This is a genomic window from Citrobacter sp. Cpo037 (assembly GCF_030332945.1).
Lineage (GTDB): Bacteria > Pseudomonadota > Gammaproteobacteria > Enterobacterales > Enterobacteriaceae > Citrobacter > Citrobacter portucalensis.
Map to the genome: position 1 here is coordinate 1 of NZ_JAOWGW010000072.1, position 54,824 is coordinate 54,824.

Sequence of the window (54,824 nt, forward strand, 5' to 3'; positions counted from 1 at the left end):
AAATCGGCCCAGATCCGCGAAATTTTAATCAGCGAGTCAGCTTGGGAAGAAATGACCTGCTTATTCGCACCTTCCCTAACAGTAGTTCCCACATTGCCTTATTACTCATCTTTAGGTCTGGCATATTCAGCAGAAATGCCAAAATTAAAAGACATTCAGCACGCTGCATTATTGAAACTGGATGAAATCGTGAAGCAATTCAAAATCCCTGCGGGAAAAACCCAAACACATGCAGCCGCTGGGTCACCAAAGGATCAAATACTTAATCTCGCTAAATCAATCGATGCTGACTTAATCATTATTGCCTCACATCGTCCAGACATTTCAACCTACCTCTTAGGATCGAATGCAGCCGCCGTTGTCCGACACGCTGGTTGCCCTGTACTTGTAGTTCGATAAGAAATGAATCGCCACGCGCTTAGATGACATTCCGTTAGCTAGAATTACACTATCAAAATGCAAGAAAAAGGCCCATTCCATGGAGTGGGCCTGAAAAGAAGTATTTTGATTAACGTGATGCCGGGTGCCTCCCGGTGGACTTTTGGCTGACAAACCATGACCCGTGTGCACTAAGCATGTCATTCCATGACTTTGTTTACTGTCAGTTTCACCCCTCCGCTTAGGGGGATTCATCACAATTACGTCAAAACGAGAGCTTTTACTAGATGCTCTATAACTTTAGAACCAATAAGAAAAACCTGCAATCAAACAGCACTATTATTCTAAAAGGATCAGACTTCACGGGCTTGATTTATCAACAAAGCACGTAGAGAGTGATACCCGTGAGCCCGAAATGGAAAAGGCCACCATGCGGCTGCCTCGAAGTAAGTGCGGTTGTTTATATAGGTGGAGTAAGAGGACCTTCAAACACCTCTGCTTCACCGTTATGACAAATGTCATCGCCTCTGGTCAGATGCCAGACACCTGTGATTGTTTTACCCGTTTCCAGATCATCAACAGTGTCATTCGTGTAGTACGCCACCTGTACAACACCGACATGCTGAATCCAGTAGTAACCTTCTTTCATAAGCTCCTCCGCGATACTCAGCAGATAGTTTAGAGTGGTACAAATAATGCTGTGGTGCAGGAAGCCACAACTTAACCTTTGCTAATAAAGTAATTTCGAAAGATGACGATAATGGGTAATAAATGTAAGCCCGGAGGAACCACCATGAGTATGACAGTTAGCACTTTGAGTCAGGACATACTGCAAAGCACAGTAAAACAAGCACCTTCAAGTACTGGCAACTCTGTTTCACAACAAATTCAAAACCTGAAAAAACAAATTGGTGAGTTGACAAAAGAGCTCAGCGCCATGGGTTCAAAAATAAATGAAGTAACCTCCGAAGATGAGGCAAAACTGCTTAAACAGCAGATGGAAATGATTCAAAGGCAAATCGAGTCTATATACGCAAAAATTGCTCAATTACAAAAACAAGAAGCAGAAAAAAACCAAATGGTATCGGGAGCATTACCTACGGTAAGTGACAAATCAGGTTCGAACGTTGCAGGGAATAATACTAAAAATATTGATGTCTACGTTTAGCAGCTACCCCCAACCATTTTTCCTTTGAGTTAAAAACGAAAAAGCACTGGAGCGTTGTGAGAACTTGTTTTCAAGTTAACGATTCAGCACGGCGATATGACAGGGGTACTGGTGTAATACACCTCGCGAATACCCCTGTCGTATCGCCGGAAAGCAAAAACCCCGCGCTGGCGGGGTTCTCGTTATATTCAAATTGTTCGCTTTTTGTCGCTGCCATCGTGGCGCAGCTCTGCCAAGCATGAATGGATTATCTAACTTTCTGGGTAGTTTTCAATACCAGACACAAAAAACAGCACAAAAAAGCAAAAATATTATTCCTTGCTTTCCAAAAGTGCTTTCGCTGACAAGAACACCTTTGCTCTGAAAATCTGTAAACACCACTTCACTCGCTCTCTGGCCTTTTCTTGTGTCAGCCATGGCGCAATCGCCTGCAGTTCCCGGGTTATGTCTGAGACTTTTTTTCGGGTGGTGTAATACTGAAGACCAACAACATAAACCGGATCGTTTATATCCAGCGCCTGCAGTACGCATTGCTCAACAAAATCGACATCGTCACTATGCAGGGCCTCGTCAATTACACTGGCGGGTGACTGGGGCCAGAGAATGCTGTGTGCCCTGTTCATTGCCTGCTGTCCACGGAATCCCTCTTCTCTCGCCTGATTTAACGCAACGGTGAATCGCTCGAGTGCCTTATCTGACCAGTTCCGTCCCTTAAGCACATTCCAACACGCATGTCCTCGCGGCAAACGAGGAGCAGTTTTTCCTCCCACACCTTCCCCCCAGGTAGTGAGCAGGGATTTAATCCATCCGGACTGGATCCCCGTCAGGAGGATACATTTACCGAGCCAACTTTTACGCGGCGCAGATGCTGCTTTACCAAGTGCTTCAAAATGATTGCGGCGTTGACGTGGTGTCATCCTGTTTTTCTCCTTACGCCAGAACACCGAGCCCGTAAGCCCGGTCCAGCACTCTGATAATCATTACCGGCTGAGGTACATGCTTTCGCTCAAACTTCACCGGGTCGTTATGTAGTTCTGTATGGCACTGACGACACAAAGGGATCGCGAAAATATCATGCGCCTTCGTTGCCATACCTCCCTGCCCCCAGCCAATTAAATGGTGTGGGTCATCGGATGGTTTGCCGCAGCATTCGCAGGGCTGTGTTTTAATCCATTCCAGATATCGGGGGGCCGTCCAACGGATACGCTTTGGACGTTTCATATAGGTTTGCGGGGACTCAGGGTCGACCAGAACACCAACTACAGGCTTAACCTCAGGCACCTGCGCTGGTGGCATGTTCACGGTTACTGTGCTGGCTTTGGCTGTAATGATGCTGGTGGCGGTTACACCCGGCTCGACGTCGCATTCATGCATGACTGACTGATGATCTTCCGAAGGAATACGAAGCGCCCGACTGGCTACTGATTCGGGAATTGCGTCGGTAACCCCCATACGCACCGCCCACCAGCATAGCTCCGCCAGCGACAGTTCTCTGGAAGGATCCTGATTCAGTGCCACCATGATGCTGTTGATAATCCAGCTAATAACATTACATCTCGCCAGCTCTGCAAGTTGTTCGCTGTAATGGTCACGCAAATGGTTATCACAATGTCCACACAGAAGAACCGATCCGGGTTCATGACGCAGAGTGGTTAACTCGTGATAATGGTAATCGCTGTGTGGCCACTGGCAGCAGCTACCGCCATAATGCAGAAGCCAGTAATCAAGGCCACTCAAACCACCAGCAACCTTAATAACTTTTTCATCCAGGAAGAACGGTCGCAGCGACTCGTCACACGCAAGCGGCTGGCGAACGTCAGGAACACGGCCAGCAGGCAACCGTTCCATACCTGCCGGCTGGCTTTCCACCAGCACACGTTCACAACTGAATAATGACATCAGCTCACTGCCCGGCTTGAGCAGCACAATTCCAAGCTCACGCGCAACCACCGGCTTCAGCAGCGCCCTCATTCTGCAATCTCTCCGATAATTATTTGTCCCTTCTCTCCCCATAATTTTGTGACGCGTGAATCCCAGATGTGAGCGTCATCTTCGTAAATGGCATCCATCAGAGCTTTCATCATGTTGTCAAAATCAGGTTTTGTCTGGTGTGGTTTACCGTTGAACTCAGTCCGTTTCTTATTGCTCCAACTCGCTGGCATAGGAAGAATGAAGGTGACATGCGAACCGCTTTCCGGCAGCTCAACACCCTGCAGATGAACTTCATCACAGAAAGCCCGGTAACGCAGAACCTCGGGGCGCTTTTTCCATTTATCAGCGCGAGTCATCCTGGGCTTGCCCATTGGGGTGATATCGTAGACTTTCACATTCACCTCCAGATCCGTTGTTGCCAGGTTCTGTCCTGACGCGGAGGCTTAGATACTTCTGGCAAGAACGCGCTGATCGTCCAATGAACGAAGTCATTATCCAGACTACGCTCGGTCTTAATCTGCTTTGCGTGATAGCGGGCTTCCAGTTCGTCAGCCTGCTCAGTGGTGAGTTGGGTATGTTGAAACCAGCTTTTCTTCATAACGCACCTCTGGATGCGGTAAAAAGAAAATCGCTGGCGTTAGTTAACGTCAGTATGTGGGATTGCTTGAATTGATCTTGCGCCATGGGCTTTTCTCCTGTGGCGCAGCAGGTATAGGTTGTTCAGGCCTATGACGGGAGTGTAACAGAATTCTGAGTAACGCGATAACCAGCCCTTTCCAGCATCTGAGTAAACAACGTAGGTGTACCAATAATTTCATTATCCTGAAGAGGCATGAAAGACACCATGCTACCGCGACGATACATCAGGGCGCGCTCACACTCAGGAAATGATTGCAGCCTGGCAACGATGACTCCATCGTGACATCTGATGACTGCGTAGCCTTTTTTGGGCAATTCTACTTTTTCTTTCACTTAAACTCCCCTATGCAATCGGGATAAAGTAATACCCAAAAAACTAATAAAACCAGTCGTCAGCGCTTTCCCAGGTCTCCTGGAGGATTTCCTCCACCTTCGTTTTATCGCCCTTATCGCCACCAAAAACTGTCAAGCTATCACCGCCAGCCGTGCGGATAACTAGAGAACAATTTCCATATTGATTCTGAAGTCGCTTAAGCAGCTCTTTCTCAAGCGCGGGTATGGCTCCGCGCGGCAGGTCTTTTGATTTGTTGATCGTAAGTTCTACCTTCATAATTCCCTCTACATCAAAATACTGTATATTCATACAGTATACCTATTGAATCTCATATTCAAGTGGTTAATAGCACTTTTTGCCAAAGCCATGCCGTTGTATACACTGAGCTTTTCCTAGCATTAGGGATTCACTAAATCTGAGTGGCAACACTGTATAGATAAGAAAAAACCCGCCGGAGCGGGTTAAAGATCCAGAGATTAAATAGTTTAAAGGCTGTATTCAAAAACTAATTAACCATCAGGCGTAGGGCTAAATCATTCGGGTAGGGGTCAAAATAGTTCTGAGTAAGCAAATAGCGATCTGGATATTCAGCCAGATAGTGCTTTAGCAAAGTAAGTGGAGCGAGTATCGGCAAGAGTCCACTGCTATAGTTGAGAATAACGTCACGCAGTTCTCCGCGCTGACGTGTATTCAACTGGTTACGGAAGTATCCCTGGATGTGCATCAACACGTTGGTATGGTTTTTCCGTGAGGACGGCTTCTTGAGGATTGCCATTAACTTTTCTCGGTAAAGAACAAAAAATGCTTCCAAATCATTCCACTCATGCATCGAAGCAACAAAAGGCCCAATTTCACGATAGCCTGCTTGGTTATGAGCCAAAAGCTGGAGCTTATAGCGACTATGGAAACTAAGTATCCCATGACGCGTAAGGCCATTAGCCCTTAAGATGTTAAGTTCATTGAGAGCAAAGATGCGCTCGACAAAATTCTCCCTCAGTACCGGATCGTGCAAACGTCCATCTTCCTCAACCGGCAACCACGGATATGCTTCCATTAACGCACCAGTAAAAAGGCCCGTGCCTTCTTTCCGCCCACGATTTCCCATTTCGTCATACAACCTCACTCTCTCCATACCGCAACTCGGTGATTTGGCACAGACAATAAAGCCAGACAAGGTGCTAAGCCCTCGGATATATGGAGTTGTGAATTCAGTCATTTTGTCAGTTATATCCTCACCAGGCTCGTGACTAAAACGCATGCGAATATAACCTTCATTGGTTTGAACCAGGCGCAATGCTGGGCGGGGAACAGATAAACCAATGGACATCTCCGGACAGACAGGCTTGAAAGTTACCCACTGAGCCAGTTCATCCATCGCAAACCCCATTCGTTTATGGCCGCCGTCGAACCGCACAGCTGTTCCGGTCAAGCATCCGCTAATCCCGATAGCTGGTTGAGTGTTCATATCGATACCCTCGTTAATTCAATGCCCACTTCGCGAAAGGAAAATCGTGACTGTTCAAATGATAATACCTAATCTATTTATATCATTCTTATTACAGATAAGCATAACCATGAGGACATCGCCAGCGTAATGAAAAGGAATCAGATAGAGCCGTAAAGTTGAGGTTCCTTCACTCATCCTTAAATCTTACGCCTACCACTAGCAGGACATGCTCAACGTCGAGTAGTGAAAGCCATGTTCCGCCGTTTTTCGGTTGTCATGCTGGCATCCTCCCCACGATATCTATAACCCGGCGCATAACTGCACTTCCCCGAAAATCTGCAGGTAACTCAATAACAGGTTTACTCGATCCGTATGAAAAACGCTGGAGATCGAAATCAATCACAGCCTTCCGATCCCTGAACAAACCAAGACGACCGTAACGAATGAGTTCGCCGCGTTCGGCTGCGACGCGGAAATACTTCTCAGCAGTCTGACGATGCAGCGACAACATCTGTGATGCCTCGCTAACGGTTAAGCGTCCACGGATTTTCACCTCTTCAATGATCACCCGAATAAGTGCCGCCTGCTCTTCTGGTGTATTTGGTCTTGGCATGCTGATCATCTCCGGGCCATACGTAGACATTCATTACGTTGCTGCGCTATACGTGACACTTCAGCTGAACTACGGGCAATGTCTAACATGTCGGTATATACCTTTGCCGCGCGCCGCCAGAGTCCCCGTGACTTAAGGTCTTTCGCCATTTTCTCCGCTAATTGCGTTTCAGCCGGATCGCTTTTCTCTTCCATGAAGGGCAGCTTTACGTCAGGTAATTCTGCATCCGGAGAGATGTTATAAACATACTGAGTTCCGTTGTGAGTGCGCAGGACTGTGCCGCTGACAGTCAGCGCGCGCAGAAACTTACCAGCGGTACCGGATGGAATATCCAGCGCTTCACACACATCACGTAATACGCAGTTCGGGGTATGGCGTACCACTATCGCTACCCGATCTTTCTGAGAGATTTCTATGGTCATTGGTCAATACTCGTTTTGGTTACTTCACGACCCGTAAGTGGGTCACATTTTTTCGATAACTTCCCCAGGCGAAATTTACCCAGATACCGTCATCCATGGTTAAGCGGTCCATGACCCGCTCACCCAGAACTTTTGATAATTCGTCATAATTCAGGTTTGTAAGTACCCCCACTGGTTTCATTGACGCCATACGGCGATCGATTATCTGATTAAGTAATACCCACTCATTGCGCGTATCACGTTGAACACCAACCTCATCAAGAACAAGCAAATCAACCTTGCACAAATCATCCAGCAAATCGGACTCAGACTGGCCCTCGTCATAGCACTTGCGGGTGCGAAGCATCAAATCAGGTATTGTCACGACCAGAACGGAATAATCGTGCTGAAGCAGGTAGTTCCCGATTGCCGCGGCAAGATGATTTTTCCCTGTTCCGCAACTGCCGCTGAATATAAAACTGGTAAAGCCATTCCCAAAGTTATGGGCGTAGCTCTTTGCCATCGTCAGCGCGTGTTTCTGCCCGTCGTTGCTCACCTGGTAATTTGCAAATGAGCACCCCCAGTGCAACTCGCAGATCCCTGAGCGCCCAAAAATCCTTTCTGAACGGTTACGCTGATTTTGTTTTTCCAGCTCAGCTGCGCGCTTTCGCCCTTCTTCCTGCTGCCAGGCCATTAACTCCTGACTGCTGGTAAATTTCGGCTGAACACCTGCAGGCATGAGATTACGCAGACGGCCAAGCAAATCATGCGTCGATTTCATCATTACCCCCTGAATCCCGGCGGGATCTGAGTGTCAGGTTGTGAAACGCCAAAGCCAGCCTGTCGACGTGTACCTGCCGATGGTGAGGAAGATTTGGCGCGTGATGTTTTCAGGCTGGAAGCAAAAGTCTGTTCCCACTGGATGTGATGTTTAACTTTCCCTTCGCATTTCCAGTAGTCCCGGAACTGCTGTAATTCGACGGCGGTATACCCTGGTAGATCCCCAAGATTTATTCCCCACTGCGCAGCCTGGCGTACAAAGTCATCACCAGGTGTCCAGTCATCTGTAATCGGAAATTTGCCTATGGGAGGTAAAAAGCCACCTGGCGCGTATAACTCTCTCTCTTGGTTTTCTTTTAGATCTGTATCTGTATCTGGATCTTTATTAGTTGGGTTTCCGTTGGCGTTCTGTTTCAACGGCAGCTCAACACCCGTTGAACACCCGTTGTTATTTTGTTGGTTATTCGCTCCTTTTTTAGCTTTTCTCGCCTGAGCGGATGCTTTTCCAGCTGCTGACTTTTGGCTGATTGAGTTTTTAACCGCCTCCAGATCACGCTCTATACGCTCCTGTACCCATTCGGTACCGTTATCGTTAAAAAACTCTTTCAACGAAGGTTCAACGGCATCCCAACGGTCGTTACTCAGCCGTGCAATTTTCGATAGTCGGTTTTTGGGGATTGGGCGACCTGTTTGCCAATAATTGAACATCAGTAGCAGGTATGCGCCATGCTCTTCTGTAGACAGATGCATGGTGTCCGCCAGGTAATCAGCAATGTAAAGTTGCATGTAAGGCAGAGCTGCCATGGTTACTCCCTTGTCCGGTTTCCCGGCGCGTAATGGTTATTGCTCAAAACTCGATTAAAACAATTGCGGCGCTACGGCGCTTAAACTCGCCAGTAGTGGTCCCGCCGCATCAGCTGGTAACATGTTGAACAAAGCGATTGCTGCTTCACGAATTTCCTTCTCCAGTTTCTGTAACGGAGCGCCGATTAATTTCGCCTGATGTGCCTCACTGCATTCTTTGATAGCGTTGGCCACCAGCTCCGCTTCTGTGCTCGCATTACTTAACCCGTGCTTCCTGGCAATCTGAACTGGCATAGCAGCAATGATTGAACCTGACAGCTGCATAACGTAAGCCGTATACTTTTCTGACCCTCCTTCGTTTTTCAGATATCGGAATAAATTCTGTTTATTAACAGCAATTCCGCGACCATCTGCTTTGGCCCACTCTTCAGCCACCAGCTGAGCGATCCGCTCCTGTGCCTGTCCTGGTAATGTCGATTCCCATTCACGAACAGCTGCCAATATGACGCGGTGCTGAATGCTGTCGCGGCGCTGGGGTTTAAAATGATTTTGCGTTTTCAACGGAACAGCTAAGCGTTGGCTATGATGTTGATATGTTACTGATTGCATGATTAAGCCTCCTTTTGAGGTAAACCATCAGTGGGATTTGGATAAAGGTCCGGTCGCAACTCGTGTGGTGTAATTTGCCAATTGAGAGCTTTGGATACGCGAACAACAAGCTCGCCGGGTACCTTTTTCTTGAACCATCCATTAACTGTTTGAGCTCGCCGATTTAGACGGCGCCCCAGTTCTGCCTGACTGCATATGGCTAACATTTTCTTTTGTGTTGTGAGCTTCATTGATTTATCTCGAGTAGTGAACGTGAAACGAGTAAATCAAATTATTTCGATATCGTCAAATTATATCGATAGATTGAGCTACAGATAAAATCTGTATAATCGGATGTATGTTTTTGAGCGGGCTAGGAATATGAACTTCGGAAAGCGATTACAAAAAGCCATCCATGATCTTGGAATATCTCAATCGGAACTTGCACGCAGACTGGGAGTAAAAGCCCAGTCAGTAAATGGCTGGTGTAACTCTAATATACTTCCAAGAGCTGACATTCTAGATAGGCTACAGTCCGCTACAGGCTATCCACTCTATTGGTTTTTTCTTGAAGAAACTGAAGCTGACACTATTCCTGCCATAACATCAGAAAAAAAACGTCAACCTCAGTCGGCCCAGGAACAAAAGCTATTGGAGCAATTTGAGCTTTTGCCCACTGACGATGAGAGAGAAAAGATAGTTAAGTTGATCGAACTGCGACTGCAAGAGCTTGATGATGTAGCTACTGCTTACCTAAAAAAACGAAAGATAATCCCCAGTAACGAGTAGCCCCTCCACTCCTGTACCCTTCATAAAGCACGCGAAATCAATCCGATAAACTGATCGGTGAGTTGTTCACACGCATTGATATCGATTTAATTTGACATATATCGATTCAATCGATAATACTATTCCCAACACAAAGACAGTCATCGAGGCAGGACGCCCACGAAGTAGCTGCCGGCGGCATACGAATCACCGGATGAGATGACAAGTATTAACACGCAGCAGGTTCAACGTTCCGCCAGCCTGGCGACAAGGGCAACGCAAGAGGATAAATCCATGATCGATTTCGCACGTAAACCAGTGCGGTGTCAGGCCGTACATCTAAATCGCATTGAAGTAATCATTCGACTGATTTGCTACATGCTCGCCCAGAAGGGCGACCCGTCTGCCGACCAACAGACTGCAGTTCGTTCATAACGAGTTTGACCAATGGCTGTTGCCAGCCTCATGCCCGGTGCACAGGGCATTGTGATGGTAATACCACCATCGTAACCAAACAGGAGACGAAGATCTGTTCTGGTTAAATTGGAAAAGTGTTCTTTGCCCGTCCCGTGGCGGGCTTTTTTCCGGAGGTTTTTATGTCAGCTAACGATCTGGCATTGCGCTTCAGCAGCGCACCAGCTGAGGCATTAATCGGCGTTTTGCCTGTTCTGGAAGTTAAAGAAGCATTACGTGAAGAAGTTGAAAGTGATGTGATGGATGAAGTCTGGACAGAGCACAACTTTGAAATAGAAGAGATGGGCGAACAAGTTGATGAAACAGCCAGGCTCGCTCGTAAATTTGAATGTGCGGCTGAAGCTCTTGGAACGGCGATCAAACTTGCTCTGACTCTCCCACACAATGAGGCAATGCAGGTTCTGAGTGATGCCTTGAACGATAACCCTGGATACGGTCGCGAACCGGCAAAGGATGCGTGATGGAGTTTGGAATGAAACGTGTGGTGGCTTCAGTTCAGGCCGTTGCCATCCTCAACAGGATTTACAACGGCAGTCCGGTTTCCATCGCATCAATCAGCAAGGAATCAAAGCTGTCTGTGTCTTACCTCGAGCAGATTTTCTCGAAGCTGCGCAGCAGTGAAATTGTTACCAGTCAGCGTGGCGCCGGTGGCGGGTACCATCTTAGCAAAGCAAACCCCAGTGTGGCTGACGTTGTTCGCGCCGTTACTCACACGCCTGATTCATTTGAACCCGTGCTGAATGCTCTGGAGTGGGTCCCCGTCGCAAAGCTGGCGCAGGGAAAATCCCCTACCCCATAAAGCACAAAACCCGCGCAAGGCGGGTTAAGTACCCGGTCAGCCGACCAAAGCTTTCCGGAACGAGTTTTGACCAATAACCACTACCTTAGGCGGCGATCATCAGCTGCCGGGTATCTTACAATCCTATGGAGCCCGAACGCAATGTTAACGTATGCGTATCTTATTAAAGCCAAAGCGAAAGCAACTGAGGCAAAAAACCTGTTTTGCTGGTTCTCTGCGAAATCAGATTCCCGTGCAGAACGCGAAATCCTCAATATTCTCGAAGATAACGATATTGCCGTCGGTCGTGGCGCCGACTATCAATTACCTGTCCGCACCAACTGGTTTGTTGTTGACGATCTTCCTGAGGAAAGCACACTTGATGACACATGGTGCGATCGTTACGAACTGGTAGAAGACCAGCAAACGTGGCAACTGAAACAGAAGCCGGATAATGAAAATCTGGAGGCTTCCAGCCAGCAAAAACCTGAAACCTCCAGTGCCAATGTACCCACCAGCGATGCGCCAGCATTGCTCCGCCCCATATCTCGCCTGCGCCTGTCTCAGCGGCTGATTGCGCACCTGTTAAATGACGGTGAAGAGAAGGAAATCAGTGAAGCGCGGCACGTCCAGATCGGACAAATGGAACTGGACGAAAATGATCTCTATATACAAAACCTGTTACTGGCCGTTGCAAATGTGCCAGCGGCGAAAGAGCTTTCTGCTCATGTCGAGTGGAACCTGGCAAACGCAATAAAAGAAGTCTTCGACCGTGAGCAGGTCTATACCATTGCTTCATTTGAGGAATTTATTACCGAATGGATTGCGGAACCGAAAGCGCGGACTCAAACCGTGCAGGAGTGGGTTAACGATAAGAAAGCACGAATTGTGGGTGATGAGCCCACCGTTCCACCTGTAACGCCAGAACTCATTACCGTTGCGACTCTCCCGCTACGCCAGCGCCTTTTGGCTCAGTTTATTTCTGATGAATATGCTTACCATATTGATACTGAACAGAAGAAAACCATTCAGGAACTTGAGCTGGATGTGGATAACAGCTACGTGCAAAATCTGCTGCTTGCCGCCGAGAATGTAGAACCATTCAAGAAAGCGCCAGAGATCGATATCTGGAAAATTGTCAGCGCGCTAAAAACTATTTTCCCGGTTGATGGTAAACGAGTGGATCTGTCTACCGTAATTCAGTTCTTTAAGGCCTGGTTCAACACTGAACACATTGACCGTGGGCTGCTGGTTAAAGAGTGGTGTAAAGGCAATCGCGTGTCGCAGATTCAGCGCACTGACTCCGGAACCAACGCTGGCGGCGGCAATGGGACCGATCGCAACCCGGAACTTGTCCACACGCTGGACACTCTGGACATTGATATTGCGCTGGCCACACTTCCAATGGATTTCAACATCTACGATATTCCTGGTGGCGTTTTCCGTCGTGCAAAAGAGAGCATTTCTAAAAACGAAAGCCCGTTCAAAGAGTGGTCCGCCGCCCTGCGCAAACGCGCTGGCATTCTGGATTATTCCCGCGCCGCTATTTTCGCGCTTATTCGTAGTGCAGAAGAAAACACTCACCATTTCCCGGAACTGCTGAGCCGTTACATCAACAAAAACCTGACTGAAACCGACCACCAGCACCCAACTGAAGAAACCCTGGCGGCAGCCGGTCACGTACCAGAAAAAAGCTGGGAAAACGAGATTAAAGAGAAGTCCACAGCTGAACAGAAGGCAATAACCGAGCAACCAGAAATCGCCAACATGGGCAACGGTGTTTTCTCCATTGATGGCCTGATGGGTAACCAGCCGGCGCCAGCGCTTTCTGTCGCAGACCAGGTACGCCAGCGCGCCGTCGAAGAAAAATTACATCAAGCCAATACCGAGGAAACCACCAGCGATGTGCAGATGGAAAAAACTGACAACAGCGAAATCAAAGCTAATCCTGTAGTGTCTCAGAGCGAAACAGCAGTTTTGCCAGTTAAAAGCGCTGATGCAACTGGTGACGCGTCAGCTTCCCTGAATAATGAACCCGTTCACCATATTGATACGGATACCCTGAACGCTTTTTATACTCACCTGATGGTTGATATGGAAACTATGGGCAACAGTCCTGATGCCCCAATAGTCTCTATTGGCGCTGTATTTTTTGATCCTTCAACTGGTAACACTGGTGCCGAGTTTTACCAGGTTGTCAGTCTGGAGTCATCGATGTCGTTTGGCATGAAACCGGATGCCTCTACAATTCAGTGGTGGCTGAAACAATCATCTGAAGCCCGCTCTGCCATTCTTGTTGATGAAGCCATGGGGCTGCTTGAGACTCTCGAACTTCTGGCTGACTTTATTGCTGAAAATGCTGCTAACGGTAGTCACACCATTCAGATGTGGGGTAATGGATGCTCGTTTGATAACGTCATTCTTCGCCGCGCATACGCGTTAACAGATACCCCCTTCGCTGTTCCGTTCTGGAATGACAGGGACGTAAGGACCATGGTCGAGCTGGGTAAATCTGTCGGTATCAATCCACGCTTCGACATCCCGTTTGAAGGCGAAATGCACAATGCGCTTTCTGACGCCCGGCATCAGGTCAAATACGTCTCTGCAATCTGGCAACGCCTGACTGCAAACTGATTTTCTAATTTCACAATTTACGGATCCTGCCTGGTATGTTTCTACAGGCAGGCCATCAGAGAGATGAGCTATGCACGAACTTACACTGTCTCCTCAGGAAATTGCAGAAATTACTGGCTATCAGCGCTACACCCACCAGCAGCGACAGCTGCGGTGTCACGGCATACCGTTCACCACTGATGGGCGGAACCGCCCAATTGTATTGCGCAGAAGTATTGATCCCGGAGTTTCTGAATTACCTAAGGTCGATGAATATGTTGCACTTGAGCCAAATTACGACGCAATCAATGGGCAGACCAAGAAAAGATCCTAAAGACAAGCACCTCCCGCCACGCGTAACTAAAAACCGTTATAGCTATGTGTGGAAGCCAAAAGGAACAAAACAAAGCGTAACTCTTGCACCTATTACCGGGACGAGTATGTCCCGGCTATGGGCGCGTTATGAGGAAGAAAAAGCCAAGCGCTCAGACGTAATGACATTTTCTAAATTATGGAAGTTATTCACCAGCAGCCCAGCTTTTGCTGAACTGGCTCCACGAACGCAGACTGATTACAGGTCGTATGAAAAAAACCTGGTTCTAGTGTTCGGGAATATGCGAGCAGATGACATAAAAATTGAGATGGTCAGGATCTATATGGATAAACGTGGCCAACGCAGTATTAACCAGGCAAACCAAGAACTCGGCGGGATGTCGCGTGTTTTCTCATGGGGATATGAACGAGGGTATGTGAAAGGAAATCCGTGCAAAGGAGTACGCAAGTTCTCTTTAAAAGCCCGTGACGTGTACGTGACAGACGAAGAATATCAGGCAATTTATGAAGAGGCGGCACCAGCTCTCCGGGTTGGCATGGAGATATCTTACTTATGTGCGGCTCGCGTTTCGGATGTTCTTTCTCTCAAATGGTCGCAAGTAAGCGAGGAAGGCATTTTTATCCAGCAGGGAAAGACCGGGACTAAACAAATAAAAGTCTGGACTGAACGGCTTCATAACGCCATCGAACTTGCAAAAACTCTGGGTGGGCGGGAAACGGTTATCTGTAGCAGCAAAAAAACTAAATACTCGAAAAGTGGGTTTAACGATCTGTGGGAAACCGCAAGGGAAGCAGCAGGAAAAAAACTAGATAGAAAACTGCCGTGTACTTTTCATGATCTCAAAGCCAAGGGGATATCTGATTACGAAGGCTCGAGTAAGGACAAACAACTATTCTCAGGTCACAAAACTGAAAGCCAGGTTGTGGTTTATGACAGAAAAGTGAAAATTTCTCCCACATTGGATCTTCCAGTCTTGGGCAAATCAGAAGATGATGATGGCGAGTTTTATACCAAGTGAATATACCAACACTATACCAAGTGTGACATGAGTCGTTGAAAGGAATTGAGCTAAGTGTTTGAATAGTGGCGGAGAGAGGGGGATTTGAACCCCCGGTAGAGTTGCCCCTACTCCGGTTTTCGAGACCGGTCCATTCAGCCGCTCTGGCATCTCTCCGTTTTGGCGGTTGCCATGATGCCAGGTAATTTGGCATTTTAACAGACCCCGTTCCGTCAATTTCGTTCAAGTGACGAGTTTGCGAGCAAAACGATGATTAAGTGGCCCTGGAAAGAGCAAGAAACAACCCGGAGTGACGACTGGCCGTGGGACGACGCCCTGGCTATACCTCTTCTGGTGAATCTCACCGAGCAAGAACAAGCCAGGCTTATTGCCCTGGCCGAGCGCTTTTTACAGCAAAAAAGACTGGTAGCGCTTCAGGGGTTTGAACTTGACCCACTGAAAAGTGCGCGTATTGCGCTGCTTTTCTGTTTACCTGTTCTGGAATTAGGGATCGAGTGGCTCGACGGGTTTCATGAAGTTCTCATCTACCCTGCCCCGTTTGTCGTGGACGATGAATGGGAGGACGATATTGGGCTGGTGCATAATCAACGCGTTGTACAGTCCGGGCAGAGCTGGCAACAAGGTCCGATAATCCTTAACTGGCTCGACATTCAGGATTCTTTTGATGCCTCCGGCTTTAATCTGATCATCCATGAAGTGGCACATAAGCTTGATATGCGTAATGGCGACCGTGCCAGCGGTGTTCCGGCAATCCCCCTGCGCGATATCGCCAGCTGGGAGCACGACCTGCATGCCGCAATGAATAACATTCAGGATGAAATTGATCTGGTCGGTGACACCGCGTGCAGTATAGATGCCTACGCAGCGACCGATCCTGCCGAATGCTTTGCCGTTCTATCGGAGTATTTCTTCAGTGCCCCTGAATTATTTGCACCACGCTTTCCGGCCTTATGGCAGCGTTTTATTCAGTTTTACCGCCAGAACCCCATGGAGCGGTTACGCGATACCCGCTAAGGTGGCCATTGTCGCTCACCAAATGTGCATTAACGCTGAATTTGAAGATTAATTAACCAATTGAAATGACGTGCTAATTTTACTGTTGACACCTCATGGTGAGGTCAGTAATATGCGCCTCGTTCACACGATTCCTCTGTAGTTCAGTCGGTAGAACGGCGGACTGTTAATCCGTATGTCACTGGTTCGAGTCCAGTCAGAGGAGCCATATTTAAGAAGCCTGCTCAGGAAACTAAGCAGGCTTTTTGCTTTTCCGGTCGCTATAAAAAACCCTCTAATAAGTCCCCTGCCTGCTCTGCACCGCTGTTACATGCCGCATCACAACGTTGATTAAAGTTATGTAAATGTAAATCGTTTAAACTTTGCAATTATTGTAAGTGCTAGTGATTATCATTTATTGTACGCGAGCCAAAGGAACGAGCCCCCGCTCGGTTCACTGTACGTTCCAATTACTCTGGGATATAAACGATGAATTCTCTGCCTCGCGCCGGACTGCGCCGTATCACACTTGCCTCTGCCCTGGTCTTCTCTGTTAGCCTACCGGCTTTCGCTCAGGAAACGTTAACGCTCTATACCACCCGTGAACCGGGTCTGATCCAGCCTTTGCTTGATAGCTGGACCAAAACCAGCGGCATCAAAGTCAGTACGGTCTATATCAAGGACGGTATGCTTGAGCGCGTTAAAGCTGAAGGTAAAAATTCACCTGCCGACCTGCTGATGACCGTCGATGCCGGTAACCTCATTGATTTAGTGGAAGCGGGTGTAACTCAGCCTGTAGAGTCAGAAGCACTGAAAACCGCTATTCCGGCTAATCTGCGCGGCGCAGATGATCAGTGGTTTGCGCTGTCGATGCGTGCCCGCGTGCTGTATGCCGAGAAGTCACTGCCAATCGATAACTGGCATTACGAACAACTCGCCAGCCCTGAGTACAAAGGTAAAGTCTGTATTCGTTCCGGACAGCACCCGTATAACACGGCGCTGATCGCCGCAATGATTGCTCATCACGGTGAAGCAAAGACCGAAGAATGGCTGCGCGGTGTGAAAGCTAACCTGGCGCGTAAAGCTACCGGTGGCGACCGCGATGTTGCTCGCGATATTCTCGGCGGAATTTGCGATATTGGTCTCGCCAACTCCTATTACGTCGGCCATATGAAAAACGCCAAAGAAGGCAGTGATGCACGTCAGTGGGGCGATGCGATTAAAGTCGTTAAACCCACCTTTGAAAATGGCGGTACACACGTCAACATCAGTGGCGCAGCTGTAGCCCGCTATGCGCCAAATAAAGCCGATGCCGTTAAGCTGATGGAATATCTGGTTTCCGCACCTGCCCAGCAGCAGTATGCGAAAGCGAACTTCGAATACCCGGTACTGAAAGGCGTGACGCTTGATCCGGTTATCAGCGCAACTATTGGTGAAATCAACGTCGATAAAACGCCGTTAACCGAAATCGTTAAATATCGTAAACAAGCTAGTCTGCTGGTAGATAAAGTTGGATTCGATCAATAAACCTCTGCAGTTTCCGACGTTACGCGGCCTGGTTTCCGGGCCGCAGTCATTATTAACGCCGCTACATCTTGGCGCGCTGTGCGTAGCGCTTGGCGTTCTGACACCGATCATTGCGCTGATTTGGCAGGCTACCCAGGCCGATTTATCTCACTGGGATAATCTCCTGACGTATGTACTGCCTGCCGCACTAAAAAATACCGTGCTGTTATTAGCCGGTGTCGCGGTGATGGTCGGCGTGATTGGCGTAGGCAGCGCATGGGCGGTAACGGCATGGGATTTTCCTGGACGTAAAATTCTTAGCTGGGCGTTACTGTTGCCGCTGGCAATGCCAACCTACATTGTGGCCTTTGCGTGGCTCGATCTGCTGCATCCGATTGGCCCCCTGCAAACCTTTATCCGTTTTTTACTGGGCTTTGACAGCCCAAGACAGTTCCGGCTGCCAGATTTACGCTCACTTTCCGGCGCAATCATCCTGCTCGGATTAGTGCTATACCCATACGTGTATCTGACAACCCGCGCTATGTTTATCAGCCAGCCGGCCCATTTACTGGAAGCCGCACGCACGCTGGGATGCAGCGCAACCGGAACCTTTTTTCGTGTTGCTTTGCCCATGGCCCGTCCGGCACTGGCCGTTGGGATCAGCCTGGCACTGCTGGAAACGCTCAACGATATTGGCGCATCGGAGTTTCTCGGGGTACAGACGTTAACCGTTACCGTGTACACCACATGGATCTCGCGTTCTGATTTATCTGCTGCGGCGCAAATTGCCTGCATGATGCTGATGTTTATATTCCTGATTCTGACACTGGAATTTTATGGTCGCAGAAAACAAGGATTCAGCAGCCGCAGCCTGCGGGAAATTCAACCTTCGCGCGTGCAGGGCTGGCGCGGTTGGCTGCTCGGTGGCGTTATTTCACTGCCGGTTGTACTGGGTTTTCTGGCACCGGTACTGTTTTTACTGTGGGAAAGCGCCAAACGCATAGGCGATGAGAACCCCCTTTCCTCTTCGTTACTGTCAGCATTGCAAAATACGCTATCGCTGGCAGCGGGAACCACGCTGGTGGTGGTTTGTGTCAGTATGCTGGTGGCCTGGAGCGCCCGCCATAGCGCCGCAGACAACGCCATGCCGGGATTTCGTCGCGGCGTGATGCGTCTGGCCTCTTTAGGCTATGCGGTTCCCGGCACAATTCTGGCGATTGGTTTTTTACCCCCCGCCATGGCTGTCGACCGCTGGCTGGCCGATTTACTGGATGTTCGCGGTCTGCCGCTGATGTCCGCAGGGATCCTGCTGGTAATTTGTTGTGCCATGCGATTCCAGGCGATTGCCATTGGCGCGCTGGATTCTGGTCTGGGCCGCATTCCACCTTCGCTGGAACAGGCGTCTCGTCTGTTGGGCGAGAATGGTGCGGGGACGTTTGCACGAGTCCATTTTCCCCTGCTGCGCCCGGCATTAGTCAGCAGTGCCCTGCTGGTTTTTGCTGATGCCATGAAAGAGCTGCCAACAACGTTGCTTTTGCGCCCGGTCAATTTTGAAACGCTGGCAACGTTACTGTATGCGGAAGCCGCACGTGGAACCTATGAAGAAGGTGCTATCGCCGCGCTAATGATTGTTTTAGCTGGCACGCTACCGGTTATTTTGTTGGTGCGTCACCAAATGACTCGCCGTGGTTAAGAGAGCAACAATGTCAGAAATTGCATTACGACTCCAGGATGTACACGTTGCTTATGGCAACAGCCAGCAATCGGTACTGAGCGGATTTTCAATGTCGGTACGTAAAGGTGAAATTGCCTGTCTGCTGGGTGCTTCAGGCTGCGGAAAAACCACGGTACTACGCGCAGTTGCCGGATTTGAACGCCTGCAAAACGGAGAGATCTATGTGTCACAGCGACGTGTTGCCGGTCCCGGCGTTCATCTGCCACCGGAAAAACGTCATGTCGGCATGGTCTTCCAGGAATATGCGTTATTCCCCCATCTGACCGCGCAGCAAAATGTGGCCTTTGGATTGCGTCGCATGCCGCGTGAGGAACAACAGGCCAGAGTGACTGAGCTGTTGAAAATGGTGGAGTTACACAGCCATGCCAACCGCTATCCGCATGAGCTTTCCGGCGGTCAACAACAGCGTATCGCCCTTGCGCGCGCGTTGGCGCCACATCCGGAAATCCTGTTGCTGGATGAACCCTTCTCCAGCCTGGATAAGCGCACACGTGAGCGTCTTGGCAACGAGGTACGGGATATTTTGCGCGCCGCCGGGCAAACGGCGCTGTTGGTTACCCACAGTGAACACGAAGCCCAACTAATGGCTGACCATATTGGCGTGGTAAAAATGGGGCAGTATCAAATTAAAAAAGCGACCCATCCGACCTGAAGTTCAACAAAGTCGCCCTGAAAATTAATAATGCTTCTGTACCAGGCTGATGTTCACCGGCATACCGGAGCGCCTTTCCAGTGCCTGACTTCCGCGGCTCACATCCACGTCATTCCCGCTGATAAAGGTGCGCAAAGCGGGAGTGACTGACAAAGGCACCTTTCTGTCAGACTCGTATTCCGAACGGTTTCGTGACAGCGGCTCATGTACTTCCACCCAGCGACTACCGTCCGGCTCTTCGCTGTATTTCACCGGTCGGTCAATTAATTGTACACGCGTCCCTACAGGCACCGTATCAAACAGGTACTTGATGTCATCATTCCGCAAACGGATGCACCCCTGACTTACCCGCAAACCAATACCGAAATTGGCATTTGTCCCGTGAATGGCATAAAGCCTGCCAATATAAATTGCATACAGGCCCATCGGATTTTCTGGCCCGGCAGGAACAAAAGCCGGCAAGCTTTCACCGCGAGCGGCGTATTCACGTCGGGTATTTGGCGTCGGCGTCCAGCTTGGTGCTTCCTGCTTACGTTCGACCGCCGTCACCCAGTTACGCGGCGTTTCTCTACCCGCCTGACCAATGCCAATGGGTAAAACCTCAACCGTATTGCTGCCAGCAGGATAATAGTAAAGCCGCATCTCGGCGACGTTGATGACAATCCCCTCGCGCACGGTATCCGGAAGTATCAGTTGCTGCGGTACAACCAGCGTTGAACCCGATTTAGGCAGAAAAACATCGACGCCCGGATTGGCTTCAAGCATATTGCTCAACCCCTGCCCGTACTGAGCGGCAAATGCCTCCAGCGGCTTGGTGTTTCCTGGTGGAACCGTAATAGTCAAAGGACTACCCACCAGGCGACTCCCCTCTGGCGGCAGCGGATAACTCACCGCCTGTGCGCCCTGACTCGCAAGCAGCATAATGAGTGAACAAAGCAGTTTTACACGACGCATCTTTTTCCTTTCCTTCGTCGCAACAGATATCCGTTAAGTATAGCTTTTATTATCTGTTTTAGTGGGTTACGACATATCTGCGCATAAAAAAACCTCGCCATCAGGCGAGGTTCAGGTTGAGCGGTAACTACGCTTCCTTACCATCTGGAAGCACAATATTGCTGGCGGCTAACTGCCCCATATTTTTGTACATAGCGCAGGCAGCTTCAATAATCGGCATCGCCAGCGCGGCCCCGCTACCTTCACCTAAACGCATCCCCATATTCAGATAAGGATCTAATTCAAGATGCGCCAGCGCGGTGCGGGCACCCTTCTCAGCGGAGAAGTGTGACGGGATTAGGTAGGGTTTAATCTGCGGTGCAATCTGGCTGGCCGCCAGAGCAGCAGAATACGAAAGAAAACCATCCAGCACGACCGGCAGGCCACAGGAGGCCGCACCAAGCATCACCCCCGCCATACCGACAAGATCAAACCCGCCAACCTTAGCCAGCACATCGACACCGTCAAGGCGATCCGGTTGATTGACGGCAATTGCCCGGCGCACAACGTCTACCTTATTCCCCACCCGAGAAAGAGGAAGGTTAGCGCCAATACCCACGACTTCCTCAGCATCACTGCCGGTCAGCACACTGACAATGGCGGCCGCAGGTGTGGTATTTGCCATACCAAGCTCACCGACACCAAACAGCGTTACGCCGTCTTTTGCCAGTTCATGGGTATAGCGGATGACTTCCAGCAACAGCTCTTCTGCCTGCGAACGGCTCATTGCCGGACCTTCGGCTATATTGCCGCAGCCGCGTGCCACACGCATATTCACCACACCGGGAATAGGTTCAGCATCAATCCCAACATCTATCACATGGACCTTCGCCCCCGCCTGAGCGGCCAGGACGCAGACGCCGGTCGTTCCACGCGTCATATTGGCAGCCTGAATAGCCGTGACAACTTTAGGCGAAACGGCAACCCCTTCATCCCACACACCGTGATCGGCGCACATCACCAGCATCGCTTTGCCATTCACATGCGGCACACCCTTCAGGCCAGGCATCCCGGCCAATTGTACGGCGAGAGATTCGAGTCGCCCCAAACTTCCCGGCGGCTTAAGCAAGCCGTCGATATGCTGCTGTGCACGCAGCATCGCGGCACTGTCGGGTGATGGGATCGTGCGGAGTAAAGAGGTTAAAGTCTGCATAAGGGTTCCAGTATGTGGGCTGACTCAGAGCAGAGCCAGCAAGAAAATCAACTCGCCAAGTTCAATGGCAGCGCCCAGCGTATCGCCGGTTTGCCCACCCAACGTGCGTTTTAATAACTGCCCAAGAATAAAAATCGCCACTATTGTGACAACTAGCGCTGCCACGCCGCGCATGCCGGGAAGTAGCACGGCGGCAAGGATCGCCGCTAATCCCAACGTAACGCAGGTTTGACGCCCGGTGACTTTGCCAATAAAAACGTTGCCCAGCCCTTCTTCGCGGGCATATCGATGCCGATACATCAGCAACACCGCCGTTCCTCGCCCGGCGACACATGCAGCTGCCAGCGCGGCCAGCATTGGCATGCCACGCAAAGCCAGTTCACTCACCACCAGCACCTTCGCCAGTAAAACGAAAATTAACGCCAGTCCACCGTGGGTGCCCAGACGACTGTCGCGCATGATTTCCAGCATCCGCTCGCGTCGGCGCGCCGAAAAAATGCCGTCACAGGTATCCGCCAGACCATCCAGATGAAATCCCCCGGTCAGCAACGCCAGCGTCAGCACCGCAAAAAGGGCCGCCAACGGAATACCGCACCAGGGCTGGAGCGCCATAAAGACCAGCCCCGTCAGCCCTCCCAACACGACGCCAATCAGGGGAAACATCACAATACCGCGGGAATAATGCTCGAAATCCAGTCCTTGCGACCAGCGAGCAGGAACGGGCAAGCGACTGATAAAAGAGAGCATTGCCCAGAACAACTTACTCATTTAATTTTGACTCCAATTCCTGATACCACCAGCCAGACCTCATCCGCTGCCGCCGCCAGTCGCTGGTTCACGCGTCCTGCAATATCACGAAAATGCCGCGCCAGACGGTTCTCCGGCACAATCCCCATTCCCACTTCGTTTGTGACCAACACGATCTTTGCCGGGCAGCGCTGACAGGCTGCGATCAGCGAACGGATTTCACCTTCGATAGACTGCTCCATCGCCGCGTAATCCCAGCTGTCCGGATCGCTTTCACCGCCCAGCGCAAACAGCAAGTTGGTCACCATCGTGGTGATGCATTCCAGCAGAATAGCTTCCTGAGGATCGTTCATGTCCGTGATCAGTTCATCAAGATGTTGCCAACGTTCGGCTGTCCGCCAGTGCGCAGGACGTCCATCGCGATGATGCTGAATTCGCGCAGCCATCTCCTCATCAAAAATCTGCGAAGTCGCAATATACAAAACGTTTGGGGAATCAGCGATCAGCGCTTCCGCATGCCGACTCTTACCGCTTCGCGCGCCGCCAGTAACCAGAATCATCATACTGGCTCCCGGTGTTGCTGCATGATGGTATAAATTTTCTCAATATCGATGTGTTGCCGCATCGCATCCGCCAGCAGATCAAACTGCTGCGATTTATATTGCGCGTAATGGAAGGTGGAATCCAGCGGAGCTAACCCTTTACGTTCTCGCAGGCCATTGATCAACGCTCGGGTGAAATCATCGCTGTCGAAAAGACCGTGAAGATAGGTGCCGAACGCCAGGCCATCCGGAGTGACCGCGCCGTCAGCAACGTTGCCGCCGTCTTTGTGCAACGTCATCACCGACCGGCATTCATCGGTTAATGCTGTTTCGCCCATATGAATTTCATAACCGCGAACGGATAACCCCGCCGTGCCCGCCAACCAGTCAGGCAGCGATGAGGACATTTTTCCCTCAACCAGGGTCGTGGTTTTGTGCTGGGCAAAATGGGTGACTGTATTGAGCAAGCCCAGCCCCGGCAGCGTACCGAGTCCCGACTCTACTTCATCAATGATGGTGTCACCGAGCATTTGATAGCCGCCGCAAATCCCCACCACCGGTACGTTATTACGATGTAATTGCACGACGCCATGTGCCATCCCGCTTTCACGCAGCCACACCAGATCGCCAAGGGTATTTTTACTACCCGGCAAAATCACCAGATCGGCCCCCGCCAACTCTTCAGGCTGACGAACATAGCGCACGCGCACATCCGGCTGCGCAGCAAGCGCATTAAAATCAGTAAAGTTAGATATGTGTGGAATTTGAACAACGGCGATGTCGATATCGCGTTTGTCAGTGCGCAAATACTTGCCCTTTTGCAGCGCAACGCCATCTTCATCTTCCAGATCAACATCCAGCCATGGCATCACGCCCAGTACCGGAACACCGGTCAGCGCTTCAATTTGCTCGATACCAGAGTGCAGCAGCGTCACATCACCGCGAAACTTATTGATGATCACCCCTTTTACCCGCGCGCGTTCGTGATCGTGCAACAGCGCCAGCGTGCCGTAGATGGAAGCAAACACTCCGCCACGATCGATATCCGCCACCAAAACGACAGGGCACTGAGCCATCTCTGCCATACCCATATTGACGATATCGCGATCGCGCAGGTTAATCTCTGCCGGGCTCCCCGCACCTTCCAGCACCAGCACATCAAACTCCTGCGCCAGGCTGTTATAAACTGACAGGATCTGTTCCCGCAGACGTGGCTTGTACTCGTGGTAACTCACCGCGTCCATATCGGTCGCCACTTTGCCCATCAGCACCACCTGCGCTTTTCGATCGCTGGTCGGTTTAAGCAGCACCGGGTTCATACGCACATCTGGCGTAATACCTGCGGCTTCAGCCTGAAAAATTTGCGCGCGGCCCATTTCTTTTCCCTCTGGCGTAATGCCAGAGTTCAGCGCCATGTTCTGCGATTTGAACGGCGCTGTATGCAGTCCATCCTGATAAAAAATACGACACAGCCCGGCGACCAATACGCTTTTACCTACATCAGATGCCGTTCCCTGCAACATTATTGCCTGCGTCATGACGCCTCCTTCAGTGCGTTCTCTCGCATACAGCTAAAAAATTCAGCCTCTGTTTTACACAGCGGGAAGCCCAGCTCGGTATGCAGCTTCACCAGCCAGGGCTGAGTTAATCCCGCTTGTTCAATAAGATCCGTACGGGCGAAAACGTCGCCTGGCGCGCCGTGCGTGAGCACTTCGCCCCGGCGTAGAACGTACACCGCATCGCTGACTTCATAGATAAGATCGATATCATGGCTGGAAATTACGACGCGGTTTCCTTGCGCTACGATGCGTTTGATAATCTCAATCATCTGCGTGCGGCCTGATGGGTCGAGGCCCGCAGTAGGTTCATCCAGCAGCAGATACTGCGTCTGCAACACCAACGCCCCGGCAATCGCTACGCGTTTTTTTTGCCCATGGCTTAAACACTGAATGGGCTGATGGCGAAAATGCTGGGCGTCGACCAGCGTAAGCGCATCTTCCACGCGGCGAGCGATTTCAGCCTCATCCACCCCAAGATTGCGCAGGCTAAAGGCGATATCGCTGTCGATATCGGTATAAAAGATTTGCTGATCGGGGTCCTGAAATACCGTTGCCACCTGTTGACGCAGCGCTAGCAGGCCGCGCTTGCTGTAATCCAGCGGTTTGCCCTGCCACATCACCGCGCCTTGCTGTGGGCGCAATAAGCCACTCAGGTTCATAAACAGCGTGGATTTCCCGCAGCCATTAGCCCCTACCAGTCCGGTGACGGCATGCGTCGAAAAATCCAGCGTTAGCCCTTTGAGGATCGGGTCATCCTGATAGCGAAACCAAAGCGCTGAGGTGGCAAGCATACTTTTCCTTACAGGTGAAAATCACCCTGATACAGTTTGATATCCAGTGTGGTGGTCATTTGCTGGTAGCGGATCAACACGCGGGTAAACAGCAATCCCACCAGCATTGCCAGAGAGCGGTAGCCCAACGGCAAGCTACGATAACCAAAACGCAGCGTTTGTGCGCGATGAATAGCCAGCGCCTCGTCTAACAGGATAAAAATAAACCGCCAGGTCAGCAGGATCTGCTCAGTTAGCAGGCGAGGAACATGCGCGCGTTTGAGTAAGATAATTAATTGCGGAAACGGCAGATTCAGCACCAGCCAGAAAGTTGCCGCCAGCGCGGCAAGGCTGCGCCAGAAGGTTTCATTGGCGGTTACCAGACCTGGTGCGCTGATCCCCAACCAGTAACTTCCCACAGGTATGCTGGCCAACAGCGTCTGTGGATCGCGGCTGATGCTAAACAAAATGGTCACCACGCCAACCGTGAGAAAACCAAACGGTAATGCCATCCAACGGCACCAGCGCCAGAAGGAAATACGCAGCAGCCAGCAGCTCAGCGCGGCAATAAGTAAAAGCTCAATACCCTGCCCCAATGGGGGCAGAGTAAACGCCAGAATCATCATCACCAGCCAGAGCAGAAATTTCCGCACCGGCGAGACATGAACCCAACGGCTTTGATAGCTAAGCCTGTCAAGCCCGGTCATCACGGCGTTGCCTACCCTTGGTGTAACCCAGGATATAGAAAATCACAGCTGCGCCCAGCGATCCCTGGAGTGTAAACAGCAGACTTTCAATTTCACCGCTTGCGGGTTCATACAACGGCTGGAACCAGGGCTCATAATGCGGGGCAATAGCCTGAATCTGGCTTTCCGCCTCACCATCTGAACCGCCGTATTCCCCACCGTGGTTGATAAAGAACGGCAGGATCACCAGCGCCACTACCATGCCCAATATAATCAGCGTCTTTTTCATCGTTAATGCCCTTGTGCGGTTATCAACTGGCGTTTGGTTAGCTGATCGTAAATCAGCACGGTAAGTAACCCTTCCGCAATCGCAATTGGGATCTGCGTCAGGCAGAAAATCCCCATGAACTTAATGATTGAGCCGGTAGCACCAGCAGAGGGATCCGGGAACGCAACGCCCAGCTGTACCGAGGTCACAAAATAGGTGACGAGATCCGCCAGCATCGCACACAGGAAGACGCAGACATCACGACGCAGCCCTGCGCGGCAGGCCATTTTCCACACCATGTAACCCACTACCGGGCCAATTACCGCCATCGACATGCCGTTCGCGCCGAGCGTCGTTAAACCACCGTGTGCCAGCAGCAGAGCCTGGAACAGCAGGACAATCGCCCCAAGGATGGCAACCACGCCCGGTCCAAACAGGATAACCGCCAGGCCTACACCGGTAGGATGTGAGCAGCTTCCTGTAACGGAAGGAATTTTCAGCGCCGACAGCACAAAAATAAAAGCGCCACACAGGGCCAGCAAAACCTTCTGGTGGTTATCCTCCTGCACAATTTGGCGCAGACGTACCAGCCCGTACCACAGGCAGGGTAAAAACAGCAGCCACCAGGCCAGCGCCCACATCGGCGGCAAGAAACCTTCCATAATGTGCATGGCGAACGCTTGTTCAGGAACAATCATCAGTAATAGCGCCGCAGCCAACCCGCTGAAAGACAGCTGTTTTAGCTGTTGTTCAAGCTTCATTGTGCATACTCCCACTGTTTATTGACCAGAATGGTCGAGAAATAAGGCAGCGGCTGATCGTCGCTCACCTCATCGAGATGACGCCAGCACTGTTCACCTGGCAGCGTGGCTTCAGACATCATTAATGCACAGTCCAACAAACCCTCTTGTTGTAGCAGCGCTTTAATACGCGCAAAACGACCGTACACTTTCATCAACACCAGACTGTCATGCTGTTTTAACGCTTGCTGGATTTCCGCTTCCGGTGCGGTACAGGAGACCACCGCCAGTGACTGCTGCTCCATAGCGAGCGGCGTTTTGGAACGCGCGGCAATCGCGGCGAAAGACGTGACGCCAGGAACGATTTCCAGCCAGTCAGGACAACCAATACGCTGAAGTAAAAAGACCCAGGTGCTGAACAGCATCGCATCGCCGAGAGTGATAAACCCCACCTGCTTACCGGCCTCGACTTCCTGAACCAGCGCGGCAGCAACTTCATCCCAGACGGCCTCTTTTTCAACGCTATCGGCACTCATAGGAAAATGACAGCAGCGGACTTCGGTCTGTTCACCGATATACTCACGTACAATCGACAATGCCAGACTGTCACCGCCTTTACGCCCGGCAGGCGCATAGAGAATATCCAGCGCGCCCAGCGTGCGTGCGGCACGCACGGTAATCAAGTCGGAAGCACCTGGCCCGGTGCTCAGTGCATACAGTTTTCCGCTCATGCTGCTTCCTCCAGCGCCACATTAAGCGCCTGCTGTAAATGTGCCACGAACATGGCGCGAACCGCCGGGTTCTCACCCAGACCACTAAGCCACGGCGTAGCCGGTATCCCTGCTGCATTGAACAACGTTTTCCAGGAATCATCTTCGTCGGAGGCCATATCGTTGATGGCATGGTCGCCAGCGACTAACATCAGCGGCATCAGATGCACCGCCGTCACCCCTTCCTGAGATAAACTTTCAATCAACACATCCACTTCCGGATAGCTTTCCACCGCCCCAACCCGCGCGGGAAAGCGCTGCGCCGTCATCATGTGGTCGAGACAGGCATAGGCGGCAAAAGCATGGTGGCTGGCACCGTGTCCCATAAAAACCACTTTTTCACTTTCGCCAAGCGCCGGCATCTGCTGTTGCAGCGCCAGCATCAACTGGGTGTAATCTTCATGGCTGCTCAGCAGCGGTACACCCAGCGTCAGGCGTGAAAACAGCGGACGCATACTTTGCACTTCGCGGACAATTTTTTCGTATTCGTCGCCATTGATAATGTGCAGTGACTGAATAGCCACATCCTGATACCCCTGCTCCGCCAGTTTTTGCAGCGCCTGCAGCGGCGTGTCGATTTCAATGCCGTCGCGCTGCTTGAGCTTGCGGATTATCATCCCGGAGGTAAACGCCCGGAACAGGTCGCGGTCAGGGCAGCTAGCTGCAAGATCGCGCTCACAGGCCACAATATTTTTCTCGCAGGTGTCGTGATAGCTGGTGCCAAAGCTGACCACCAGAAGCGCCTTTTTCATCTCAAACTCCTTAAGCAGTGGCCAGCCAGCGCGTTAAACGCACCCCAAAGGCGGCCTGACTTTCCAGTAACTCTTCTCCCGTCACCAATGGTGCCGGACGTGTAATCACGATGCAGGGGATTCCGGCATCCAGACAGGGCTGAACCTTTTCCTGATAACCACCTTCAGCGCCAGATGCTTTGGTGATCACCACATCAGCCTGGCACTGGCGATAAAACGCGGCGTTGAACTCGGCGCTGAACGGCCCGCACAGTGCGAAGATTTCACCGACACCAAATCCCAGATCCGCGCATTGCTGAATGACCTCAGGAACAGGCAGAACGCGCGCCAGCAGCGTTTTTTCAGGCAACCCTTCGCGCCAGATGGCCAGATCTTTACTGCCGGTCGTCAGCAGCACACGATCGCCGAAGCGTCGCGCCACCTCACAGGCTTGCGGAATGCTTTGTACGGTATACAGGTGCGGGTGAGTTAACCCACTCAACTGCTCAGGGCGCTGGTAGCGGCTTAGCAGTACGCCCGCCGCTTCGCAGGCGCTCATGATGTTGCGGCTCACCACCTCGGCGTACGGATGCGAGGCATCGATCACCCAGCGCGTCCGATTTTCCTGTAGCCAGGCAATCATTTGTTCTCGCTCCAGACGCCCGCAGCGCACCTGGCCTTTGATGTCTCCCGCCAGTTGTTTCCCTGTTGGGGTTGCAACTGACAGGGTGTAGGCCACGTTTGCCGCATCCAGTTGCTGGCACAGCATGCGCGCATCGCTCGTACCGCCCATGACCAGCACATCACCGTAATTCACAGCACATAACCTCGTGGCGTGATCATCAGGCCGTCCTGAACATAGGTTGTTTTGTTACCCACGATCACAAGGCTGGTCATATCAACCGGTTCGAAATCCATTTCACCGAGCGTGGTTAACCATTTTTCCTGCTTTTTACGTCCGGCAGACTTCACAATACCAACCGGCGTTTGCGCGCTTTTGCTGGCGGAAAGCAGCTCAAATGCGCGCGCCAGATGACCTTCGCGACCCCGACTGCGCGGGTTGTAGAAACAGATAACAAAGTCTGCCTCACCGGCGGCAACGATGCGTTTTTCAATAACCGGCCATGGCGTTAACAGATCGCTTAAGCTGATGTGGCAGAAGTCGTGCATCAGCGGCGCGCCCAGCAAAGAGGCCGCGGCAATACTAGCGGTCATGCCAGGTATTAGCCTGACCTCAACATCCAGCTTTTGCTTGCTGACCAGTTCGAGCACCAGCCCGGCCATACCGTAAATCCCCGCGTCACCGCTACTGATCAGCGCCACGTTATGACCCGCCTGTGCCAGTTCGATCGCCGCCTGGCAGCGTTCAATCTCTTTGCACATTCCGGTTTTGATCACCTGCTTGTCACCCGTGAACGCTTTTACCAGATGGGTGTAGGTTTTATAGCCAACGATGATTTCCGCTGCCTGCAGTGCTTCAACGGCTTCCATGGTCATCATTGCCTGCGAGCCAGGGCCAATTCCAATTACGCTTAACATCAGTGTGAAACTCCCAAAGTGATGGTGACGCCCTGTTCTCGCAGGGTCTCGCCTAACAGTTTTCCGTGGCTCAACAGCCAGGCTGCAGGACCGGAAACGCTTCCTGTACCTACCGTTTTGCGAACAAACGATGAGGCCGGAAAACGGTGCTCATGCTCACGCAGCGCGTCAGCGGTAAAGGTTTCGAAAGGAACGCGACAGCACGAAGCCAGTTGGATAAGTCCCTGTTCATCTTTTTTCAGCGTGATGCTGCCAATCGCTTTTAGCGCCAACGGATCGAGCTGTTGAGCTTCAAGTTGCCGGGCAAGCAGCGCAGCCAGCAGAGGGAACGGCGTATCACGGCGACAGCCAATTCCGGCCACAACCCGCTGTGGCACCAACTTCCAGTGCGGAACAGGCAGGTCAGGTAAATTGGTGCGTAAGGTGATGCACACCAACGCATCCAGTTCGGGGAGCTGGTTAAGATCGGTAACCGTAATAAATCCGCGCCGGTCGCAATGGCTGACATCCTGCGTCAGTTCGTCATCCCACCACAGACCAACCCGTTTATTGCTGACCAGCATCTGATTCACGATCTTCACCGCCGAACGGAAATCACTCATCCGGGCATTCAGTTGAAATGCCAGCGTATCCAGTGCCGCCATATCGTTCACATCCGTCGCGGTAGTGATAACCGGGTCAGCGCCCAACATGCCCGCCAGATAACGCGCCAACGCATTGGCACCGCCCGCGTGGCCGGAGAGCAGGCTGATGACATGCTGGGCACGTTCATCAATGACCACCACTGCCGGATCGCAGAATTTGTCATTGACCAGCGGGGCCAGTACGCGGACCGCAATGCCGGTCGCACCGATAAAAATCAGCGCCGAGTAATTCGTAAACGCTTCGCGGGCGGTATTCGCAAAACCGTTTTCAAAGGGAATAAACCCCTCCTCCAGCAGCTTTTCACTGGTAAAACAGGTAACCGGCAGCATGGCTGCCAGACGTTTCGCCAGCACAACGCCACCAGGAGTCAGGCAAAAAAGCGCAATTGACTCAGGCTTTACGGTATTCATGGCTAAAGTCCGCCGCATAGAGTTTGGAGTAGTGATACTCCGAGCCCAGGAAATTACCGACCAGAATAAGGGCCGTTTTACGGATGCCCGCATCGCGAACCTTGTCGCCAATATCCGCCAGGGTCCCGCGCACAGTCTGGCTTTCCGGCCAGGTCGCTTTATAGATCACCGCCACGGGCGTGGTCGCCGGATAGCCGCCTTCAATCAGACGCTCAGCCACCCGATGAATGCGCTGGACGGAAAGATAAATCGCCATAGATGTCTGGTGACTGGCAAAAGACTCCAACTGTTCACGTTCCGGTACCGGGGTGCGGCCTTCCAGGCGCGTAATGATCAGACTCTGTGAAACTTCAGGTACGGTGTACTCCACACCCAGCTCCGCCGCCGCGCCGAGGAACGCGCTGACGCCAGGCACCACCTGCCAGTCAATCCCGCGTTTGGTCAGCTCCTCACCCTGCTCGCGTACGGAACCGTACAACGAGACATCGCCGGTTTGCAGGCGCACAACGGTCTTGCCCGCTTTCACTCCAGCTTCCATCAGATCAAGGATCTGCTCCAGATGCAGTTCAGCGCTGTCGTGACATTCAGCACCGGCAGGGCAATACTCCAGCAGTTCAGTGTTAATCAGCGATCCGGCGTAGATAACAACCTGCGCCTGCTGCAGCAACCGGTAACCTTTGAGGGTAATCAGCTCGCGATCGCCAGGACCTGCGCCAACAAACCACACGCTACGGGGATCAAAAATCTCAGACATGGTTTCCTTCCTTCTGACAGGCGATAACAAATACGGGGTTATTCGGTTTGAAATAGTGACCACTGCCAAGCGTGGCAAGCGAGGAAACCTGTAACTGCAGGCAATCCACTCCCTGTACGCCAAGATGGTCCAGATGTGCCAGCGCGGTGTTGAGGTTTTCCTGGAGGATAAACGTCATCACCAAACGCCCTGCGGGATGCAATTGGCGCATCGACCAGTCAATCAGTTCGGTCAAATGGCCGCCGCTGCCGCCCATGAAGATGGCATCGGCTTTTTCCGTGATGGTCATGGGTGCAACACCGGGAAAAATATCGATATTTGCGCAGGCAAAATGCTGGCGGTTTTCATCCAGCAACCTAAGCGCCGCCGGGTTACGTTCGATGGCCGTTACACGTAATCCGGGATATTGCAACGCCGCCTCTATCGACACGCTGCCGGTTCCGGCACCAATATCAATCAGGTGACTGGCGCGGTGTAATTCAAGTTTTGAGAGGGCAAGTGCTCGTACCGCTTCTTTGGTCATCGGCACTTTCTCTCCACGCAGAAACAGCTCATCTTTCATCAAGGATCACCACTGCATTCATGTCATAGTCAGCGTTAACTTCACGCACAGGCAGGAAATGGATCTGTTCGTTTTCCATCGCCAGGTTTTCGCCAATCACCATCCAGCGATGCCCCTTGCCTCGGGCAATGAGCTGCTGTGCGATTTCACGCGGGCCACACAGCGCATCAGTCACCATCGCCACCTTGTTATGCCGCACCAGCTCGTCGAAACAGACGCTGCGGCCATGGCTACTGGTCAGCCACATATCGTTCATATCAATACCGGACTGCGCGCACAGGTACTGCACCGCGCTAATACCGGGAATTATCCGCACATTCTCAATGCCAAAATGCGCCACCATGCGCGTCCCGATGCCGTAAAACAGCGGGTCGCCAGACGCCAGTACCACAACATGCTTCTCCTGGTGCGCACTAATCCAGCTCAGGAGTTCCGGGATATTGGCGCCAAGAGCAAACTGTTCACCGGCAAAATCCGGGAATTGCTGCAAATGCCGCTTTCCACCGACCAGAACATCCGCCGTCGCGACCGCTTCACGCGCCGCAGGCGTCATCAAATGCAAACCAGCTGGCCCCATCCCTACAACGGTTAACATTGCATCTCCTCAGCAATCTCTGCGACCGGGCGATTACTGCCAAGCACCTGATTATCAAAAGAAAACATGATAGCGTCGCAGGTCGGGGGATTTTTGGTAAAGCGCAGCGTTTGCAGGACACGCATACAGATGCGCTTAGCCAGGTGGTTATAAATGTGCTGAAAACCGTATGCGTCGATGTGTTCCATCGCCGCCTCGGTGGTATCGCAGTCGCTGACCAGCGTCAGCAGTTCCAGCGGTGCGCCAAGTAGCGCGAGGTGGGCCACCAGCGTTTCCATGCGGGCATCGGCAATATGGCTATGAGTGTGGAAGATCCCCGCCGCGATTTTGACGAGCTTACCGGGGTGCCCCACCAGCACGATTTGCCGGAACCCCAGACGTACGGCTTCTTCAATCATGTAACCGACAAAGTTGCTCATGGTGACCACAACCTGGGTGTCGATACCCATCTGCTCGCGAACAAAACGCTCGCCGTGGTTTCCAGGCACCAGTACGACACGCTCCAGCCCAGCCGCCCGCTTAATTTCCAGCTCCAGCGACAGTGAACGCTTCCAGCTCTCTTCCGACATCGGCGTGACAATACCCGTGGTGCCAATAATCGAAATGCCGCCCAAAATGCCAAGGCGCGAGTTGTAGGTTTTTTGCGCTCGTTCTTCGCCTTCTGGCGCGAAGATTTCAATCTGCGCCCCACGATTTGGGCCAATCGCTTCGCGGACGGCGGATTCAATGGTCTGGCGAGGTGTACGGTTAATCGCCGAACTGCCCACCGGCAGGCCAATCCCTTTGCGGGTTACCGTACCGACCCCTTCACCGCCCTGTAAGGCAATCACGCCACTATCGTCTAACGTCACGCGGGCAAAAATCAGCATGCCGTGGGTGGCGTCCACATCATCTCCACCGTCTTTGCGGATGGCCGCTATTGCCTGCTGCCCTTCGATATGCGGTGACTCCACGCTCAGGCACAGCGTCACCCCGGAAGGCGTCACGATGGAAACCTGATGGATGAGGTGTTGGCGCAATACCATCAACGCGGCAACTTTTGCCGCAGCCGTGGCGCACGATCCCGTGGTATATCCTTTACGCAGCGCTTTACCGTTGTGCCACACCGGCGTATCGAAGGCCTCGCTCATCGCGCCCCCTGCATGTGATAAAGCATGGCGTTGACGATAGCGGCGGCGACATTGCTTCCCCCTTTGCGGCCTAACGCTGCAATGGCGGGCAAATTGCTTTGGGTCAGGGCATCTTTCGACTCTTCAGCACCAACGAACCCGACCGGTACACCCACCACACCGCTGACGGCAACATCATGCTCAAGCAGGCGGAACAGCGCAGTCGGCGCGTTGCCAAAGACAAACAGCTTTTCCCCCTCTTCCTTCACCGCAATGTCAACCGCCGCCATGGACCGGGTAATACCCTGCTCTTTTGCCGTACGCACAACCCGCGGGTCGCTGATGTAGCAGCGGCATTCACCGCCGAATTTTGCCAGCAGCGTTTTATTGATCCCGGAAAGCGCCATCGTGGTGTCGGTATAAATCACGCTCGAACGGCTAAGCGCAGCACAAAACTGCTCCAGTACATCACGGGAAAACCACAGAATGTCCAGCCAGTCAAAATCTGCCGTCGTGTGAATAACACGCTTGATAATGGCTTCATGTAACGGACTGGCAAACTGATAGTCCGGACGCGTTTCACGGATGATCTCGCCAATAATGTCGAAACTTTTGGCTTCAATCGCCTGGGGTTGCTGGATATATTGCATTATGTTGTCCTCAGGCTACACCGACCCACAGCCACCGCAGCGCAATAAACAGCGCCAGTGCCAGCGTCGATGCCACCCACATCAGTCGAATCGTATGGGAAATGTCGTCTACCGAAATGTCGCGTTGAGCATCACCGATCCACGGTTTCTCAACGCGCTCGCCAAAGTAGTCATTAGGACCACCCAGACGAATGCCTAATGCCCCGGCTACGGATGCCTCTGACCACGCACAGTTTGGGCTGCTGTGGTTGTAGCGATCGCGCCAGCCAATCTGTAAAGCTCGCGAGCCGTCTTTACGGCATAAAAATGCCGCCACGCCCAGCAACAGCCAGCTCAGTCTTGCAGGAATAAGGTTCGCAACATCGTCCAGACGCGCGCTGACCATACCAATAGCGCGGTATTTTTCATGTTTGTAGCCCACCATGGAGTCAAGGGTGTTTACCGCTTTGTAGGCCATCGCCAGGGGCGCACCGCCGAGGAGGAGAAAGAACAACGGCGCGATAATGCCGTCTACGGTGTTTTCAGCCACGGTTTCCACCACCGCGCGATTGATCTGCTGCGGTTGCAGTTGTGAGGTATCACGCCCCACAATCCATGACAATTTTTCCCGACTCTGAGCAAGGTCACCGGCCCGCAGCGGACGTTCGACATCCTGCGCGGCCTTTGCCAGGCAGCGCCCGGCCAGCACGGTAAAGATCATCCATACCTCTACCACCCAACCCAACCAGGGATGAACAGATTCTGCCAGTGCCAGCACGCCCCAGGACACAGCCCAGGTCAGACCAACCACCACAATCCACATCACCGCACCGCCAATGCGCAGCGCACGGTCGCTATGACAGTAACGCCGAACAATTCGCTGCACGGCAGAAATCAGATTGCCAATCCAGCGCACCGGATGCGGCCAGTTCTGCGGATCGCCGATGATAAAATCAAGCAGCCAGGCAACACACCACGCAAGGATTGTCATAGCGCACTCCTCGCGGCTGCCAGCCAATGGTTAAGCATCTGCGGACGTTGAGCAAAATGAACGTGTAGATAGCTGGCGAAGGTGTTTCCGACCTGCCAGCCGCCGGACCAGGCTTGCAGCGTTTTACCATCGCGCACTTTGCGACAGTTCATCACCGCTGGCGTTTCAGGAGTAAAATCAGAGTAGTGGAATTCATGTCCGCGCAGCACTTCACCTTCTGCAGCTAACAATGTTTGCTGCGCGGCCTGCGCTTCGCAGTAGCCAAATCGGGTCAGACGTTTCCCCATTTTGCTGTGGCCGGGAATGATATCCGCCATCAGCCAGGTATCGCCGTTGCTGTCCTCAAGCGAACTGCCGAGATACATCAGCCCCCCGCACTCTGCATAAATCGCGACGCCACGTTGATGTGCCTCTCGCAGTTGATTCAGCATCGAGACATTGCGAGCCAGCGCCGCAGCGTGTAGCTCAGGATATCCGCCACCTAACCAGATCATCTGACAGTCCGGCAAACAGGTGTCGTGCAACGGGCTAAAACGAACAATATTTAGCCCCGTACGTTCCAGCAGCGTAATGTTATCCGGGTAGTAGAAGTTGAAGGCTTCGTCATCGGCAATTGCAACCGTTAGCCCTGCTCCGGCGTCTGCGGCGGGCAGCGTTGGCCATTCGCCAGCAGGAAGATTGGTTGACTGGCTTAATGTCAGCAGCGCGTCAATATCAAGGGTTTGCTCCAGTGTCGCGGCAAAAGCCTGCCACGGTTGCTGATTGATAACCGACTCACGTGCGGTTACTAAACCCAGATGACGTTCGGGAAGGGCAACGCCCTCCATACGGGGTACGTAGCCCAAGACGGGTACATCGCAGTAACGTTCGATTGCGACTTTCAGTAACTGGTAATGCGTTTCGCTGTTAACCCGATTAACAATAACCCCGGCGATGTTCAGGGTGGGATCAAAATGCTGAAACCCCATTACCGTTGCGGCGATTGAAGTGGAAACGGCTTTACCATCAACCAGTAAGATGATCGGACAGCCTAACTGTTTAGCCATCGCGGCGGTGCTGCAGTAGTTTGGGTCGGTACCATAGCCGTCATACAGCCCCATCACACCTTCAATAACGGCAATATCCGCATGTTGCATCTGCTCGTTGAATAGAGCGTTCAGCGTGGGGACGGGAAGCATGAAGCTATCAAGATTACGGGAAGCGGTACCGCATACCGCTGTATGCCAGCCGGTATCAAGGTAATCAGGACCCACTTTGCATGGCTGGACGCGCAAACCGCGTTTTTTCAACAAGCTCAACAAGCCCAGCGTCACCGTGGTTTTACCACAGCCGCTTCCGGTACCTGCAAGAACAAATGCGTGAAAATTGGCCGCCATACCCTGATCCTGTTCAGGGTGGTAGGGGTGTAGAGATACCCAGTCTCTCGACTGTATGCATCTGAACCACCCACTTCCCACCGAAGTTGTTGGTAGTCACTGACAGGCAGGTCTTCTGGCTTAGCGTCATCCTCACCCGTCCTTCCCAATCTTGCGATCAGTGGTCCATACGGGGTCGTCAGCATCACAGCAGCGGGGGCTGCGGGGGATTCTCACCCCCTTCCCTACCACAAATGTGGCAAACCTGTCAGTTCAAGAGCCTGGTTAATTAAGCTCTCTGTTATGAGGTAAATTCACGACCTCATGACAATAATTCAATTTAATATCTTTCCGAGTTCATTCAGCTAATTTTCTGGCCTTAACCCACTTATTCACACGTTTACTTTTTGAATGAAAGTATCAGCTAAGAATAAAGAAAGTCATTCACACAGACACTGTATCTCATCACAAAAATAAAAACTGGTGCAGTTTATCCCTCTAATACCATTATTTTGTTGCGCTATGACAATTTATTGACTGCTGTTGTCACATTTCATTTTATAATGACTGACATAGCACCCGATATCAAAAATCGGCAATAGCAAAATATTGCTATTTAAGCGGATTCACCGCGTGAAATGACATTTATTTGCTGGCGAAATGCCTGCGGCGTAACCTGATAGGTCTGGCGGAAAACTTTGCAAAAATAACTTGTTTGCGAAAAGCCTAAATTACGCGCAATGCTGGCTATGCTCCAGTCACTGTGACAAAGCAGCTCTTTGGCACTGGCCATTCTTTGCTGGTTTACCCATGCGTTAAAACCAATACCCTGATATTTTTTGAACAATTTGCTGAAATAGTACGGGCTAAGGAAAACATGAGAGGCAACATCTTCCAGACGCAGATCGTCTGATAAATGTGCATCAATATAGCGCAGGGCTTTTTTCATTTTACTGTCATGAGGGTTGGTACTACGGTTAGCGCGTACCGGCTCTGACTGCTGCGGGTTATCTTTGATAACAACAAAATTAAGTTGTTTCTTAAGGCAATTTTCGACGATGAGCTTGAGTAAATCCGCTGAAGCAATGACTCGAGAATAGTCCATTTCAGGTACATTACGGAACTCGTTTACCAGTTCGGGATCGGCTTGCCAGCGGTCATCGACGTTCAGAATATCAACAAGGCCTACATCATTACTTAAGCGTACTTGTCCACAAAGCACGAACCCTACCAGGTGTCCCGCGATGACCAGCGGAATTGAGAAATCGGTAAGCCCAGCATGGCAGCGATAAATGCAGGGTTGATCGGACTTAGAGGCTTCCAACCCTCCACAGCGGTCGCTCATACGACAACGCGTACTATGCTGAGGATGCTGGCGCATCAACTGGCAAAAAGGAGTGAAATTAAAAAGCTCAGAAATTTCATCACCGTGAATATTGACAACCACAACAGCCAGACTGGTGGCCTGTGCAAAATCCTGTGCGATTTTATTAATGAGTTCTGAGTTCAGGGCACTCGCAGAAATCATGATAAAACCTCTCAGTTAATTTATTGTTATAAATAAAACATATTATTCACACATTCTTTTTCATCTCACGATCCAGCGCTCTGATGAAAGTCAGCATCGAACATAACAAAAGTCTCCCACTCTTGGGAGACTTTTTAAGCCGTTCAGGAAACCGGATCACGAAAACAGTTTTTACCTTTCAATAATAAACATCTTTCGTGAAGCTAGCTCTCGTTTTCCTCCAACTTACACGAATTACACGGTAAATTTTTGCCAATAAAATAACGATAAATTGCTGCGCCCGCACAGGCGCCGATGATGGGTGCCGCAATCGGCACGATGAAATAAGGGATATCACGCCCGCCTGTCATCGCAACATCACCCCACCCGGCCATCCAGGCAAACAATTTAGGACCAAAATCACGTGCCGGGTTCATCGCAAAGCCGGTAAGTGGACCGGTTGATGCGCCGATAACAGCAACCAGAATACCAATCAGCAGTGGTGCTAACGGGCCTTTGGGAACACCGTTACCGTCGTCCGTTAGCGCCATAATCATCCCCATCAGAATGGAGGTAATCACCACTTCGACCAGTGCGGCCTGCCAGACACTCAGTGCGGCGGCAGGATACGTGCTAAAAATGCTGGCAAGTTGCAGGCTTTCCAGACTGCCGCGTACCATTTGGTGGGCTGATTCATACTCAATAAATAAGCTGCCGTACAACAAATAGGCCAGCATAGCGCCACCAAAGGCACCCGCTATCTGAGCGACAGAATAAGGCAGTACTTTACGCCCCGGAAAACAGGCAAACAACCAAAGTGCGATGGTAATCGCGGGGTTGAGATGGGCCCCAGAAATCCCGGCTGTCAGGTAAACTGCAAGCGAGATCCCCAAGCCCCATATGATACAGATCTCCCACAATCCCAAACTGGCACCCGCGACCTTCAGGGCGCTCAGGCACCCAATACCAAAAAACAAAAATAGTCCGGTACCCAAAAACTCAGCAATACATTGCGCTCTTAGTGAATCGTTCATTGTGACACCTTCTAAGCAGAGTTCGTGTCTTTACCAGCGGACTCCTTGCTGGCAGGAAGATTACTTCAAGGCTTACTATAAAAATCTGTATCGGCAAATTGTTGGCAATCTGCAAGCGACATGCCCTTAAAAATCGTGTTGTGATAGCAAATTCTTGCCATCACCTTTAATAAAGCAGGCGGTAAAACGAGGATTTACCCTATTAAAAGTACATTTTCAAAATAATAAAATATTGCGAACAGCAGAATTCCATTTTCAAACGATCATCACAATTTCATTTTTCTCGCATAGCAAATGATATTTAAACTGTCACTCGGAAAAGTGTAAATATGGAATTAACATAACCAAATAGTCACATTGTTAAAACCAAAAATAACCAATAAAAACAAATTGTTATAATTATGCATAGCAATTTTATATCACCATAACCCCACTATTTTTTCACTCTTACTTTCAACTCAGCCATTCTTTTTCCTCGCTTCTTTTTATAGTCATGAAAATCGGGACAACCCAGGCGAGGTCTTTATGCAACAAGAAGCGTTAGGAATGGTAGAAACCAAAGGCTTAACTGCAGCCATAGAGGCCGCAGATGCAATGGTGAAGTCAGCCAATGTAATGCTGGTCGGCTACGAAAAAATTGGTTCGGGGCTGGTAACAGTCATTGTTCGTGGCGATGTCGGCGCAGTCAAAGCAGCAACAGATGCAGGTGCCGCCGCAGCCCGTAATGTGGGAGAAGTGAAAGCCGTACACGTCATCCCACGCCCGCATACCGATGTAGAAAAAATCTTACCGAAGGGAATTAGCTAATGAGCAGCAATGAGCTGGTTGAACAGATCATGGCGCAGGTGATTGCTCGCGTGGCAACGCCGGAACAGCAGGCTATCCCTGAAAATAATCCTCCAACACGAGAAACGGCTATGGCAGAGAAAAGCTGCAGTTTAACGGAGTTTGTCGGTACCGCGATTGGCGACACCGTCGGTCTGGTAATCGCCAACGTAGACAGCGCCCTACTGGACGCAATGAAACTTGAAAAACGGTATCGCTCCATTGGCATCCTTGGCGCCCGTACTGGCGCAGGCCCGCACATCATGGCCGCCGATGAAGCGGTAAAAGCCACCAATACTGAAGTCGTCAGTATTGAGTTACCACGTGATACCAAAGGCGGCGCAGGTCATGGCTCGCTGATTATTCTTGGCGGCAACGATGTTTCCGACGTGAAACGCGGCATTGAAGTCGCACTGAAAGAACTGGATCGCACCTTTGGCGATGTTTATGCCAATGAAGCGGGTCACATCGAAATGCAGTACACCGCACGCGCCAGCTACGCACTTGAAAAAGCCTTTGGCGCACCGATTGGCCGTGCCTGTGGCGTTATCGTCGGCGCGCCGGCATCCGTTGGTGTCCTGATGGCCGATACGGCCCTGAAATCAGCCAACGTGGAAGTTGTGGCCTACAGCTCCCCTGCCCATGGCACCAGCTTCAGTAACGAAGCCATTCTGGTTATTTCGGGTGACTCTGGCGCTGTTCGTCAGGCCGTTATCTCCGCCCGTGAAATCGGTAAAACCGTACTCGGGACCCTCGGCTCAGAGCCGAAAAACGATCGTCCGTCCTACATCTGATATCAGTGAGGCTGATTCATGAGATCGAAAAGATTTGAAGCACTGGCGAAGCGCCCTGTGAATCAGGATGGTTTCGTTAAGGAGTGGATCGAAGAAGGCTTCATTGCGATGGAAAGCCCGAACGACCCCAAACCGTCGATTAAAATCGTCAACGGTACAGTCACTGAACTGGACGGTAAATCCGCCAGTGAATTTGACTTAATCGACCATTTCATTGCCCGCTACGGCATTAACCTGGCGCGCGCTGAAGAAGTCATGGCGATGGATTCGGTCAAACTGGCCAATATGCTTTGCGACCCTAACGTGAAGCGCAAAGACATAGTGCCGCTGACCACCGCAATGACGCCGGCAAAAATTGTCGAAGTGGTGTCCCATATGAACGTCGTTGAGATGATGATGGCGATGCAAAAAATGCGTGCTCGTCGTACACCCTCTCAACAAGCGCACGTCACTAACGTCAAAGATAACCCGGTGCAGATTGCCGCTGATGCCGCTGAAGGCGCATGGCGCGGGTTTGACGAACAGGAAACAACCGTTGCCGTTGCACGCTATGCGCCATTTAACGCCATTGCGCTGTTAGTCGGCTCGCAGGTTGGACGCCCTGGCGTATTAACCCAGTGCTCGCTGGAAGAAGCTACCGAACTTAAACTCGGCATGCTAGGCCACACCTGCTACGCGGAAACCATCTCCGTCTATGGTACTGAACCCGTCTTTACCGACGGCGATGACACGCCATGGTCGAAAGGCTTCCTCGCCTCGTCCTATGCATCCCGTGGTCTGAAAATGCGCTTTACCTCCGGTTCTGGCTCAGAAGTTCAGATGGGTTACGCCGAAGGCAAATCAATGCTTTATCTGGAAGCCCGCTGCATTTACATCACCAAAGCTGCGGGCGTACAGGGCCTGCAAAACGGTTCAGTAAGCTGCATCGGTGTCCCTTCCGCCGTGCCGTCAGGCATTCGTGCAGTGTTGGCTGAAAACCTGATTTGTTCCTCTCTGGATCTGGAATGCGCCTCCAGCAACGACCAAACCTTTACCCACTCGGATATGCGTCGTACTGCGCGTCTGCTGATGCAGTTCCTGCCGGGTACTGACTTCATTTCTTCTGGTTATTCCGCGGTGCCGAACTACGACAACATGTTTGCAGGTTCGAACGAGGATGCTGAAGATTTTGACGACTACAACGTTCTTCAGCGCGACCTGAAAGTAGACGGTGGTCTGCGTCCGGTTCGTGAAGAAGATGTTATCGCCATTCGTAACAAAGCGGCACGTGCGCTGCAGGCCGTCTTTGCCGGGATGGGATTACCACCAATCACTGATGAAGAAGTGGAAGCTGCGACCTACGCCCACGGTTCGAAAGATATGCCGGAACGTAACATCGTTGAAGACATCAAGTTTGCACAAGAGATCATCAATAAGAACCGTAACGGTCTGGAAGTGGTGAAAGCCCTTGCTCAGGGCGGATTTACCGATGTCGCTCAGGACATGCTCAACATCCAGAAAGCCAAGTTAACCGGGGATTACCTGCATACCTCCGCCATTATCGTTGGCGACGGACAGGTGCTATCCGCTGTCAATGATGTTAACGACTATGCCGGTCCGGCAACAGGTTATCGCCTGCAGGGCGAACGCTGGGAAGAGATCAAAAACATCCCTGGCGCACTTGATCCCAACGAGCTTGGCTAAGGGGTGAAAAATGGAAATTAATGAAAAACTGCTGCGCCAGATAATTGAAGATGTGTTGTCTGAAATGCAGACCAGCGACAAACCCGTCTCTTTCCGCGCATCTACAGCGGCAAGCGCACCTCAGGCTGCGGCGACACAGGGAGACAGCTTTCTGACCGAGATTGGTGAAGCCAAACAAGGCCAGCAACAGGACGAAGTGATTATTGCCGTAGGGCCGGCGTTCGGGCTCTCGCAAACCGTCAATATCGTAGGGATCCCGCATAAGAATATCTTGCGCGAAGTGATTGCCGGTATTGAAGAAGAAGGCATTAAAGCGCGCGTTATCCGCTGCTTTAAATCCTCCGATGTGGCGTTTGTCGCCGTTGAGGGGAACCGTCTGAGCGGTTCCGGGATCTCTATCGGCATCCAGTCAAAAGGTACCACGGTTATCCACCAGCAGGGGTTACCGCCGCTTTCAAACCTGGAGCTGTTCCCTCAGGCACCTCTTCTGACGCTGGAAACCTATCGTCAGATCGGTAAAAACGCCGCGCGTTATGCCAAGCGTGAATCTCCGCAACCAGTCCCTACTTTGAATGACCAGATGGCCCGTCCTAAGTACCAGGCGAAATCAGCCATTCTGCACATTAAAGAGACCAAATACGTTGTGACAGGCAAAAACCCGCAGGAACTGCGCGTGGCGCTTTGATAAAGGATACCTCCATGAATACCGACGCAATTGAATCGATGGTTCGGGATGTGTTGAGCCGGATGAACAGCCTGCAAGGCGAGTCCGCAACTCCGCCCGCGGTGAGTTCATCAGCACATACCGCGAAAGTCACGGATTACCCTCTCGCGAATAAACATCCTGAGTGGGTAAAAACTGCGACCAACAAAACGCTGGACGACTTCACGCTTGAAAATGTTCTGAGCAACAAAGTGACCGCGCAGGACATGCGCATCACCCCTGAAACACTGCGCCTGCAGGCGGAAATCGCCAAAGATGCCGGACGTGACAGGCTGGCGATGAACTTCGAGCGCGCAGCCGAGCTAACCGCTGTTCCTGACGATCGCATTCTTGAGATCTACAACGCGCTGCGCCCGTATCGCTCAACAAAAGATGAGCTGATGGCTATCGCCGACGATCTCGAAAATCGTTATCAGGCAAAAATCTGTGCAGCTTTCGTTCGTGAAGCGGCAGCGCTGTACGTTGAGCGTAAAAAACTCAAAGGCGACGACTAACTCAGGGAAAGGATCATGCGATATATAGCTGGCATTGACATAGGCAACTCATCAACGGAAGTCGCTCTGGCTACTCTCGATGAGTCTGGCGTGCTGAGCATCACCGGCAGCGCGCTGGCAGAAACCACCGGAATTAAGGGCACATTACGTAATGTGTTTGGCATTCAGGAGGCCCTTACGCTGGCGGCAAAAAACGCCGGTATCAATGTCAGTGATATTTCGCTCATCCGTATTAACGAAGCCACCCCGGTCATTGGCGATGTGGCGATGGAAACAATAACCGAAACCATCATCACTGAATCCACCATGATCGGCCATAACCCTAAAACACCGGGCGGTGTCGGGTTAGGCGTGGGCGTCACTATTACGCCGGAAGACCTTCTCAGTCGTCCGGCGGATACGCCCTATATTCTGGTGGTGTCATCGGCATTTGATTTCGCCGATGTCGCTACGATGATTAATGCCTCCGTCCGTGCTGGATACCAGTTGACTGGTGTTATTTTACAACAGGACGATGGCGTGTTGGTCAGCAATCGTCTGACTCACCCCCTGCCCATCGTCGATGAAGTCCTTCATATCGACCGTATCCCGTTGGGGATGCTGGCTGCCATTGAGGTCGCTGTACCAGGAAAGGTCATTGAAACCCTTTCTAACCCCTACGGCATTGCAACTGTCTTTGGCCTCAATGCCGATGAGACTAAAAACATTGTTCCGATGGCACGGGCGCTGATCGGCAACCGTTCAGCCGTGGTGGTGAAAACGCCGTCAGGTGATGTGAAAGCGCGAGCGATTCCTGCCGGAAATCTGGAGCTACAGTCTCAAGGTCGTACCGTACGGGTCGACGTTGCCGCGGGCGCCGAAGCGATTATGAAAGCGGTTGGTGAATGCCCAAAACTGGATAACGTTACCGGAGAAGCTGGCACCAATATTGGCGGCATGCTGGAGCATGTGCGCCAGACGATGGCTGAATTAACCAACAAACCCAGTCATGAAATTTTTATTCAGGATCTGCTGGCGGTCGATACCTCGGTTCCCGTCAGCGTGACGGGTGGACTTGCAGGTGAGTTCTCACTGGAACAGGCTGTCGGCATAGCCTCCATGGTGAAATCAGACCGTCTGCAAATGGCGATGATTGCACAAGAGATCACGCAAAAGCTCAACATTGACGTCCAGGTTGGCGGGGCCGAAGCCGAAGCTGCCATTCTGGGAGCCTTAACAACTCCGGGCACAACACGACCACTGGCTATTCTGGATCTCGGCGCGGGTTCAACCGACGCTTCTATCATCAATCCTAAGGGCGAAATTATTGCCACGCACCTGGCAGGCGCAGGCGATATGGTCACGATGATCATTGCCCGTGAACTGGGTCTGGATGACCGTTATCTCGCTGAAGAGATTAAAAAGTATCCGTTGGCGAAAGTTGAGAGCTTGTTCCACCTTCGCCACGAAGACGGCAGCGTTCAGTTCTTCCCTACGCCTCTCCCACCAACGGTTTTTGCGCGCGTGTGCGTAGTGAAACCCGATGAACTGGTGCCACTGCCTGGTGAACTGGCGCTGGAGAAAGTACGGGCCATTCGTCGAAGCGCCAAGGAGCGTGTTTTCGTTACTAACGCACTCAGAGCGCTACGTCAGGTCAGTCCGACCGGGAACATTCGGGATATTCCCTTTGTGGTGCTGGTTGGCGGCTCATCTCTGGATTTTGAAGTTCCACAGCTGGTCACCGATGCTCTGGCGCATTATCGACTGGTTGCCGGGCGCGGCAACATTCGTGGTACCGAAGGTCCGCGCAATGCGGTTGCGACAGGACTGATTCTCTCCTGGCATAAGGCATTCGCTCATGGAAAGTAATCTCACCACACCAGCCATCGTTATCTTCACCAGTGCTGACTGTGCTGACGTCTGGAATGACGTACTGCTGGGTATTGAAGAAGAAGGGATCCCTTTTGTGATTCAGGAGAGTGGCTCAGCTGACGTTATCCACAACGCATGGTTGGCCGCCTGCCAGTCTCCATTGCTGGTCGGTATTGGCTGTAGCCGCGAAAAACTGGTCGTGCACTACAAAAACTTACCCACGTCAGCACCACTTTTTACGCTGACGTATCAACAAAATAGCCACAATCGCCGCAGCATTGGTAACAACGCTGCGCGGCTGGTTAAAGGCATTCCGTTCCGGGAATGCCACTCATAACCCATAGGAGAAAAGCAGTATGAATAACGCACTGGGACTGGTTGAAACAAAAGGGCTTGTCGGCGCTATTGAAGCCGCTGATGCCATGGTGAAATCCGCAAACGTGCAGTTGGTTGGTTACGAAAAAATCGGCTCTGGCCTTATCACCGTTATGGTTCGCGGTGATGTCGGCGCGGTGAAAGCAGCCGTAGATGCAGGAAGCGCAGCCGCAAGCGCCGTTGGTGAGGTGAAATCCTGCCACGTTATCCCGCGTCCGCACAGCGACGTTGAAGCCATTTTACCTAAATCCGCATAAGTCGTTGCAACCAAGGAGCACAGCGTGAAGCAATCACTGGGATTACTTGAAGTTAGTGGTCTGGCATTAGCCATCAGTTGCGCGGACGTCATGGCGAAAGCCGCCTCCATCACGCTGGTGGGCCTCGAAAAAACCAACGGCTCAGGCTGGACGGTGATCAAGATAATCGGGGATGTGGCCTCCGTCCAGGCGGCCATTTCCACCGGTGTCAGTTTCGCTGACCAGCGAAATGGACTGGTGGCTCACAAAGTCATTTCCAGACCCGGGGACGGGATCCTGTCGCATAGCGTTGCCCTGGAGCCTGAGCCAACGCCAGAACCCATACCAGCCGTACCGCATGAAGAGATATTTGTAGTCCATGATGTACTCGAAGCCCCGCAAGATGCAGAGTTGATTAGCTGCAATTTGTGTCTTGATCCTGCCTGCCCTCGCCAAAAAGGCGAGCCGCGCACGCTTTGTCTTCACTCTGGCAAACGAGGTGAAGCGTAATGGATAAACAGCAACTGGAGACCACTGTCGCTAAGGTTCTGGATGAAATGCGCGAGCGCCCGATTCCGCTGGGGATCTCTAATCGTCATATTCATCTGTGCGCTGAAGATTATGGTCGCTTGTTTCCCAATCACCCCATTAGTGAGAAAAAAGGGCTATTGCAGCCAGGACAATATGCAGCAGAGCAGACTGTCACGCTGGTGGGGCCAAAAGGTCAGTTAAAAAATGTGCGTTTACTCGGCCCGCTGCGCAGTACCAGCCAGGTCGAAATTTCTCGTACCGACGCCCGCACGTTGGGAATTGCTGCTCCGCTGCGGATGTCGGGCAATATTCAGGGCACACCCGGTGTTCGTCTCGTCAGCCCATTTGCTGAACTGGACTTAGCATCCGGGGTGATCGTCGCCCAACGGCATATCCATATGTCGCCGCTCGATGCTCTGATTCTGCGGTTTTCCCATGGTGATAGAGTCTCGGTCGCCATTAATGGCGATGAACGTCGACTGATTTTCGATAACGTCGCCGTACGCGTTTCGCCGGATATGCGCCTCGAAATGCATATCGATACAGACGAAGCCAATGCTGCAGGCGCTGATAATCCCCAGGCATTCGCCACACTGGTGACCTCACGATGAACAACGAACTGCTGCAACGCATTATCGAGGAGGTTGTTTCCCGATTAAAAAAACGCGCGGAAAGCACGCTCACTCTTAGCGTCGCGCAGTTACGGGAAATCGATTCACGGACAGTATGCTGCCAGTACTCGTCGCTCCATCTCCAGCAAGTGGATCTGCCATTACTGGAGCGAATTGCCGAAGGCTGCCCAGCCAACATGTCGGTGAGAAAGATTCACGACGCGCTGGCATGCGGAGTCCGCGTGAAAATTTCACTACAACACCGATTATTACCCGCAATCCCCGTGAAAAAACTCGCACGTCTACCGCTGGAGTTCAATGACGAACGGGGACGAATCATCTTTTTGCATCCTGAGAAGCTTCTCAGCTATGCCGACGTCGCCCAATTAAGGGATGGCGTACTGGTGTTGCGCCGTCGGTGTGTCGTGACGACTCTGGCTCAGGAAGCAGTCAGTCTGCGAAATGTCCAACTAATTAAGCAGGAGTGAGCTATGCATCTGGCACGGGTTACAGGCGTTGTGGTTTCCACGCAAAAATCCCCATCACTGGTGGGAAAAAAACTGTTGCTGGTACGTCGGGTAAGTGCTGACGGAGAGCTTCCTGCGTCCCCTGTGAGTGGAGATGAAGTCGCTGTTGATTCTGTCGGCGCGGGAACTGGCGAACTGGTATTACTCAGCAGCGGCTCCAGCGCCAGACACGTTTTTTCTGGCCCTAATGAGGCCATCGATCTGGCTATCGTCGGCATTGTCGACACGCTTTCTCGTTAGGAGGAACTATGGCGATTTATACCCGTACTGGTGATGCCGGAACAACAGCCCTCTTTACCGGACAGCGCGTGAGCAAAACGCATCCACGCGTGGAAGCCTACGGTACGCTGGACGAACTGAATGCGGCGCTAAGTCTGTGCATTTGTGCAGCGAAAAACCCGCAGCACCGGCAGTTACTTGAAAATATCCAGCTGCAGCTTTTTTGGTTCAGCGCCGAACTGGCAAGCGAAAGCGAAGAACCAACGCCAGAGCAGCGCTACATCAGCTCGGAAGAAATTGCGGCACTGGAAGCTGCCATCGATACCGCAATGGGAAGAGTACCGCCGCTGCGCAGCTTTATTTTACCTGGCCGCAGCGAAGCCGCCAGCCGACTGCACTTTGCCCGTACGCTGGCACGCCGCGCAGAGAGACGACTGGTCGAGCTCTCCACCGAGATATCCGTCAGACACGTGCTGATGCGTTATATCAATCGCCTGTCCGACTGCTTATATGCGCTTGCACGAGCAGAAGATCATGACGCCCATCAAAACGACATCATTCAGAAAGTGGCTGAGCGCTATCTCGCTGCCGTTCAAGCACCAGCCATAAAGGAGCCGACTATGTCTCTGTCTTTTCAGGAGCTCCACCAACTCACTCGCGCTGCGGTGACGAGAGCAGAAGAACTTCAGGTTCCGATCGTCATTAGCATTGTTGATGCGAACGGGACCCAAATGGTGACTTGGCGCATGCCTGACGCATTACTCGTGAGTAGCGAACTGGCACCCAAAAAAGCCTGGACTGCCGTGGCGATGAAAACCGCCACACATAAGCTGACATCAGCAGTTCAACCCGGTGCTGCGCTTTACGGTCTGGAAAGCCATATGCAGGGAAAAGTCGTCACCTTCGGTGGCGGGTACGCATTATGGCGTGAGGGTTTACTCCTCGGGGGTCTTGGCATCAGCGGAGGAAGCGTTGAACAGGATATGGACATTGCAGAAACGGCCATTGCGGCGATTAACGTGAGAACACATCAATGAATACTTCAGAACTTGAAACCCTTATTCGTAACATTTTGAGTGAGCAACTCGCCCCGGCAAAAGCAGAAGTTAAGGGTAACGGTATTTTTCCGTCCGTTGGCGAAGCGATCGATGCCGCGCATCAGGCTTTTCTGCGTTACCAGCAATGTCCATTGAAAACCCGCAGCGCCATCATAAACGCCCTGCGCGAAGAACTGACGCCTCATCTTGCTTCACTGGCCGCTGAGAGCGCTGCCGAAACGGGTATGGGCAACAAAGAGGATAAGTTCCTTAAAAATAAAGCCGCGCTGGACAACACTCCGGGTATCGAAGATCTCACCACCACGGCGCTAACCGGCGATGGCGGCATGGTGTTATTCGAGTATTCACCGTTTGGCGTGATTGGCTCTGTCGCCCCCAGTACTAACCCGACAGAGACCATTATTAACAACAGCATCAGCATGCTGGCGGCAGGGAATAGCGTTTATTTCAGTCCGCATCCGGGTGCTAAAAAGGTTTCACTCAAGCTGATTGCCATGATTGAAGATATTGCTTTCCGTTGCTGCGGAATTCGTAATCTTGTCGTCACGGTCACAGAACCCACTTTTGAGGCTACCCAGCAGATGATGGCGCACCCTAAAATCGCAGTTCTGGCGATTACCGGTGGCCCAGGCATTGTTGCTATGGGCATGAAAAGCGGGAAAAAAGTCATCGGCGCAGGCGCAGGAAATCCACCCTGCATTGTTGATGAAACAGCCGACCTGGTTAAGGCGGCGGAAGATATCATCAATGGCGCATCCTTTGATTACAACCTCCCCTGCATTGCTGAGAAGAGCCTGATTGTTGTTGATGCCGTTGCCGAACGACTGGTTCAACAGATGCAGTCTTTTGGTGCGATGCTTCTCAATAGCGTAGAGGTAGACAAACTGCGTGCTGTCTGTCTACCAGAAGGCATAGCCAATAAAAAACTGGTGGGTAAAAGCCCGGCAACCTTACTGGAAGCAGCAGGAATACCGGTTCCGGCAAAAGCACCTCGACTACTGACAGGCATCGTCAAGGCTGACGACCCGTGGGTTACCAGCGAGCAATTAATGCCAATGCTCCCCGTCGTAACAGTGAGCGATTTTGACAGTGCATTAACGTTGGCCCTGGAGGTTGAAGAGGGATTGCATCACACCGCCATTATGCATTCGCAAAATGTGTCACGTTTGAACCTTGCCGCGCGCACGCTTCAGACCTCCATCTTTGTGAAAAATGGCCCCTCTTACGCCGGGATCGGCGTTGGTGGTGAAGGTTTTACAACCTTCACTATTGCGACGCCAACCGGTGAAGGAACAACATCTGCGCGCACTTTCGCACGCTCTCGTCGTTGCGTGCTGACAAACGGTTTTTCTATTCGCTAATGGGGCCGTTATGAATAGCTTTTCACTGCAAACTCGATTGTACAGCGGCCAGGGAAGTCTGGATGTGCTCAAGCGTTTCACGAATAAGCATATCTGGATTATCTGCGATGGTTTTCTCGCACGTTCTCCCCTGATTGAAAAGCTGCGCAACGCTCTGCCAGCGGATAACCGCATCAGCATTTTCAGCGATATCACCCCCGATCCCACCATCGGTACGGTAGTACAAGGGATTGCACAAATGCAGTCCCTGCGACCGGACGTCGTGATGGGTTTTGGTGGCGGCTCAGCACTGGACGCCGCAAAAGCCATCGTCTGGTTCAGCCGACAGTTCGGTATTGAAATTGAAACCTGTGTTGCAATTCCCACCACCAGCGGCACAGGCTCCGAGGTAACCAGTGCCTGCGTGATTAGCGATCCGGATAAAGGCATTAAATACCCATTGTTCAATAACGCACTTTACCCGGACATGGCCATTCTTGATCCAACGTTGGTCGTCAGCGTACCACCTGCCATCACCGCGAATACCGGCATGGACGTGTTAACGCATGCACTGGAGGCTTACGTATCCACGAAGGCCAGTGACTTCACCGATGCACTGGCTGAAAAAGCGGCTCAAATCGTCTTCCAGTACCTGCCTGTCGCCGTCAGCAAAGGCGACTGTCTGGCAACCAGGGGGAAAATGCACAATGCGTCAACGCTCGCGGGAATGGCATTTAGTCAGGCTGGACTGGGGATCAATCATGCGATTGCCCATCAGTTGGGTGGTCAGTTTCATCTGCCGCATGGACTTGCCAATGCGCTGCTGCTGACCCATGTCATTCATTTTAATGCCCGCGATCCGCGGGCTGCGAAGCGCTATGCCCGTTTTGCTAAAGCCTGCCATTTATGCCCGGATAACGCGAACGATACAGCGGCATTGAATGCGCTCATCCATCACATCGAGCTACTCAAAAAACAGTGTGCGTTGCCTTCTTTTGTTGACGCGCTTAAAGACGGAAAGCAAGTCTGGTCACAACGTATCCCGTCGATGGTTCAGGCCGCGCTGGCTGACGTCACGCTGCAAACCAATCCTTGTGTTGCCGACGCCAGTGCCATGCAGGAACTGCTTGAGGAATTATTATGAAGACAGCCATGACGGCAGAGTCCACGCTCTATGATGCGCAGACCATTCGTGAACGCGTTCGCGCAGCGGGTGTTGTCGGAGCCGGAGGCGCAGGCTTTCCTGCTCACGTAAAATTACAGGCGCAGGTCGATACCTTTCTGGTCAATGCGGCTGAATGTGAGCCAATGCTGAAAGTTGACCAGCAGTTGATGTCCGTCCAGGCTGAGCGACTTATCCGCGGCGTTCAATATGCCATGACGGCTACCGGAGCCAGTGCCGGAATTATTGCACTCAAAGAGAAATACCAGAAGGCTATCAATGCATTAACGCCCCTTCTGCCTACCGGGATCCGCTTACATATTTTGCCTGATGTCTACCCGGCTGGTGACGAGGTTCTGACCATCTGGATGTCAACAGGTCGGAGAGTTCCGCCTGCCGCGCTGCCGGTCAGCGTCGGCGTGGTGGTCAATAACGTCCAGACCGTGCTCAACATCGCCAGAGCAGTTGAGCAGCAGTACCCCGTTACGCGTCGTACCCTGACCGTTAACGGCGCAGTCGCCAGTCCTATCACACTCACAGTCCCTATCGGAATGTCTTTACGTGACGTTCTGGCGCTGGCCGGGGGTGCAACCGTTGACGATCCCGGCTTTATTAACGGTGGTCCGATGATGGGCGGCCTGATTACTTCACTGGATACCCCTGTCAGCAAGACCACCGGGGGCCTGCTGGTTTTGCCTAAGTCTCATGCGTTGATTCAGCGGCGGATGCAGGATGAACGCACCGTGCTTTCTGTAGCAAAGACCGTTTGCGAGCAGTGCCGTTTGTGTACGGATTTGTGCCCGAGGCATTTGATCGGTCATGAATTATCCCCGCATCTGCTGGTTCGTGCGGTTAATTATCAGCAGGCGGCCACACCGCAACTGCTGCTCACGGCCCTGACCTGTTCAGAATGCAATGTGTGTGAAAGCGTAGCCTGTCCGGTTGGGATTTCACCGATGCGCATCAACCGTATGCTTAAACGTGAATTGCGGGCGCTCAACCACCGTTATGAAGGGCCGCTAAATCCTGAGGATGAAATGGCGAAGTACCGGCTGATCCCAGTTAAACGCCTTATTACCAAACTGGGTCTTAGCGACTGGTATCACGATGCGCCACTGGCTGAAACTGATTATTCCACAAATAAAACGACGCTGTTGTTACGCCAGCATATAGGTGCCAGCGCCATCCCATGTGTAGAACAAGGCGAACGCGTTGTTCGCGGTCAATGTGTTGCCGATGTGCCCTCCGGTGCATTAGGCGCGCCTGTTCACGCCAGTATTGACGGTATTGTCAGCGAAATCACTGAGCAATCCATCACGGTAATTAGAGGTTAATCATGTCTCAGGCTATAGGGATTTTAGAACTCACCAGCATTGCCAAAGGAATGGAAGCTGGCGATGCCATGTTAAAAAGCGCGAATGTGAATTTACTGGTCAGCAAGACCATCTGCCCGGGAAAATTTCTACTCATGCTCGGTGGTGACGTAGGTGCCGTACAACAGGCGATTGCCACTGGAACATCTCTTGCTGGTGATATGCTCGTTGACAGTCTGGTACTCCCCAACATTCATGCCAGCGTACTCCCCGCAATCAGCGGACTAAACAGCGTGGATAAGCGTCAGGCTGTTGGTATTGTCGAAACATGGAGCGTTGCTGCCTGCATCTGCGCCGCCGACCGGGCGGTTAAAGCCTCCAACGTCACGCTGGTACGCGTCCATATGGCATTTGGTATTGGCGGCAAGTGCTACATGGTCGTTGCTGGCGATGTATCCGATGTGAATAACGCGGTGACGGTTGCCAGTGAAAGTGCGGGTGAAAAAGGCCTGCTGGTTTACCGCTCGGTCATACCCCGCCCGCATGAAAGCATGTGGCGACAAATGGTGGAGGGATAATGGAAAGACAACCCACCACGGATCGAATGATTCAGGAATATGTACCTGGCAAACAGGTCACGCTGGCGCATCTTATTGCTAATCCAGGTAAAGATTTGTTCAAGAAACTGGGATTACCCGATTCGCTTTCCGCAATCGGTATTCTGACCATTACCCCCAGCGAAGCCTCAATCATCGCCTGTGATATCGCCACGAAATCCGGGGCGGTAGAGATTGGTTTTCTCGACCGGTTTACCGGCGCGGTGGTACTGACGGGTGATGTTTCTGCCGTTGAGTACGCACTGAAACAGGTAACCCGAACGCTGGGCGAAATGATGCGTTTTACCGCGTGTCCCATCACCCGGACGTAATCTCATGAAACGTATCATGCTAATTGGCCCCAGCCAGTGCGGTAAAACGTCGCTCACGCAGTGCATGCGGGGAGAGGCACTTCACTATCAGAAGACCCAGGCCATAGTC

Annotated in this window: 68 protein-coding genes, 2 tRNA genes, 1 pseudogene and 1 riboswitch (1 of these 72 running past the window's edge); of the genes and pseudogenes, 33 read left to right on the forward strand and 38 right to left on the reverse strand. The window is 51.9% G+C overall.

All coding sequences use genetic code 11. From position 1 onward, the window contains the following. Positions 1–21 precede the first annotated feature (21 nt). Positions 22–399: a universal stress protein UspF gene (gene uspF / locus OGX94_RS17615; RefSeq protein WP_286569740.1), complete on the forward strand. Its 378-nt coding sequence runs from the start codon at positions 22–24 to the stop codon at positions 397–399. A gap of 439 nt (positions 400–838) precedes the next feature. Here uspF and OGX94_RS17620 read toward each other — a convergent pair whose 3' ends face one another. After that, positions 839–1,027: a hypothetical protein gene (locus tag OGX94_RS17620; RefSeq protein ID WP_048221178.1), complete on the reverse strand. Its 189-nt coding sequence runs from the start codon at positions 1,025–1,027 to the stop codon at positions 839–841. A gap of 144 nt (positions 1,028–1,171) precedes the next feature. Here OGX94_RS17620 and OGX94_RS17625 point away from each other — a divergent pair, with 144 nt between their 5' ends. Then, on the forward strand, positions 1,172–1,546 hold the full coding sequence (locus OGX94_RS17625; RefSeq protein ID WP_048221177.1) for a FlxA-like family protein: 375 nt from the start codon (positions 1,172–1,174) through the stop codon (positions 1,544–1,546). Between the two features lie 311 nt (positions 1,547–1,857). Here OGX94_RS17625 and OGX94_RS17630 read toward each other — a convergent pair whose 3' ends face one another. The 13 genes from OGX94_RS17630 to OGX94_RS17690 all read right to left on the reverse strand — a co-directional run bounded on the left by OGX94_RS17630 (position 1,858) and on the right by OGX94_RS17690 (position 9,335). Continuing rightward, positions 1,858–2,463 carry a hypothetical protein gene (locus OGX94_RS17630; RefSeq protein ID WP_048221176.1) on the reverse strand — a complete coding sequence of 202 codons (606 nt, stop codon included), beginning with the start codon at positions 2,461–2,463 and terminating at the stop codon, positions 1,858–1,860. A gap of 13 nt (positions 2,464–2,476) precedes the next feature. Beyond that, positions 2,477–3,517, reverse strand: a complete 1,041-nt coding sequence (locus OGX94_RS17635) for a DUF968 domain-containing protein (protein ID WP_053390175.1) — start codon at positions 3,515–3,517, stop codon at positions 2,477–2,479. Next, positions 3,514–3,873 carry a RusA family crossover junction endodeoxyribonuclease gene (locus tag OGX94_RS17640; RefSeq protein WP_048221174.1) on the reverse strand — a complete coding sequence of 120 codons (360 nt, stop codon included), beginning with the start codon at positions 3,871–3,873 and terminating at the stop codon, positions 3,514–3,516. The genes OGX94_RS17635 and OGX94_RS17640 overlap by 4 nt, the downstream gene beginning before the upstream one ends. 2 nt (positions 3,874–3,875) lie before the next feature. Further along, complete coding sequence (locus OGX94_RS17645; RefSeq protein WP_048221172.1) at positions 3,876–4,076, reverse strand: hypothetical protein; 201 nt, start codon at positions 4,074–4,076, stop codon at positions 3,876–3,878. A 128-nt stretch (positions 4,077–4,204) separates the two neighbouring features. Continuing rightward, entirely contained in the window at positions 4,205–4,450 is a 246-nt protein-coding gene (locus OGX94_RS17650; protein ID WP_048221170.1) for a hypothetical protein, read from the reverse strand. Between the two features lie 43 nt (positions 4,451–4,493). Then, positions 4,494–4,727 (reverse strand): DinI-like family protein, encoded by a 234-nt coding sequence (locus tag OGX94_RS17655; protein WP_032943871.1) that lies wholly within the window; start codon positions 4,725–4,727, stop codon positions 4,494–4,496. A 229-nt stretch (positions 4,728–4,956) separates the two neighbouring features. After that, positions 4,957–5,916: a YbgA family protein gene (locus tag OGX94_RS17660; protein WP_047357956.1), complete on the reverse strand. Its 960-nt coding sequence runs from the start codon at positions 5,914–5,916 to the stop codon at positions 4,957–4,959. Between the two features lie 256 nt (positions 5,917–6,172). Further along, on the reverse strand, positions 6,173–6,511 hold the full coding sequence (locus OGX94_RS17665; protein ID WP_047358009.1) for a DUF977 family protein: 339 nt from the start codon (positions 6,509–6,511) through the stop codon (positions 6,173–6,175). Between the two features lie 5 nt (positions 6,512–6,516). Further along, a complete protein-coding gene (locus OGX94_RS17670) occupies positions 6,517–6,933 on the reverse strand; it encodes a PerC family transcriptional regulator (protein WP_048221169.1) in 417 nt (138 codons plus the stop codon). Positions 6,934–6,952: 19 nt separating this feature from the next. Beyond that, entirely contained in the window at positions 6,953–7,693 is a 741-nt protein-coding gene (locus OGX94_RS17675; protein WP_286569742.1) for an ATP-binding protein, read from the reverse strand. A 2-nt stretch (positions 7,694–7,695) separates the two neighbouring features. Further along, positions 7,696–8,496, reverse strand: a complete 801-nt coding sequence (locus tag OGX94_RS17680) for a DUF1376 domain-containing protein (protein ID WP_048221168.1) — start codon at positions 8,494–8,496, stop codon at positions 7,696–7,698. A gap of 54 nt (positions 8,497–8,550) precedes the next feature. After that, the gene (locus tag OGX94_RS17685; protein WP_047357953.1) at positions 8,551–9,105 is read right to left on the reverse strand and encodes a toxin YdaT family protein; all 555 of its coding nucleotides are present in this window, start codon (positions 9,103–9,105) and stop codon (positions 8,551–8,553) included. Positions 9,106–9,107: 2 nt separating this feature from the next. Continuing rightward, on the reverse strand, positions 9,108–9,335 hold the full coding sequence (locus OGX94_RS17690; protein ID WP_047357952.1) for a transcriptional regulator: 228 nt from the start codon (positions 9,333–9,335) through the stop codon (positions 9,108–9,110). Positions 9,336–9,465: 130 nt separating this feature from the next. On the opposite strand from OGX94_RS17690, the gene OGX94_RS17695 reads away from it, so the two are divergent. The 7 genes and pseudogenes from OGX94_RS17695 (at position 9,466) to OGX94_RS17725 (ending at position 15,069) form a co-directional block, all read left to right on the forward strand. Then, positions 9,466–9,873 carry a helix-turn-helix domain-containing protein gene (locus tag OGX94_RS17695; protein ID WP_047358007.1) on the forward strand — a complete coding sequence of 136 codons (408 nt, stop codon included), beginning with the start codon at positions 9,466–9,468 and terminating at the stop codon, positions 9,871–9,873. 273 nt (positions 9,874–10,146) lie between these two features. Next, positions 10,147–10,287 (forward strand): annotated as a pseudogene (locus OGX94_RS17700) (hypothetical protein); the annotation flags it as partial. Between the two features lie 161 nt (positions 10,288–10,448). Next, the gene (locus OGX94_RS17705; protein WP_286569649.1) at positions 10,449–10,787 is read left to right on the forward strand and encodes a hypothetical protein; all 339 of its coding nucleotides are present in this window, start codon (positions 10,449–10,451) and stop codon (positions 10,785–10,787) included. Between the two features lie 11 nt (positions 10,788–10,798). Continuing rightward, the gene (locus OGX94_RS17710; protein WP_048222630.1) at positions 10,799–11,125 is read left to right on the forward strand and encodes an RrF2 family transcriptional regulator; all 327 of its coding nucleotides are present in this window, start codon (positions 10,799–10,801) and stop codon (positions 11,123–11,125) included. Between the two features lie 141 nt (positions 11,126–11,266). Further along, complete coding sequence (locus tag OGX94_RS17715; RefSeq protein ID WP_286569651.1) at positions 11,267–13,738, forward strand: 3'-5' exonuclease; 2,472 nt, start codon at positions 11,267–11,269, stop codon at positions 13,736–13,738. A gap of 70 nt (positions 13,739–13,808) precedes the next feature. Further along, entirely contained in the window at positions 13,809–14,051 is a 243-nt protein-coding gene (locus tag OGX94_RS17720; RefSeq protein ID WP_071667664.1) for a DUF4224 domain-containing protein, read from the forward strand. Further along, the gene (locus OGX94_RS17725) at positions 14,026–15,069 is read left to right on the forward strand and encodes a tyrosine-type recombinase/integrase (protein ID WP_048222627.1); all 1,044 of its coding nucleotides are present in this window, start codon (positions 14,026–14,028) and stop codon (positions 15,067–15,069) included. Before OGX94_RS17720 ends, OGX94_RS17725 begins: the two co-directional genes overlap by 26 nt. 66 nt (positions 15,070–15,135) lie before the next feature. Here the strand turns inward: OGX94_RS17725 and OGX94_RS17730 are convergent. Further along, positions 15,136–15,225, reverse strand: a tRNA-Ser gene (locus OGX94_RS17730). A gap of 93 nt (positions 15,226–15,318) precedes the next feature. On the opposite strand from OGX94_RS17730, the gene mtfA reads away from it, so the two are divergent. The 5 genes from mtfA (at position 15,319) to OGX94_RS17755 (ending at position 19,955) form a co-directional block, all read left to right on the forward strand. Continuing rightward, a complete protein-coding gene (gene mtfA / locus OGX94_RS17735; protein WP_125112518.1) occupies positions 15,319–16,083 on the forward strand; it encodes a DgsA anti-repressor MtfA in 765 nt (254 codons plus the stop codon). A 132-nt stretch (positions 16,084–16,215) separates the two neighbouring features. Next, a tRNA-Asn gene (locus tag OGX94_RS17740) sits at positions 16,216–16,291 on the forward strand. Positions 16,292–16,551: 260 nt separating this feature from the next. Further along, complete coding sequence (locus OGX94_RS17745; RefSeq protein ID WP_125112519.1) at positions 16,552–17,589, forward strand: extracellular solute-binding protein; 1,038 nt, start codon at positions 16,552–16,554, stop codon at positions 17,587–17,589. Further along, positions 17,573–19,261, forward strand: coding sequence for an ABC transporter permease (locus OGX94_RS17750; protein ID WP_125112520.1), 1,689 nt, complete (start codon positions 17,573–17,575; stop codon positions 19,259–19,261). The genes OGX94_RS17745 and OGX94_RS17750 overlap by 17 nt, the downstream gene beginning before the upstream one ends. Before the next feature lie 10 nt (positions 19,262–19,271). Continuing rightward, positions 19,272–19,955, forward strand: a complete 684-nt coding sequence (locus OGX94_RS17755; RefSeq protein ID WP_032669186.1) for an ABC transporter ATP-binding protein — start codon at positions 19,272–19,274, stop codon at positions 19,953–19,955. Positions 19,956–19,979: 24 nt separating this feature from the next. Here the strand turns inward: OGX94_RS17755 and ldtA are convergent, their stop codons facing one another. From ldtA to pduF, 23 genes are all read right to left on the reverse strand, one after another. Beyond that, the gene (gene ldtA, locus OGX94_RS17760; protein ID WP_003834078.1) at positions 19,980–20,909 is read right to left on the reverse strand and encodes a L,D-transpeptidase; all 930 of its coding nucleotides are present in this window, start codon (positions 20,907–20,909) and stop codon (positions 19,980–19,982) included. Positions 20,910–21,036: 127 nt separating this feature from the next. Further along, positions 21,037–22,101, reverse strand: coding sequence for a nicotinate-nucleotide--dimethylbenzimidazole phosphoribosyltransferase (gene cobT, locus OGX94_RS17765; protein ID WP_003834080.1), 1,065 nt, complete (start codon positions 22,099–22,101; stop codon positions 21,037–21,039). 24 nt (positions 22,102–22,125) lie between these two features. After that, positions 22,126–22,869, reverse strand: a complete 744-nt coding sequence (cobS, locus tag OGX94_RS17770) for an adenosylcobinamide-GDP ribazoletransferase (RefSeq protein WP_257661865.1) — start codon at positions 22,867–22,869, stop codon at positions 22,126–22,128. Further along, entirely contained in the window at positions 22,866–23,411 is a 546-nt protein-coding gene (gene cobU, locus OGX94_RS17775; protein ID WP_003834083.1) for a bifunctional adenosylcobinamide kinase/adenosylcobinamide-phosphate guanylyltransferase, read from the reverse strand. Before cobU ends, cobS begins: the two co-directional genes overlap by 4 nt. Then, positions 23,408–24,928 carry a cobyric acid synthase gene (locus OGX94_RS17780; protein WP_003834085.1) on the reverse strand — a complete coding sequence of 507 codons (1,521 nt, stop codon included), beginning with the start codon at positions 24,926–24,928 and terminating at the stop codon, positions 23,408–23,410. The genes cobU and OGX94_RS17780 overlap by 4 nt, the downstream gene beginning before the upstream one ends. Beyond that, positions 24,925–25,740, reverse strand: coding sequence for an energy-coupling factor ABC transporter ATP-binding protein (locus OGX94_RS17785; protein ID WP_257661864.1), 816 nt, complete (start codon positions 25,738–25,740; stop codon positions 24,925–24,927). The genes OGX94_RS17780 and OGX94_RS17785 overlap by 4 nt, the downstream gene beginning before the upstream one ends. An 8-nt stretch (positions 25,741–25,748) precedes the next feature. Beyond that, on the reverse strand, positions 25,749–26,426 hold the full coding sequence (locus OGX94_RS17790; RefSeq protein WP_003834087.1) for an energy-coupling factor ABC transporter transmembrane protein: 678 nt from the start codon (positions 26,424–26,426) through the stop codon (positions 25,749–25,751). After that, entirely contained in the window at positions 26,413–26,694 is a 282-nt protein-coding gene (locus tag OGX94_RS17795; RefSeq protein ID WP_003030289.1) for an energy-coupling factor ABC transporter substrate-binding protein, read from the reverse strand. The genes OGX94_RS17790 and OGX94_RS17795 overlap by 14 nt, the downstream gene beginning before the upstream one ends. Positions 26,695–26,696: 2 nt before the next feature. Next, on the reverse strand, positions 26,697–27,434 hold the full coding sequence (gene cbiM, locus OGX94_RS17800; RefSeq protein ID WP_003834098.1) for a cobalt ECF transporter S component CbiM: 738 nt from the start codon (positions 27,432–27,434) through the stop codon (positions 26,697–26,699). Beyond that, on the reverse strand, positions 27,431–28,144 hold the full coding sequence (locus tag OGX94_RS17805; RefSeq protein WP_063940443.1) for a cobalt-factor II C(20)-methyltransferase: 714 nt from the start codon (positions 28,142–28,144) through the stop codon (positions 27,431–27,433). The genes cbiM and OGX94_RS17805 overlap by 4 nt, the downstream gene beginning before the upstream one ends. Next, positions 28,141–28,935, reverse strand: coding sequence for a sirohydrochlorin cobaltochelatase (gene cbiK, locus OGX94_RS17810; RefSeq protein WP_003834103.1), 795 nt, complete (start codon positions 28,933–28,935; stop codon positions 28,141–28,143). Before cbiK ends, OGX94_RS17805 begins: the two co-directional genes overlap by 4 nt. Positions 28,936–28,945: 10 nt before the next feature. Beyond that, the gene (locus OGX94_RS17815) at positions 28,946–29,731 is read right to left on the reverse strand and encodes a cobalt-precorrin-6A reductase (protein ID WP_003834104.1); all 786 of its coding nucleotides are present in this window, start codon (positions 29,729–29,731) and stop codon (positions 28,946–28,948) included. Further along, positions 29,728–30,453, reverse strand: coding sequence for a precorrin-3B C(17)-methyltransferase (locus OGX94_RS17820; protein ID WP_003030278.1), 726 nt, complete (start codon positions 30,451–30,453; stop codon positions 29,728–29,730). Before OGX94_RS17820 ends, OGX94_RS17815 begins: the two co-directional genes overlap by 4 nt. Then, on the reverse strand, positions 30,453–31,508 hold the full coding sequence (gene cbiG / locus OGX94_RS17825) for a cobalt-precorrin 5A hydrolase (protein ID WP_003834107.1): 1,056 nt from the start codon (positions 31,506–31,508) through the stop codon (positions 30,453–30,455). Before cbiG ends, OGX94_RS17820 begins: the two co-directional genes overlap by 1 nt. Beyond that, positions 31,489–32,262 carry a cobalt-precorrin-4 methyltransferase gene (locus OGX94_RS17830; protein WP_003030275.1) on the reverse strand — a complete coding sequence of 258 codons (774 nt, stop codon included), beginning with the start codon at positions 32,260–32,262 and terminating at the stop codon, positions 31,489–31,491. The genes cbiG and OGX94_RS17830 overlap by 20 nt, the downstream gene beginning before the upstream one ends. Continuing rightward, positions 32,255–32,824: a decarboxylating cobalt-precorrin-6B (C(15))-methyltransferase gene (locus tag OGX94_RS17835; protein ID WP_003834109.1), complete on the reverse strand. Its 570-nt coding sequence runs from the start codon at positions 32,822–32,824 to the stop codon at positions 32,255–32,257. The genes OGX94_RS17830 and OGX94_RS17835 overlap by 8 nt, the downstream gene beginning before the upstream one ends. Next, positions 32,814–33,419 carry a cobalt-precorrin-7 (C(5))-methyltransferase gene (locus tag OGX94_RS17840; RefSeq protein WP_257661863.1) on the reverse strand — a complete coding sequence of 202 codons (606 nt, stop codon included), beginning with the start codon at positions 33,417–33,419 and terminating at the stop codon, positions 32,814–32,816. The genes OGX94_RS17835 and OGX94_RS17840 overlap by 11 nt, the downstream gene beginning before the upstream one ends. After that, entirely contained in the window at positions 33,413–34,549 is a 1,137-nt protein-coding gene (gene cbiD, locus OGX94_RS17845) for a cobalt-precorrin-5B (C(1))-methyltransferase CbiD (RefSeq protein ID WP_003834113.1), read from the reverse strand. Before cbiD ends, OGX94_RS17840 begins: the two co-directional genes overlap by 7 nt. Then, the gene (locus OGX94_RS17850; protein WP_003834115.1) at positions 34,546–35,178 is read right to left on the reverse strand and encodes a cobalt-precorrin-8 methylmutase; all 633 of its coding nucleotides are present in this window, start codon (positions 35,176–35,178) and stop codon (positions 34,546–34,548) included. The genes cbiD and OGX94_RS17850 overlap by 4 nt, the downstream gene beginning before the upstream one ends. A gap of 10 nt (positions 35,179–35,188) precedes the next feature. Then, complete coding sequence (cbiB, locus tag OGX94_RS17855; protein WP_257661862.1) at positions 35,189–36,148, reverse strand: adenosylcobinamide-phosphate synthase CbiB; 960 nt, start codon at positions 36,146–36,148, stop codon at positions 35,189–35,191. Next, complete coding sequence (locus OGX94_RS17860; protein WP_003834119.1) at positions 36,145–37,524, reverse strand: cobyrinic acid a,c-diamide synthase CobB; 1,380 nt, start codon at positions 37,522–37,524, stop codon at positions 36,145–36,147. The genes cbiB and OGX94_RS17860 overlap by 4 nt, the downstream gene beginning before the upstream one ends. A gap of 88 nt (positions 37,525–37,612) precedes the next feature. Further along, positions 37,613–37,787, reverse strand: a riboswitch (cobalamin riboswitch). A gap of 332 nt (positions 37,788–38,119) precedes the next feature. Then, positions 38,120–39,031: a transcriptional regulator PocR gene (gene pocR / locus OGX94_RS17865; protein ID WP_003834122.1), complete on the reverse strand. Its 912-nt coding sequence runs from the start codon at positions 39,029–39,031 to the stop codon at positions 38,120–38,122. A 203-nt stretch (positions 39,032–39,234) separates the two neighbouring features. After that, the gene (gene pduF / locus OGX94_RS17870; protein WP_063940449.1) at positions 39,235–40,044 is read right to left on the reverse strand and encodes a propanediol diffusion facilitator PduF; all 810 of its coding nucleotides are present in this window, start codon (positions 40,042–40,044) and stop codon (positions 39,235–39,237) included. A 525-nt stretch (positions 40,045–40,569) separates the two neighbouring features. Here pduF and pduA point away from each other — a divergent pair. The 19 genes in view from pduA to pduV are tightly spaced (at most 24 nt apart) and all read left to right on the forward strand, a layout consistent with a single transcriptional unit that may run on beyond the window. Beyond that, entirely contained in the window at positions 40,570–40,851 is a 282-nt protein-coding gene (gene pduA, locus OGX94_RS17875; RefSeq protein WP_003030255.1) for a propanediol utilization microcompartment protein PduA, read from the forward strand. Then, entirely contained in the window at positions 40,851–41,663 is an 813-nt protein-coding gene (gene pduB / locus OGX94_RS17880) for a propanediol utilization microcompartment protein PduB (protein WP_003834129.1), read from the forward strand. The genes pduA and pduB overlap by 1 nt, the downstream gene beginning before the upstream one ends. Positions 41,664–41,681: 18 nt before the next feature. Further along, on the forward strand, positions 41,682–43,346 hold the full coding sequence (gene pduC, locus OGX94_RS17885) for a propanediol dehydratase large subunit PduC (RefSeq protein ID WP_003030249.1): 1,665 nt from the start codon (positions 41,682–41,684) through the stop codon (positions 43,344–43,346). A gap of 10 nt (positions 43,347–43,356) precedes the next feature. Continuing rightward, positions 43,357–44,031: a propanediol dehydratase medium subunit PduD gene (pduD, locus tag OGX94_RS17890; RefSeq protein ID WP_003834131.1), complete on the forward strand. Its 675-nt coding sequence runs from the start codon at positions 43,357–43,359 to the stop codon at positions 44,029–44,031. A 14-nt stretch (positions 44,032–44,045) separates the two neighbouring features. Continuing rightward, positions 44,046–44,564, forward strand: a complete 519-nt coding sequence (pduE, locus tag OGX94_RS17895; protein ID WP_003834133.1) for a propanediol dehydratase small subunit PduE — start codon at positions 44,046–44,048, stop codon at positions 44,562–44,564. Between the two features lie 15 nt (positions 44,565–44,579). After that, positions 44,580–46,412 carry a diol dehydratase reactivase subunit alpha gene (locus tag OGX94_RS17900; protein WP_003839013.1) on the forward strand — a complete coding sequence of 611 codons (1,833 nt, stop codon included), beginning with the start codon at positions 44,580–44,582 and terminating at the stop codon, positions 46,410–46,412. After that, positions 46,402–46,752: a glycerol dehydratase reactivase beta/small subunit family protein gene (locus tag OGX94_RS17905; RefSeq protein WP_257661861.1), complete on the forward strand. Its 351-nt coding sequence runs from the start codon at positions 46,402–46,404 to the stop codon at positions 46,750–46,752. The genes OGX94_RS17900 and OGX94_RS17905 overlap by 11 nt, the downstream gene beginning before the upstream one ends. A 19-nt stretch (positions 46,753–46,771) precedes the next feature. Then, complete coding sequence (gene pduJ / locus OGX94_RS17910; RefSeq protein WP_001057752.1) at positions 46,772–47,047, forward strand: propanediol utilization microcompartment protein PduJ; 276 nt, start codon at positions 46,772–46,774, stop codon at positions 47,045–47,047. 24 nt (positions 47,048–47,071) lie between these two features. Continuing rightward, positions 47,072–47,536 (forward strand): BMC domain-containing protein, encoded by a 465-nt coding sequence (locus OGX94_RS17915; protein WP_257661860.1) that lies wholly within the window; start codon positions 47,072–47,074, stop codon positions 47,534–47,536. Beyond that, positions 47,536–48,168, forward strand: a complete 633-nt coding sequence (locus OGX94_RS17920; protein ID WP_286569658.1) for a phosphate propanoyltransferase — start codon at positions 47,536–47,538, stop codon at positions 48,166–48,168. The genes OGX94_RS17915 and OGX94_RS17920 overlap by 1 nt, the downstream gene beginning before the upstream one ends. After that, on the forward strand, positions 48,165–48,656 hold the full coding sequence (pduM, locus tag OGX94_RS17925) for a microcompartment protein PduM (protein ID WP_257661859.1): 492 nt from the start codon (positions 48,165–48,167) through the stop codon (positions 48,654–48,656). The genes OGX94_RS17920 and pduM overlap by 4 nt, the downstream gene beginning before the upstream one ends. Positions 48,657–48,659: 3 nt before the next feature. Next, complete coding sequence (locus tag OGX94_RS17930) at positions 48,660–48,935, forward strand: EutN/CcmL family microcompartment protein (RefSeq protein WP_003030211.1); 276 nt, start codon at positions 48,660–48,662, stop codon at positions 48,933–48,935. Between the two features lie 8 nt (positions 48,936–48,943). Then, positions 48,944–49,951 carry a two-domain cob(I)yrinic acid a,c-diamide adenosyltransferase PduO gene (gene pduO, locus OGX94_RS17935; RefSeq protein WP_148361808.1) on the forward strand — a complete coding sequence of 336 codons (1,008 nt, stop codon included), beginning with the start codon at positions 48,944–48,946 and terminating at the stop codon, positions 49,949–49,951. After that, a complete protein-coding gene (gene pduP / locus OGX94_RS17940) occupies positions 49,948–51,333 on the forward strand; it encodes a CoA-acylating propionaldehyde dehydrogenase PduP (protein WP_257661858.1) in 1,386 nt (461 codons plus the stop codon). Before pduO ends, pduP begins: the two co-directional genes overlap by 4 nt. Before the next feature lie 10 nt (positions 51,334–51,343). Beyond that, positions 51,344–52,456 (forward strand): 1-propanol dehydrogenase PduQ, encoded by a 1,113-nt coding sequence (locus OGX94_RS17945; RefSeq protein WP_257661857.1) that lies wholly within the window; start codon positions 51,344–51,346, stop codon positions 52,454–52,456. Continuing rightward, a complete protein-coding gene (gene pduS / locus OGX94_RS17950; RefSeq protein ID WP_257661856.1) occupies positions 52,453–53,808 on the forward strand; it encodes a cobalamin reductase PduS in 1,356 nt (451 codons plus the stop codon). The genes OGX94_RS17945 and pduS overlap by 4 nt, the downstream gene beginning before the upstream one ends. A gap of 2 nt (positions 53,809–53,810) precedes the next feature. Beyond that, positions 53,811–54,365 carry a propanediol utilization microcompartment protein PduT gene (gene pduT / locus OGX94_RS17955; protein ID WP_003030201.1) on the forward strand — a complete coding sequence of 185 codons (555 nt, stop codon included), beginning with the start codon at positions 53,811–53,813 and terminating at the stop codon, positions 54,363–54,365. Continuing rightward, complete coding sequence (pduU, locus tag OGX94_RS17960; RefSeq protein WP_003834168.1) at positions 54,365–54,715, forward strand: propanediol utilization microcompartment protein PduU; 351 nt, start codon at positions 54,365–54,367, stop codon at positions 54,713–54,715. Before pduT ends, pduU begins: the two co-directional genes overlap by 1 nt. Before the next feature lie 4 nt (positions 54,716–54,719). Continuing rightward, on the forward strand, positions 54,720–54,824 hold the beginning of the coding sequence (gene pduV, locus OGX94_RS17965; RefSeq protein WP_126317739.1) for a propanediol utilization protein PduV. The gene runs 348 nt beyond the window's last position; 105 of the gene's 453 nt are visible here — the first part of the coding sequence; it begins with the start codon at positions 54,720–54,722; its stop codon lies off the right edge, out of view.

Bases quoted from the DNA above. Each gene is read 5' to 3' on its own strand.
- OGX94_RS17620 (WP_048221178.1), bottom strand. From the start codon at position 1,027: ATGAAAGAAGGTTACTACTGGATTCAGCATGTCGGTGTTGTACAGGTG.
- OGX94_RS17625 (WP_048221177.1), top strand. From the start codon at position 1,172: ATGAGTATGACAGTTAGCACTTTGAGTCAGGACATACTGCAAAGCACA.
- OGX94_RS17630 (WP_048221176.1), bottom strand. From the start codon at position 2,463: ATGACACCACGTCAACGCCGCAATCATTTTGAAGCACTTGGTAAAGCA.
- OGX94_RS17635 (WP_053390175.1), bottom strand. From the start codon at position 3,517: ATGAGGGCGCTGCTGAAGCCGGTGGTTGCGCGTGAGCTTGGAATTGTG.
- OGX94_RS17645 (WP_048221172.1), bottom strand. From the start codon at position 4,076: ATGAAGAAAAGCTGGTTTCAACATACCCAACTCACCACTGAGCAGGCT.
- OGX94_RS17655 (WP_032943871.1), bottom strand. From the start codon at position 4,727: ATGAAGGTAGAACTTACGATCAACAAATCAAAAGACCTGCCGCGCGGA.
- OGX94_RS17660 (WP_047357956.1), bottom strand. From the start codon at position 5,916: ATGAACACTCAACCAGCTATCGGGATTAGCGGATGCTTGACCGGAACA.
- OGX94_RS17665 (WP_047358009.1), bottom strand. From the start codon at position 6,511: ATGCCAAGACCAAATACACCAGAAGAGCAGGCGGCACTTATTCGGGTG.
- OGX94_RS17670 (WP_048221169.1), bottom strand. From the start codon at position 6,933: ATGACCATAGAAATCTCTCAGAAAGATCGGGTAGCGATAGTGGTACGC.
- OGX94_RS17675 (WP_286569742.1), bottom strand. From the start codon at position 7,693: ATGAAATCGACGCATGATTTGCTTGGCCGTCTGCGTAATCTCATGCCT.
- OGX94_RS17680 (WP_048221168.1), bottom strand. From the start codon at position 8,496: ATGGCAGCTCTGCCTTACATGCAACTTTACATTGCTGATTACCTGGCG.
- OGX94_RS17685 (WP_047357953.1), bottom strand. From the start codon at position 9,105: ATGCAATCAGTAACATATCAACATCATAGCCAACGCTTAGCTGTTCCG.
- OGX94_RS17690 (WP_047357952.1), bottom strand. From the start codon at position 9,335: ATGAAGCTCACAACACAAAAGAAAATGTTAGCCATATGCAGTCAGGCA.
- OGX94_RS17695 (WP_047358007.1), top strand. From the start codon at position 9,466: ATGAACTTCGGAAAGCGATTACAAAAAGCCATCCATGATCTTGGAATA.
- OGX94_RS17705 (WP_286569649.1), top strand. From the start codon at position 10,449: ATGTCAGCTAACGATCTGGCATTGCGCTTCAGCAGCGCACCAGCTGAG.
- OGX94_RS17710 (WP_048222630.1), top strand. From the start codon at position 10,799: ATGAAACGTGTGGTGGCTTCAGTTCAGGCCGTTGCCATCCTCAACAGG.
- OGX94_RS17715 (WP_286569651.1), top strand. From the start codon at position 11,267: ATGTTAACGTATGCGTATCTTATTAAAGCCAAAGCGAAAGCAACTGAG.
- OGX94_RS17720 (WP_071667664.1), top strand. From the start codon at position 13,809: ATGCACGAACTTACACTGTCTCCTCAGGAAATTGCAGAAATTACTGGC.
- OGX94_RS17725 (WP_048222627.1), top strand. From the start codon at position 14,026: ATGGGCAGACCAAGAAAAGATCCTAAAGACAAGCACCTCCCGCCACGC.
- mtfA (WP_125112518.1), top strand. From the start codon at position 15,319: ATGATTAAGTGGCCCTGGAAAGAGCAAGAAACAACCCGGAGTGACGAC.
- OGX94_RS17745 (WP_125112519.1), top strand. From the start codon at position 16,552: ATGAATTCTCTGCCTCGCGCCGGACTGCGCCGTATCACACTTGCCTCT.
- OGX94_RS17755 (WP_032669186.1), top strand. From the start codon at position 19,272: ATGTCAGAAATTGCATTACGACTCCAGGATGTACACGTTGCTTATGGC.
- ldtA (WP_003834078.1), bottom strand. From the start codon at position 20,909: ATGCGTCGTGTAAAACTGCTTTGTTCACTCATTATGCTGCTTGCGAGT.
- cobT (WP_003834080.1), bottom strand. From the start codon at position 22,101: ATGCAGACTTTAACCTCTTTACTCCGCACGATCCCATCACCCGACAGT.
- cobS (WP_257661865.1), bottom strand. From the start codon at position 22,869: ATGAGTAAGTTGTTCTGGGCAATGCTCTCTTTTATCAGTCGCTTGCCC.
- cobU (WP_003834083.1), bottom strand. From the start codon at position 23,411: ATGATGATTCTGGTTACTGGCGGCGCGCGAAGCGGTAAGAGTCGGCAT.
- OGX94_RS17780 (WP_003834085.1), bottom strand. From the start codon at position 24,928: ATGACGCAGGCAATAATGTTGCAGGGAACGGCATCTGATGTAGGTAAA.
- OGX94_RS17785 (WP_257661864.1), bottom strand. From the start codon at position 25,740: ATGCTTGCCACCTCAGCGCTTTGGTTTCGCTATCAGGATGACCCGATC.
- OGX94_RS17790 (WP_003834087.1), bottom strand. From the start codon at position 26,426: ATGACCGGGCTTGACAGGCTTAGCTATCAAAGCCGTTGGGTTCATGTC.
- OGX94_RS17795 (WP_003030289.1), bottom strand. From the start codon at position 26,694: ATGAAAAAGACGCTGATTATATTGGGCATGGTAGTGGCGCTGGTGATC.
- cbiM (WP_003834098.1), bottom strand. From the start codon at position 27,434: ATGAAGCTTGAACAACAGCTAAAACAGCTGTCTTTCAGCGGGTTGGCT.
- OGX94_RS17805 (WP_063940443.1), bottom strand. From the start codon at position 28,144: ATGAGCGGAAAACTGTATGCACTGAGCACCGGGCCAGGTGCTTCCGAC.
- cbiK (WP_003834103.1), bottom strand. From the start codon at position 28,935: ATGAAAAAGGCGCTTCTGGTGGTCAGCTTTGGCACCAGCTATCACGAC.
- OGX94_RS17820 (WP_003030278.1), bottom strand. From the start codon at position 30,453: ATGTTAAGCGTAATTGGAATTGGCCCTGGCTCGCAGGCAATGATGACC.
- cbiG (WP_003834107.1), bottom strand. From the start codon at position 31,508: ATGAATACCGTAAAGCCTGAGTCAATTGCGCTTTTTTGCCTGACTCCT.
- OGX94_RS17830 (WP_003030275.1), bottom strand. From the start codon at position 32,262: ATGTCTGAGATTTTTGATCCCCGTAGCGTGTGGTTTGTTGGCGCAGGT.
- OGX94_RS17835 (WP_003834109.1), bottom strand. From the start codon at position 32,824: ATGAAAGATGAGCTGTTTCTGCGTGGAGAGAAAGTGCCGATGACCAAA.
- OGX94_RS17840 (WP_257661863.1), bottom strand. From the start codon at position 33,419: ATGTTAACCGTTGTAGGGATGGGGCCAGCTGGTTTGCATTTGATGACG.
- cbiD (WP_003834113.1), bottom strand. From the start codon at position 34,549: ATGAGCGAGGCCTTCGATACGCCGGTGTGGCACAACGGTAAAGCGCTG.
- OGX94_RS17850 (WP_003834115.1), bottom strand. From the start codon at position 35,178: ATGCAATATATCCAGCAACCCCAGGCGATTGAAGCCAAAAGTTTCGAC.
- cbiB (WP_257661862.1), bottom strand. From the start codon at position 36,148: ATGACAATCCTTGCGTGGTGTGTTGCCTGGCTGCTTGATTTTATCATC.
- OGX94_RS17860 (WP_003834119.1), bottom strand. From the start codon at position 37,524: ATGGCGGCCAATTTTCACGCATTTGTTCTTGCAGGTACCGGAAGCGGC.
- pocR (WP_003834122.1), bottom strand. From the start codon at position 39,031: ATGATTTCTGCGAGTGCCCTGAACTCAGAACTCATTAATAAAATCGCA.
- pduF (WP_063940449.1), bottom strand. From the start codon at position 40,044: ATGAACGATTCACTAAGAGCGCAATGTATTGCTGAGTTTTTGGGTACC.
- pduA (WP_003030255.1), top strand. From the start codon at position 40,570: ATGCAACAAGAAGCGTTAGGAATGGTAGAAACCAAAGGCTTAACTGCA.
- pduB (WP_003834129.1), top strand. From the start codon at position 40,851: ATGAGCAGCAATGAGCTGGTTGAACAGATCATGGCGCAGGTGATTGCT.
- pduC (WP_003030249.1), top strand. From the start codon at position 41,682: ATGAGATCGAAAAGATTTGAAGCACTGGCGAAGCGCCCTGTGAATCAG.
- pduD (WP_003834131.1), top strand. From the start codon at position 43,357: ATGGAAATTAATGAAAAACTGCTGCGCCAGATAATTGAAGATGTGTTG.
- pduE (WP_003834133.1), top strand. From the start codon at position 44,046: ATGAATACCGACGCAATTGAATCGATGGTTCGGGATGTGTTGAGCCGG.
- OGX94_RS17900 (WP_003839013.1), top strand. From the start codon at position 44,580: ATGCGATATATAGCTGGCATTGACATAGGCAACTCATCAACGGAAGTC.
- OGX94_RS17905 (WP_257661861.1), top strand. From the start codon at position 46,402: ATGGAAAGTAATCTCACCACACCAGCCATCGTTATCTTCACCAGTGCT.
- pduJ (WP_001057752.1), top strand. From the start codon at position 46,772: ATGAATAACGCACTGGGACTGGTTGAAACAAAAGGGCTTGTCGGCGCT.
- OGX94_RS17920 (WP_286569658.1), top strand. From the start codon at position 47,536: ATGGATAAACAGCAACTGGAGACCACTGTCGCTAAGGTTCTGGATGAA.
- pduM (WP_257661859.1), top strand. From the start codon at position 48,165: ATGAACAACGAACTGCTGCAACGCATTATCGAGGAGGTTGTTTCCCGA.
- OGX94_RS17930 (WP_003030211.1), top strand. From the start codon at position 48,660: ATGCATCTGGCACGGGTTACAGGCGTTGTGGTTTCCACGCAAAAATCC.
- pduO (WP_148361808.1), top strand. From the start codon at position 48,944: ATGGCGATTTATACCCGTACTGGTGATGCCGGAACAACAGCCCTCTTT.
- pduP (WP_257661858.1), top strand. From the start codon at position 49,948: ATGAATACTTCAGAACTTGAAACCCTTATTCGTAACATTTTGAGTGAG.
- OGX94_RS17945 (WP_257661857.1), top strand. From the start codon at position 51,344: ATGAATAGCTTTTCACTGCAAACTCGATTGTACAGCGGCCAGGGAAGT.
- pduS (WP_257661856.1), top strand. From the start codon at position 52,453: ATGAAGACAGCCATGACGGCAGAGTCCACGCTCTATGATGCGCAGACC.
- pduT (WP_003030201.1), top strand. From the start codon at position 53,811: ATGTCTCAGGCTATAGGGATTTTAGAACTCACCAGCATTGCCAAAGGA.
- pduU (WP_003834168.1), top strand. From the start codon at position 54,365: ATGGAAAGACAACCCACCACGGATCGAATGATTCAGGAATATGTACCT.